Consider the following 55,632-nt stretch of genomic DNA (forward strand, 5'->3'; position numbering starts at 1 on the left):
TCCTTGTCTATAGCGAAAAACGAAAGCGGTGAAAAGGCATGGGGGCGGCTAACGAAAAATGCGTGCGTCCAAAGACAAACCTCCACGCAACTTCGCCGACCAATTCAGGCCAGCCGGCGGGAGATTTCGGTGATGACCCCGAATGCGGTGTCGACATCCGCCGCCGTCGTCTCGAACTGGCCGACCTGAAAGCGGATCGCGACCTGCCCGTCCACCCGTGTCTGCGTCAGGTAGATGCGGCCATCGTCGTTGATCGCGTTGACCAGCCGCAGGTTGTGTTCGTCCGAATCGGTGCCGGCCGCCCGATGCCGGAACGAGAACAGCGACAGCATCGGCTCCGAGGCGATCTCGAAATCCGGTTCCCTGGCCAGCCGCTCGGCCAGCCCTTCGCTCCAGGCGACATGGTTGCGGATCATGGTCCGCAGACTTTCCAGCCCGTGGGCGCGCAGCAGGAACCAGAGTTTCAGTGCGCGAAAGCGACGCCCGAGCGGCACCGACCATTCGGAATAGTTGATGATGCCGTCGCGCCCATGCGTCTCCAAGTAGTCCGGTTTGATGGCCAGCGTCCGCACCAGGTCTTCCGGCCGGCGGATGAACTGCACCGAGCAGTCGAACTGCGCGCCCAGCCATTTGTGCGGGTTGAAGACGATGGAATCCGCCTGCTCCACGCCCGCCCAGAAATGCCGGTATTCCGGACATATCATCGCCGATCCGGCCCAGGCGGCATCGACATGCAGATAGAGGCCGTGCCGTTTCGCCACCGCGGCGACGCCGGCGATATCATCGGTGCCGCCGGTGCTGGTGCCGCCGACGCAGGCGATAATGCCGGCCGGCAGCATGCCCGCCTGCCGGTCGGCAACGACAGCCGCTTCGAGAGCTGCGACATCCATGGCGCGAAAGCGGCCGGCAACCGGAATACGCACGAGATTGTCCTCGCCGACGCCCGACACCCAGATCGCCCGGTCGATGGAGGTGTGGACCTGATCGGAAGAATAGACGCGCAATATCGGCTGGCCTTGCAGGCCCTTCTTGTTGCCCTGCCAGTCGAGCGCGCGCTCGCGCATGGTCAGCACGGCGGCGAGCGTCGCCGACGATGCCGAATCCTGCATGACGCCGGAAAACCCTTCCGGCAGGCCAAGCGCCTGACGCATCCAGTCGACGACGCGCGTCTCGAGTTCGGTCGCTGCCGGCGAAGTTTGCCAGAGCATGCATTGCGCGGCCATAACCGAGACCAGATATTCGGCCACCACCGAGACCGGTGCGGCATTGGCCGGGAAATAGGCGAAGAAGCGCGGATGCTGCCAATGCGTCATGCCGGGCAGGATTTTGCGCTCGAAGTCGGCGAAGATTGCCTGCATCGTTTCGCCATGTTCCGGCGGCGAGACTTCGATGCTTCTGGAGATTTCGCCCGGCTCGACGAGCGGCCGCACCGGCCTTTCGCGAAGTGTGCTCCTGTAGTCGGCACCCCATTCGGCCGCGCGCAGCGACCATTCCCGGAATTCGTTGCTATTCATCTTGCTCTCCGTCGCATCGGGCCCAGCGATCAAAGAGCACGAAACACGGAGGCTTTCACTCGGGAAAGTCAGGCAGGCTCGCAAAAGCAGCCTTCAGTGCATTCGACCAGCCGTCCGAGATCGTCCGATAATATTGGTCGTCCTGGGCGATCCGCTTCTTCAGGCTGACCTTGAAGGCGTCCTTTTCGTAGAACAGCAGGTCGAGCGGCAGACCGACCGACAGGTTCGATTTCAGCGTCGAGTCGAACGACACCAGCAGCAGTTTCACCGTCTCGGCGAAACTCATCGCCTTCTCATAGGCGCGGATGATGATCGGCTTGCCGTATTTGGTCTCGCCGATCTGGAAGAACGGCGTGTCTTCGGTCGATTCGATGAAATTGCCTTCCGGATAGATCATGAACAGCCGCGGCGCGCTGCCCTTGATCTGGCCGCCGAGGATGAAGGAGGCATTGAAGTAGGAATCGGCCTTTTCGCCCGCCGGCGACGAACTGGCGATGACTTCCTTGACGGTGTCGCCGACCAGCCGCACCGTCTGGTACATCGACGGCGTTTCAAGCAGCGTGGCGTGGCGATCGGCCACCGCCTTCGTGCGTTCGTCGAGCAGGCTGACGACAGCTTGCGTCGTCGCCAGATTGCCGGCCGACATCAGCACGATGACGCGCTCGCCCGGCTGCTCCCAGACATGCATCTTCTTGAAGGTAGAGATCGAATCCATGCCGGCATTGGTGCGCGTGTCCGACATGAACACGAGCCCGCGATCGATCTTCAAGCCGACGCAATAGGTCATCGAATCCCTTTGGCAGCAAATCTTGCCGGGGATTACTGCTCCACGGTGACGGTCACCGCAAGCTGTTCTTCCGCTTGTCCCAGTCGAATTCCTGATACGGGCGTGGCATCGCGGTAATCACGGCCGGTTGCCACCTTCACATAGCGTTCGTCGGGCGAAATGCCGTTGGCGACGTCGAACGCGACCCAGCCAAGGCCCGCAACATGCGCTTCGGCCCAGGCATGGCTCGCCGCCTGCTCGACCGCCGCATCCATCATCAAATAGCCGCTGACGTAGCGGGCCGGAAACCCCATGGCCCGCGCGGCGGCGGCAAAGATGTGGCTGTGGTCCTGGCAGACGCCGGTCTTGAGCGCCAGCGCGTCCTCGGCCGGGGTCGCCGGGTTGGTGGTGCCCATCGTATAGGCCACGCGCTCGCCGATCACCGCCATCAGCCGGTGCAACCTTTCGATATCGGCCCCCTCGCCGACCGACGCCGCGAGTTCGCGAATACCGCCGCCGATCGTGGTCAACGGCGTTTCCTGGCCAAACAACCACAGCGGCGCGAAACCCTGACGCGGCCCGCTGACGCCTGATGTGTCGCGTGTCACCACCTCGCCCGATGCCTCGACGGTGATGAAATCGCGCTCGCCTTCGACGCTCAAAAGCCGCGTGTCGTTGCCGAAATGGTCGGTGAAGCGCACCTCTTCGCGCGCCCCTTCGATCTTCAGCGCCCAGGACAAGACGGTCTGTGTCGGACCGCTGACTGGAAGCAGCCGCAGCCGCTGCAACAGATAGTGCACCGGCGCATCGTAGCGGTACTCGGTCCGGTGAGTGATCTTCAGCCGCATTGCTCTCGTCCCCTGAGCATGATCTTTTCCGGAAACCGGCTTCCACTTTCCGGGATCATGCTCGTCCCCTGAGCATGATTTTTTCCGGAAACCGGCTTCCACTTTCCGGGATCATGCTCAATAAAACCTGTAGTCCTGCGCGATCTCGTCGCCGAGCCTGATGTTGTCGAGGATGAAATTGGCCAGGAATTCATGCAGGCCGGCATCGAATATGTCCTTGATCGAGCCGGCGGCCAGCATCGCCTGGGTCTTGCCGGCTGTCACATGACAGGCATGGCGCTCACCATAATCGTCGCCCAGGAATCTGAGATGCTCCGTCAGGAAACGGTAGCAGAAGGTCAGCGAACGCGGCATGCGAACGTTGAGGATCAGATAGTCGGCAATGTTGGTCGGCTTGTAGTCGGCCTCGTAGACCCAGCGATAAGAGCGATGCGCCGAGACCGAGCGCAGGATCGATTCCCACTGGTAATTATCGAGCGTGGAGCCGACCCACGAGATCGACGGCAACAGCACGTAGTATTTCACGTCCAGGATGCGCGCCGTGTTGTCGGCGCGTTCGACATAAGTGCCGAGCTGCGAGAAATCGAAGATCTCGTTGCGCAGCATGGTGCCGTAGAACGAGCCGCGGATCAGTGCCGTTTCGCGCTTGATCGCGTCGAGCACGCTGGGCAGGTCGCGTTCGTCGATCGGCTTGGCTAGCATGCGCTTCAGCGACATCCAGGCTTCGTTGATGCTTTCCCAGGTCTCGCGCGTCAATGCGGTGCGCACCATGCGGGCATTGTTACGGGCCGTTTCGATCGACGTCATCGTGCTCGACGGGTTGGATGTGTCGCGCAGCAGGAAATCGGCAACGTTGGCGGCGGTATAGTCGGAATATTTCTGCGTGAAGGCGGCGTCCGAACCGGCACTGAGCAGCACCGAATTCCACTCTTCGGAGGCGTTCTGGGTGCGGGTCAGCGCCATGCGCAGCCCGGCATCGACCAGCCGCGCCATGTTTTCCGCCCGCTCGATGTAGCGGTTCATCCAGTAGAGCCCGTTGGCGGTGCGGCCGAGAAGCATTCTACGCGGTCCTTCGGACGGTGAATGGTGAATGGTGAATGGTGAATGGCCAAATTTTTCCAGGGCACGACGCCGCGTGCTTTATTTCAGGGCATTTCACCAACATCAACGACATGTCATCCTTACCTATTCACTATTCACTATTCACTATTCACTATTCACTATTCACTATTCACTCTCTAATCATCCAGCACCCACGTATCCTTCGTCCCGCCGCCCTGGGACGAATTGACCACCAGCGAGCCTTCTTTCAGCGCCACACGCGTCAGCCCGCCCGGCACGATCTGGATGCGATCAGATACCAGCACGTAGGGCCTGAGATCGACATGGCGCGGCGCCAGTCCCTTGTCGGTCAGGATCGGACAGGTCGACAGCGCCAGCGTCGGCTGGGCGATGTAGTTCGACGGTCTTGCCGCGAGTTTCCTGGAAAAATCCTCGCATTCCTTCTTGGTCGCGGCCGGCCCGACCAGCATGCCGTAGCCGCCTGAGCCATGCACCTCCTTCACCACCAGCTCGTCTATATGTTCGAGCACGTATTTCAGGCTGTCCGGCTCCGAGCAGCGCCAGGTCGGGATGTTGCCGAGGATTGCTTTGCGGCCGGTGTAGAATTCAACGATCTCGGGCATGTAGGAATAGATCGCCTTGTCGTCGGCGATGCCGGTTCCCGGCGCATTGGCGATGGTGATGTTGCCGGCACGGTAGACATCCATGATGCCCGGCACACCCAGTGCCGAGTCGGGGCGGAAGGTCAGCGGATCGAGGAAAGAATCGTCCACCCTTCGATAAAGAACGTCGATCTGCTTGTAGCCTTCGGTCGTGCGCATCGCGACGTGGCCATCGATGACGCGCAGATCCTGCCCCTCGACAAGCTGCACACCCATCTGGTCGGCAAGGAAGGCATGTTCGAAATAGGCGGAGTTGAAGCTGCCCGGAGTCAGCACGGCAATGGTCGGCGCGCCCTTGGTACCTTGCGGCCGCACTGCCGCCAGCGACTGGCGCAAGAGCTGCGGATAGTTTTCCACCGGCCGCACCTTGATCTGCTGGAACAGTTCGGGAAAGAGCTGCATCATCGTCTCGCGGTTCTCCAGCATGTAGGAGACGCCGGACGGCGTGCGCGCATTGTCCTCCAGCACGTAGAACTCGTTCTCGCTGATGCGAACGATATCGACGCCGATGATATGGGTGTAGACGCCGGCTGGCGGCCGCACTCCGATCATCTCCGGCAGGAATGCCTCGTTCTTGGCGATCAATTCCTTGGGGACGCGCCCGGCGCGCAAAATCTCCTGGCGGTGGTAGATATCGTCGAGAAAGGCGTTCAGCGCCTGGACGCGCTGCTCGATGCCTTGCGTCAGCCGTCGCCATTCATTGCCGGAAATGATGCGCGGAACGATGTCGAAGGGAATAAGGCGCTCGGAGGCTTCCTGCTCGCCATAGACGGCAAAGGTGATGCCGGTCTTGCGAAAGACGCGTTCGGCGTCCTGCATCTTTTCGGTAAGCCTGGCCGGATCCTGCTCCTTCAGCCAGCGATCGTAAGCCGAATACGGTTTTCTCAATCCGGAGATTTCCGGAAGCATTTCGTCGAACGCTGCCAATCGCTTACTCCCTGTGAGGCCATTTCACTGGCGTCACCGGAGAAAATCAAGCGCAATCGGTGATTTGGAGGATGTTGGCGATCAGTATGTCGCGACCTGCCTAAAATTAGGGCAGCGCCGATATGGCTGGGTCAGGCTTTGCCTTGTGCCCGGGCAGGTGGCAGGCGTCGCTCAGAACGCGCGGAAGGTGACCACCGTAAACGTGTCCTTGATGCCGGGAAGACTCTGCACCTTCTCGTTGACGAAGTGGCCGATGTCTTCGTCGTCGTCGACATAGAATTTGGCGAGCAGATCGTAGTCGCCGGCTGTCGAGTAGATTTCCGAGGCGATCTCGGCATCGGCCAACGCGCCGGCAACGTCATAGGACTTGCCCAGATCGCACTTTATCTGCACGAAAAATGCCTTCATTGCCCGGTCCTGCTCAGCTTGCACGGCATAAGCGGCCCTTGTGGCAGACTGCCGCCCGGCTTTCAAGCATCAGGACGGCGCTCAGGCAAAACACTGGCTGCAACCTGCGCGCGGTACTTCGCTGAGCACCAGAGCACCATCACATCGCTGGGATATCGCCCCGCGCCCAGCCCTCGCAAATTTCCGCCGCCCGCGCCTCGAAGGCGCCGGCGTCGATGGCGGCACGAATGTCCTGCATCAGCCTCTGGTAGTAGGAAAGATTGTTCCAGGTCAGAAGCATCGCCCCCAGCGCCTCTTGCGAGCGGACCAGATGATGCAGATAGGCGCGTGAATAATCTCTGGCGGCCGGGCAGTCGCTTTGCTCGTCCAGCGGACGCGGATCGTCGGCATGGCGGGCGTTGCGCAGATTGACCTTGCCGCGCCGAGTGTAGGCGAGGCCATGGCGGCCGGCGCGCGTCGGCATCACGCAATCGAACATGTCGATGCCGCGCGCCACCGATTTCAATATGTCGTCGGGCGTGCCGACACCCATCAGATAACGCGGCCTGTCAGCGGGCAGTTCCGGGCAGGTGATGTCGAGCATTTCGAGCATCACCGCTTGCGGCTCGCCGACCGCCAGCCCGCCGATCGCATAGCCCTTGAGGTCCATCGCTTTCAGCGCCTGCGCCGAGCGCAGCCGCAGGGCCGGTATGTCGCCGCCCTGGACGATGCCAAACATTGCCTTCCCGGACTGGTCGCCGAACGCCGTCCTGCAACGCTCGGCCCAGCGCAGCGACAGCTCCATGGCCCGCTCGATCTCCTTCTCCATGGCCGGCAGCGCGGTGCATTCGTCGAGCTGCATCTGGATGTCGGAATCGAGCAGCCTTTGGATCTCGATCGAGCGCTCGGGCGACATCTCATGGGCGGCGCCGTCGATATGCGAGCGGAAGGTAACGCCCTTTTCGTTCAGTTTCCTCAGCTTCGACAGCGACATCACCTGGAAGCCGCCGCTGTCGGTCAGGATTGGGTGCGGCCAGCGGGCGAATTCATGCAGGCCGCCAAGCCGCGCCACACGTTCGGCGCCGGGCCGCAGCATCAGATGATAGGTGTTGCCCAGGATGATATCCGAGCCGACGCCGCGCACCTGATCCATATACATGGTCTTGACCGTGCCGCCGGTGCCGACCGGCATGAAGGCCGGCGTGCGGATTTCTCCGCGCGGCATGGTGATGGAGCCGCGCCGCGCTTTGCCGTCGGTCGCCAGCACCTCGAAGGTGAACGCCTTAGTCATTGAATTCTTGTCGTATACCGGGCGCGCGTCCATCGTTCTCCTCTTTGAACAGAAGGCTTGCATCTCCGTAGGAGTAGAACCTGTAGCGGGTCTCGATGGCATGCGCATAGGCCGCACGCATTGTTTTCAGACCGCAAAACGCCGAAACCAGCATGAACAGCGTTGAGCGCGGTAGATGGAAATTGGTCATCAGCATGTCGGCGGCCTTGAAACGATAGCCGGGCGTGATGAAGATGTCGGTCGGACCCGACCATCCAGCCAATGTGCCGTCCTCCCGCGTGGCGCTCTCCAGCAGGCGCAGCGACGTCGTACCGACGGCGATGATGCGCCCACCGCGCGCCTTCGCCGCGTTGAGCGCCGCGGCGGTTTCCGGGCTGACAGAACCGATCTCGGCATGCATCTTGTGGTCGGCGGTGTCGTCGACTTTCACCGGCAGGAACGTGCCGGCGCCGACATGCATGGTGACGAAGCGCCGCTCGACGCCCTTGGCATCGAGAGCGGCGAAAAGCTCGGGCGTGAAATGCAGGCCGGCAGTGGGTGCCGCCACAGCCCCCTCCTCCCTAGCATAGATGGTCTGGTAGTCCTTGCGGTCGCGTTCGTCGTCGTCGCGCTTCGAAGCGATGTAAGGCGGCAGCGGAATGTGGCCGACGGCGTGCAGCGCCTCATCGAGAAACGGACCAGAGAGGTCAAAACCGAGCAAAGCCTCGCCGGCCTCGCCCTTCGCGATCACCGTGGTATCAAGCTGGCCGAGAAAGCAGGAATTGGCGTCATGGCCAAAATGGATGCGGTCGCCGACGGCGATGCGCTTGCCCGGCCGCATGAAAGCCAGCCAGCGGTCGGGAGCCACCCGCATGTGCAGCGTGGCTTCGACCTGCGCCGCTGCTTCGCCGCGCCGCCTGATGCCTTTCAGCTGCGCCGGGATGACCTTGGTATCGTTGAAGACCAGCACGTCACCGGTCTCGAGCAGGGACGGCAGCTCGCGCACCGTCCGGTCCTCAAGTCCCTCACCCGGTCTGACAACCAGCATTTTGGCGCTGTCGCGCGGTTCCGCCGGTCGAAGCGCGATGCGCTCCTCCGGCAGATCAAAGTCGAATAGATCGACGCGCAAGAAAACCCCGCCTCAAAATTCCGGGCAGGTCACCGCCCAGGCGCCAACACCGTCGATGCTCAGCGTGCCGCCCATTGCGAAATTGGACTGTTCGCTGGCCTTGACCAGTCGCAATTTGGCTACGATCGAGCTGATGCCCTCATCGGTGAGATCGATCGCCATCTGCTGGTCGTCCTCGAATGCCTGTCCGACGATGACTTTCGTCGAACCCGGCTGACCGTCGGTGGTCCAGTTCCTGCCGCCGGCATCAAGCCATACGCGCGCAACCGCGATGACGGCAGTGTGCCCCATCAGGACGTCGATCGATGCCGCGTTGCCCTCAGCGCTGCAAACAATCGATTCTGTCGCCAGCGCCGGAGTAGCCGCCGCGACAAGCATCAGAGTGATCGCCGCGACAGCTCGGTAGGTCATTTTACGTCGGCCGCCACCTTCAGCGACACGATCTTGTCAGGATCCGGCACCGGCTCGCCGCGCTTGATCTTGTCGACATTGTCCATGCCTTCGATGACCTGGCCCCAGACCGTGTATTGGCGGTTGAGGAAGGCGGCATCTTCGAAGCAGATGAAGAACTGCGAGTTGGCCGAGTTCGGGTTCTGCGAGCGCGCCATCGAGCAGGTGCCGCGGCCGTGATTGGCATTGGAGAACTCCGCCTTCAGGTCGGGCTTGTCGGAGCCGCCCGTGCCGGCGCGCGACGGTGCGAAAGAGGGCTTGCTGGAATTGCCGAATTTCACGTCGCCGGTCTGCGCCATGAAGCCGTCGATGACGCGGTGGAACACCACGCCGTCATAAGCGCCTTCGCGCGCCAGTTCCTTGATACGGCCGACATGGCCGGGTGCCAGATCGGGAAACAGTTCGATGACGACCTTGCCCTTGGTCGTTTCCATGATGAGCGCGTTCTCGCGGTCCTTGATCTCGGCCATGTCAGAATATCCTTTGAAACAAATGGGTTTACTTGCGGTCGGCGGCGATGCGCACCTTGATCATGCGATCGGGATCGGTGACGACCCCGTTCTGCGCCGCGTCGCCTTTCTTGATCTTGTCCACCAACTCCATGCCGTTCTCGACATTGCCGACGATGGTGTACTGGCCATCGAGCGGCGGCGCCGGCGCGAACATGATGAAGAACTGCGAATTGGCGGAATCCGGGTCCTGCGAGCGGGCCATCCCGACCACGCCGCGCTGATAGCGCTCGGTCTGAGAGAATTCGGCCGGCAGGTCGGGAAGATCGGAACCGCCGGTGCCGACAGCATCGGCGCTGAAGCCGTTCTTCATGTTGCCGAACTTCACGTCGCCGGTCTGCGCCATGAAGCCGTCGATGACACGGTGGAAAGCGACGTTGTCATAAGCGCCTTGGCGCACCAGCTTCTTGATCTGCTCGACATGCTTCGGCGCGAGATCGGGCCTGAGCGCGACGGTCACGTCGCCGTCCTTCAGCGTGATGACCATGGTGTTTTCCGGATCGGCGGCGAACGCCGAAACGGATGCGGTCACAAGACCGAAAAGAACGACAAAGCAGATGGCGAGCCTTTTGAGCTGCATGGATCTTTCTCCGAAAACCTTTGTTTCACGCATGTCGTTGCCCCAAAACCGGGTTCCACGTTGGGCGACATGCATTATTTCGCAAACTTGGCGGTGAGTGCGCCAGCCACAGCCGCCGGCACGAAGGCGCGGACGTCGCCGCCCATCGAGGCTATCTGACGGACAAGTGTGGCGGTAATGGTTCGCACCGAAGGGCTGGCGGGCAGAAAAACCGTCTGCAGTTCAGGCGCCATGGTCTCGTTCATACCGGCCATCTGCATCTCGTAGTCGAGATCGGTGCCGTCGCGCAGACCGCGGATCATGATCGAGGCGCCCTGCTTCCTGGCAGCGTCGATGACCAGCCCGTCGAAAGCCACGATTTTGATGCGCGCGCCGTCGCGGCCGAATTCGGCCTTCGTCGCAGCTTCGATGAGGCCGACCCGCTCCTCGAAAGAAAACAGCGGCTTCTTGCCGGGATGAATGCCGATCGCCGCATAGACGGTGTCCGCCACGGCCAGCGACGCCTTCAGCACGTCGAGATGGCCGTTGGTCGGCGGGTCGAAGGAGCCGGCATAAAGGGCGATGCGTTCGGTCATGGCAGGTGCTTCTAGCGAGCCTCTCTCGCAAAGGCAAATCCGATCGGCGAGCCGCCAATCCATGTCGCCGCAAAAGCCTGCCCTGGGCCTGAGTCAGGGCCCGACCCGAGGTGCACAGCCGTTTGGAACAACGGCATGCACCCAAAACAGGACTTCAAAGCGCATCGCCTGAGCCACGGTAATCGCGATGCGCTTTGAGTGAACCTTTTGGCCGAGATGAACGACCAATGAATGGGCCGATCACGAAGGCTTCACGCAGCGTTCATTAGATTGCAGCTTCAGAAGATGAAACCAAAACCCCATTTGATCGTTGCTAGGTGCAGGAGAACACGCACATGCTGATCTACATGCTCGCCACCGCAATGACCGTCGCCATGCTCATCGCCACCGTATTCGGGCTGCATCAGGAAGCAGAGCGCGTCCGCGCCAAGTCCAATGCCAAGCGGTTCGGAGGCTTCGGTATCCGCAAGCCTTCACGCCACTTCTAGACCGGTCGCCGCCTGTTAACGGCGCCGGTCCATCGGGCCGGCATCGCCCATCAAGACCTACTCGGCGTTCAAGACCTACTCGGCGTTATTGTCCGGGCCAGCAGTACCGGTATCCAGAGTTGCGTCGCCCTCGACACTCTCTTCGGCTTCCTCGTCCGACTGCGGTTCCGTTATCCGCTCCACCGAAACGACCTTCTCGCCGTCAGCGGTGTTGAAGATGGTCACGCCCTTGGTGGCGCGGCTGGCGAAGCGAATTCCGTTGACCGGCACGCGGATGACGGTGCCTCCATCCGAGACGAGCATGATCTGGTCGTCATTGCCGACCGGGAAAGTCGCGACCAGACGGCCGATCTCAGCCACTTTCGACACATCGGTGGCGCGGATGCCCTTGCCGCCGCGCCCTATCTGGCGGAAATCATAGGAAGACGAGCGCTTGCCGTAGCCATATTCCGTCACCGTCAGCACGAACTGCTCGTGTGCCTTGAGGAATTCGTAGCGCTCGTCGGAAAGCTCCGTCTCCTCGCCGACCTCCTCATTGGTGAGCTGGAAGTCTTCGTCCTCGCCCGCCGCAATGCCGGCGGCGAGCCGCCGTTCGGCCGCCACCCGCTTGAGATAAGCCGCGCGTTCGGCCGGCGACGCATCGACATGTTCGATCACCGCCATCGAGATCACCCGGTCGCTGGCAGCCATGGCGATGCCGCGCACGCCGACCGAGTTGCGGCTCTGGAAAACGCGCACGTCGCTGACCGAGAAGCGTATGCACTGGCCGGAGCTTGCGGTCAGCAGCACGTCATCATTGTCGGTGCAGGTCTCGACGCCGAGTATCTCGTCGCCCTCCTCTTCCAGCTTCATGGCGATCTTGCCGTTGCGGTTAACCTGGACGAAATCCGACAGCTTGTTGCGGCGCACCGTGCCGCGCGTCGTGGCGAACATCACGTCGAGTTCGCCCCAGCTGGTCTCGTCCTCGGGCAGCGGCATGATCGTGGTGATGCGTTCGCCCTGCTCCAGCGGCAGCATGTTAATCAGCGCCTTGCCGCGCGACTGCGGGTTGCCGATCGGCAGGCGCCACACCTTTTCCTTGTAGACAATGCCGCGCGAGGAGAAAAACAGCACCGGCGTGTGCGTGTTGGCGACAAACAGCCGGGTGACGAAATCCTCTTCCTTGGTCGACATGCCGGAGCGGCCTTTGCCGCCGCGGCGCTGGGCCCGGTAGAGCGACAACGGCACACGCTTGATGTAGCCGGAATGGCTGACCGTCACGACCATGTCCTCGCGCTGGATCAGGTCCTCGTCTTCCATATCCGCCCCGCCATCGGACAGCTCGGTGCGGCGCGGCGTGCCGAACTCGTCGCGCACGGCGGCAAGCTCGTCCTTGACGATCTGCTGAATGCGGGCGCGCGACGACAGGATGTCCAGGTAATCCTTGATCTCGTCGCCGATCGTGTTCAACTCGTCGGCGATCTCGTCGCGGCCGAGCGCTGTCAGCCGCTGCAGGCGCAGTTCGAGGATGGCGCGCGCCTGTTCCTCGGACAGATTGTAGGTGCCGTCCTCGTTGATGCGGTGGCGCGGATCGTCGATCAGCAGGATCAGCGATTCGACGTCGCCCGAGGGCCAGCGCCGCTCCATCAACTGCTCGCGCGCCGTCTGCGGATCCGGCGCGCTGCGGATCAGCTTTATCACCTCGTCGATGTTGGCGACGGCAATGGCAAGGCCGACCAGCACATGGGCACGGTCGCGCGCCTTGCGCAGCAGGAATTTCGTGCGCCGGCTGATCACGTCCTCGCGGAAGGCGACGAACGCCTTCAGCATGTCGGTCAGCGTCAGCAATTCCGGCTTGCCGCCGTTCAGCGCCACCATGTTGGCGCCGAACGACGTCTGCAGCGGCGTGAAACGGTAGAGTTGGTTGAGGATGACGTCGGCGACCGCGTCGCGCTTCAGTTCGATGACGACACGGTAGCCCTGGCGATCACTCTCGTCGCGGATGTCGGAAATGCCTTCGATACGCTTGTCGCGCACCAGCTCGGCCATCTTCTCGATCATCGACGACTTGTTCACCTGGTAGGGAACCTCGGTGATGACGATCGATTCACGGTCGTTGCCGCGCGCCTCGACGTTGACGCGGCCGCGCATGACGATAGAGCCGCGGCCGGTCGAATAGGCGCTGTAGATGCCGGAACGGCCGAGCACGATGCCGCCGGTCGGGAAATCCGGCCCTGGAATGATCTCCATCAGCGCCGGCAGATCGATCGCCGGATTGTCGATGAGGGCAATGGCGCCGTTGCAGACCTCGCCCAGGTTGTGCGGCGGGATGTTGGTGGCCATGCCGACGGCGATACCGCCGGAGCCGTTGACCAACAGGTTCGGAAAGCGCGCCGGCAGGACTTTCGGCTCGCTGCCGGACGCATCATAAGTGTCCTGGAAATCGACGGTGTCCTTGTCGATGTCTTCCAGCAACTCATGCGCGACCTTGGTCAGCCTCGATTCGGTGTAACGCATCGCCGCCGGCGGATCGCCGTCGATCGAGCCGAAATTGCCCTGCCCGTCGATCAGCGGCACGCGCAGCGACCAGTCCTGCGCCATCCGCACCAAGGCGTCGTAGATCGAGGCGTCGCCATGCGGATGGTATTTACCCATCACGTCGGCCACCGGGCGCGCCGACTTCACATATTTGCGGTTCCAGTGGTAGCCGCTCTCATGGGCAGCGTAGAGGATGCGGCGATGCACCGGCTTCAACCCGTCGCGCACGTCGGGCAGCGCACGGCTGACAATCACGCTCATCGCGTAATCGAGATAGGAGCGCTGCATCTCCTCGATGATGGATATCGGCTCGATGCCGGTGGGCCCGCCGTCGGCGCCGCGCGGTGTCTTCTGGTCGGTCAAATCAGGTCACAATCAAATCGGGAATCACTCGGTGCTTATATAGGAAGCCGGGGCGAAACTCCAACGTCCGCGGCAGTTTTCCAGTGTCGGTTTTTGTGGTGATTTCAAAAGGATATCACTGATTGCGACGATATGGCCGAGGCGCTTTCGTGGCCGCCGGGGCAAAGCTCATTGGCAGGCCGATTTTTTGCTTCACAAAGCCGGAACCACGGATGCGTTCGGCAATTTATCGCCTCGCCGCCGGATCCGGTAGGCACCGGGCGCCTCCCCCATCACGCGGCGAAAACGGCGGTTGAAGGTCGACAAATCGTTGAACCCGGCTTCGAAGGCGATCGTCGAGATCGCCTCGTCCGACATGCGCAGCCGCACCGCCGCCCTGTGCAGCCGGGTTTTCAGCACGAACTGGTAGGGCGTCATGCCCGCGACATGCCGGAAGCTGCGCAGGAAATGGTAAGGACTGGTCGCCGTTTCGCTTGCAAGCTCGGCGAGCGAGACCGGGCTTTCGGCATCCTTTTCGATGCGCCGCACCGCCTCCGCGACGCGTTTCTGATCGCGGCGGCTCGGTGACCGGGCAGCGGGCGTGAGACCGGAGGCGACGGCTGCGCCGGCAATCCGCAGTCCGAGTTCCTCGAACGCCTCGATCTCGGCCATTTCGCGCGCGGCTTCCGCCTCGGCCAGCAGCCGTGCCAGCGTCGGCAAGGGCGGCAGAAGCGGCGTCTCGAAGGCCAGCTTCTTCGCGCCCGGCGTGTCGGCGACGATCTGTTCCATATAGGCCGGGCTGAAATGATAGGACATGCAGCGGTCGCCGGCGCCATGCTCGTGCCGACACTCGTAGCAAGTGCGGGGGTTGCCGAGCAGAATTGCGCCCGGCGTCAGCATCGCCGTGCCCTGGCGTGCGCGATAGCGGAAGGTGCCGTTGGTCACCACTGCGACGCAGAAGTTGCGATGCTCTTCCTCGAACGGGCGATCAGCGACGCCGGCAGTGCAGACCACGTCCGACACCCGCCAGCCTTTTCCGGACGCCAGTGTATGCACGCTCGTCGTCATGGTCGAAAGATAGCAATTTTTCCCAAGCGCAAGAAGCCTGGCGCGGCCTATTCTTCCCGGTCTCCTGACAAAGTGGGCAGAAACCATGTTCAATTCGTCTTACTTTGCCGAAGCCCTGCACGGTGACGGGCCAGCCGCAGGCCTTGCCGAAAAACTGAACCTTTACGGCCGCTTCGTCGGCGCCTGGACGTTCGATGCCACGCGCCATCTCGAAGACGGCCAGGTGCTGACCGGACGCGGCGAGGTGCATTTCGGCTGGGTGCTCGAGGGCCGCGCGATCCAGGACGTATGGATCTTGCCCGCGCGCAACACTGGCGCACAGAGGTCGCTCGGCAAATGGAGCTTTTATGGCACGACACTGCGCGTCTATGACCCGGGCATCGACGCCTGGCATATCTTCTGGAGCGATCCGCGCACCCAGTATTACAGCCGCCAGCTCGGCCGCGCCGAGGGCGACACCATCGTCCAGCAAGGCGCCGACGGCACCGGCGCCTCGGTGCGCTGGAGCTTTTCCCGCATCACCGAAAATTCGTTCCGCTGGCTAGGCGAACGCTCTCAGGACGATGGCGCGACCTGGCGGCTCGAAGTCGAGTTCCTGGCGCGGCGCGTCGCCAGCAGCTGACCTGCACGGTTTCCCCTGACGCCGCTTTGCTCTACCAATGCTGGGGTCTCGGGCACCGCCCGGCGGGGAGGGTCAGAGATGCCGAGCTTCGACAGCCTGTTCAACGCCTTCGTCACCATTCTGGTGACCATCGACCCGCCTGGCCTGGCGCCGCTCTTCCTTGCCGTGACGCGCGGGATGAACCGCGAGGAGCGCAACCAGGTTTCCGTGCGCGCCTCGATCATCGCTTTCCTGGTGATGGCGCTGTTTGCAATCGCCGGCGCATCGATCCTGTCGGTGTTCGGCATCACGCTGCCGGCGTTCCGCGTCGCCGGCGGGTTCCTGCTGTTCTTCATCGCCTTCGAAATGGTGTTCGAGCGCCGGCAGGACCGCAAGGAGAAGATTGGCGACGTCGCCATCACCAAGGACATGATCCACAACATCGCCGCCTTTCCGCTGGCGATCCCGCTGATCGCCGGTCCGGGCGCAATTTCAGCGACAGTCCTGCTGTCCGGCTCGTTTCCAGGTTTTGGCGCGCAGGCAGCCCTTGTCGGCATCATCGCGATCTGCCTTGTGATCACCTATCTGGTGTTCGTTCTGGCCGAGCGCATCGACCGGGTCCTCGGCCAAACCGGCCGCTCGATCCTGACCCGGCTGCTCGGTGTCATCCTGGCGGCGCTCGCCGTGCAGTTCGTCGCCGACGGCGTCAAGGCGCTGATGGCGGCATGAAAATGAAAGCGGCCTCGCGCTTGATTGCCGAGGCCGTCATTTTCGTTGTCCGTCTCGCGCAACGAACCGCCACTGGACGCTATCCTACTTCGCCGTCGTATCAATAACTTCGAAGTCGTGGGTGATCTCGGCGGTCTTGGCCATCATTGCCGAGGCCGAGCAGTATTTTTCGATCGACAGGTCGATCGCCCGCCGGACCTTGTCATGCGAAAGCGCGCGGCCCTTGACGATAAAATGCATATGGATGCGGGTGAACACCCGCGGCTCCTTCTCCGCCCGGTCGGCGTCGAGTTCAACCACGCAGTCTTCGACCGCCTCGCGGCCCTTTTCGAGAATGTGGACGACATCATAGGCCGAGCAGCCGCCAGTGCCGAGCAGCACCAGTTCCATCGGGCTCGGCCCCGGCGTCTTGCCGTCCGGTCCGAACGCGGTTCCCAGCACCATCTTGTGACCGCTGCCGGACTCGCCGACGAAAGTGCGCTCCTCGACCCATTTGACCCGTGCTTTCACCTGATACGTCCTTTCACCGCACACCGCTCAAAACGCACAACGTCCCGAAAATCCAAGATAGATTTTCGGGACGCCCATGCGTGGCCTCAAATAGCTGGCTGTCAACTCGCGCAGAGCCGCTCGCTCCAAGCGATCAGAACGGAATTTCGTCGTCGAGTTCGCGCGACGAACCGCCGCCACCCTTGTTGCCGCCGCCGCCGCGATTGAGACTCTCGCCCGGGCCGGACTGGCCGAAATCGGAACCGCGGCTGCTGTCGCCACCGGCATAGCTGCCGACCTGACCGCCCTCGCCCTGCCCGCGTGCGTCGAGCATCTGCAGTTCCCCACGGAATTTCTGCAGCACGATTTCGGTCGTGTAGCGGTCATTGCCGGTCTGGTCCTGCCATTTGCGCGTCTGCAACTGGCCCTCGACATAAACCTTCGCACCCTTCTTCAGATACTGCTCGGCGACCTTGGCGAGCTGCTCGTTGAAGATCACGACATTGTGCCACTCGGTCTTTTCCTTGCGCTCGCCGGAAGTCTTGTCGCGCCAGCTTTCCGACGTGGCGACGCGGATATTGACGACCGGCTCACCCGAATTCAAACGGCGGATTTCCGGGTCCGCCCCGAGATTGCCCACCAGAATGACCTTGTTGACGCTACCCGCCATGATACTTCTCCGCGCTCATCCGAAACAATTTTTTCTCGCTCTCACCTTATAGACTGCGGACATTCCCCGCCTGCCGTGGCTGGCTTTTCCCACAAGGTTTTTGTTCTCTTTTCGTTCTATAACCATCAATCCGTTTTGTCAAGGAATGTCAGCAATCGATGGGTTCCGCCGTACCGTTCCATATGGGCGCGAAAAGACTGCTTGCCAAATCAATAAGCGTAGACTTATGCTTCCGGCATGATCGAAGCCGAGATTTTTCGAGCGCTTGCCGACCCGACGCGCCGCGCCGTCTATGAACGGCTCGCCGCCGGCGAGATGACGGTATCGGAACTGCGCAGCGGCCTGAGCGTGTCGCAACCGGCCGTGTCGCAGCATCTCGCAGTGCTGCGCGGCGCCGGCCTGGTAGCCGAGCGGCGAGCCGGCCGCAACGCCTATTATCGCGCCGATCCGCAAGGGCTTGACCCACTGCTCGGCTGGATCGAGCGCTACCGTGCGTTCTGGCCCGAGCGTATCGAACGGCTCAAGGCGGTTTTGAAGGATATGGACCAATGACGGCAAAACAGCATTCAGACATGACGGCAGATTCTATCGAGTTCGAGTGCGAGCTTCCAGAGCCGCCGGAAAAAGTGTGGCGGGCGCTCACTGTGCCGGACCTGCTCGCGGCCTGGATGATGCCGAACGACATCAAGCCGGAGATCGGCGGCCGCTTTGCCTTTGCCAGGCCGGATGCACCGATCGAGTGCGAAATCCTCGACGCCGAGCCCGAACGCCTGCTGCGTTACTCCTGGCGGGAGCGGCCGGCGCCTGGCAATACAGCGCATCCGCTCACCAGCCCGCTGGACAGTATCGTCACCTTCACGCTCGACCGCACTGTGTCGGGCGGCACCCATCTGCGCATCGTCCACGACGGATTTGCACGAGTAGCCACACCTGCCGTTGCCGGCGCCGGTTGCAGGCTTTCGTTCGACGCACACAACCCGAGACAGACCATAGCCGCAAACACGCCTCGCCTCTCCCTGCGCGCGGCCTGAGCGGCACAACGGAGAAAAGCGATGAGCGGTTTTGCCAATCTGGTGCCGATGGTGATCGAGCAGTCGAGCCGCGGCGAACGCGCCTTCGACATTTTTTCGCGGCTGCTGCGCGAGCGCATCGTCTTCATCAACGGTCCGATCGACGACAATGTGTCGGCGCTGGTCTGTGCCCAGCTCCTGTCGCTGGAATCCGACAATCCCGATAAGGAGATTTCCCTCTACATCAATTCGCCGGGCGGCGTGGTGACCAGCGGTTTCGCCATCTACGACACGATGCAGTATATAAGCAGTCCGGTATCCACCGTCTGCATGGGCTTTGCCGCCTCGATGGCCTCGTTCCTGCTGATGGCCGGCACACCGGGGCGACGCATCGCGCTGCCCAACGCCAGCATCCTGCTGCACCAGCCGTCAGGCGGTTTCCAGGGCCAGGCCTCCGACATCCAGCGCCACGCCGAAGGCATCCTCAGGACCAAGCGGCGCATGACCGAGCTTTACGCGCACCACTGTGGTCGCACGTTCGAAGAAGTCGAACGCACGCTCGACCGCGATCATTTCATGACCGCCGCGGAGGCAAAGACATGGGGCCTTGTCGACCATGTTTTTGACACGCGTAAGAGAGCGGCGTGAAAGGGTAGCCGGCTCATAAGCAACGTCGGTCAGCCGTTCGGCCGGTTGATCGCCACCGGTCTGGCTTCGGCCAGAGTGCGGCGATACAGTCCGCCGATGTCTGAGATCTCACGCATTTGCTTGAATCGGCTGATTATCGGTATCGCCGTCGCGGCGATGACCTCCGGCGCGGCGTTCGCCGAAGACAGTTCACCGCCTTCGCAGAACGGCACGCTGCCCGGTGTGACCAACGACTATCGCATCGCCAAGCCGGCTGCCGAACCGCCAGTTCAAGATCGGCGATACCGATGTCAGGATTTCCGGCAGCATAACCTTCGATGTCGGCGCGGGCTCGATGAAGGCCCCCGGTGATAGGACACCTCCATCGGCCTTCATCGCTGCCACAATCTCAAGGCGCTCGTGCGCCTGCGGCTCTGAAACGAACAGCCCCGCCGCTGCTTCCGCAAACGGTCGGGGCTTTTTTTGGATCTGAAATCCAAACTCGCCGGGAGTACACTGCCGGCTTTTGATTTCGGATGCTTCGCGGCATTCAGCCGACGATCCGACTAGTAGTCTCTGATTTTAATGGGATCGGCAGGTCACGGTTTGTCGGGCGGCGCAAAACGCCTAGCCTTGGCACTTATGCCTGCCGCGGCTCCAGCGACACGTGGAGCCTCAAGGAACTGTCCGGTGGAGTCATTCCTCTGCTCTCCTTTTCTGTCCATTGCGACTGGTGTCGTCCGAAGCGCATATCGCAAAGCCTGCGGCGTCTCGCAGGCCGCCTTGGGGCGGCGAGGCCATCGAAAGACGGTCGGCTTCGGTGACGTTCGGAGTCTGCCCCCCTGAGCCCGAGACGTCAACAGTTGGATAGCCGATTTACCAAAAACGTGATCGCTTGTGTGGCGAATCCGAAATTTGCATCCGTTTTGAGCAGCGCGACGTCGGCTGTGGATTACATGAACGCATTTGTCAGGAGCGTGTTCGGCCTTTGTTCTTTCCGCTTGCTCGCCCGCGCGAAAGACGGTTAAAGGCTTGGTCGAGAGTTCTCTCGAAACGGTGGCGAAATTACCTACATAGGGGATGGCCGGGACAACCCGCCATCCCACGAGATTCCAGATCTGAGGCGGCGACCGGCGATGGCCGACCATAAATATCTTTCCATTCGCGGGGCGCGCGAACACAATCTGAAGAATGTCGATCTCGACCTGCCGCGTGACAGCCTGATCGTCATGACCGGGCTGTCGGGGTCAGGCAAGTCGTCGCTCGCCTTCGACACCATCTATGCCGAGGGCCAGCGCCGCTACGTCGAGAGCCTGTCGGCCTATGCGCGGCAGTTCCTCGAAATGATGCAGAAGCCTGATGTCGACCAGATCGACGGCTTGTCGCCGGCCATCTCCATCGAGCAGAAGACCACGTCGAAGAACCCGCGCTCGACGGTTGGCACCGTCACCGAGATCTACGACTATATGCGGCTGCTGTTCGCGCGCGTCGGCATCCCCTATTCGCCGGCCACCGGCCTGCCGATCGAGAGCCAGACGGTGTCGCAGATGGTCGACCGCGTGCTGGCGGTCGAGGAAGGCACGCGTCTGTTCATCCTGGCGCCGATGGTGCGAGGCCGCAAAGGCGAATACCGCAAGGAACTGCTGGAGCTGCAGAAAAAGGGTTTTCAGCGCGTCAAGGTCGACGGTGTCTTTTACGAAATCGCCGACGTGCCGGCGCTGGACAAGAAGTACAAGCATGACCTCGACGTCGTCGTCGACCGCATCGTCGTGCGCGGCGATCTGGCGACGCGGCTTGCCGATTCCATCGAGACCGCGCTGAAGCTCGCCGACGGGCTGGCAGTGGCCGAATTCGCCGACCGGCCGCTCGACGCCAGCCAGACCGGCGAGGATTCGGTCAACAAATCGAAGAATGAGACGCATGAGCGCATCCTGTTCTCCGAAAAATTCGCCTGCCCGGTGTCAGGCTTCACCATTCCCGAGATCGAGCCCAGGCTGTTTTCCTTCAACAACCCGTTCGGCGCCTGCCCGACCTGCGACGGCCTCGGCAGCCAGCGCGCCATCGACGCCAGCCTGATCGTGCCCGACGACAATCTGTCGCTGCGCGCCGGCGCCGTCAGCCCATGGGCGAAATCGACCTCACCCTATTACGTGCAGACGCTCGAGGCGCTGGGCAAGGCTTATGGCTTCAAACTAGGGGACAAGTTCCGGGACCTGACCGAAGAGGCAAAGCGAGCCATCCTGCACGGCACCGGCGAGCGCGAGGTCACTTTCCAGTATGATGACGGGCTGCGCTCCTACCAGACGACAAAGACCTTCGAAGGCGTGATCCCCAATCTCGAACGGCGGTGGAAGGAAACCGAATCTGCCTGGATGCGCGAGGAGATCGAGCGCTTCATGTCGGCCACACCTTGCCCGGCCTGCCGCGGCTACCGGCTGAAGCCGGAAGCGCTGGCGGTGAAGATTGCCGGCAAGCACATCGGCGAGGTCACCGAGCTGTCGATCCGCAAGGCCGACCAATGGTTCACCGAGCTGCCCGCCGCACTCAGCGACAAGCAGAACGAGATCGCGGTGCGCGTGCTCAAGGAAATCCGCGAGCGGCTGCGCTTCCTCAACGATGTCGGGCTCGACTACCTGACGCTGTCGCGCAATTCCGGCACGCTGTCGGGCGGCGAGAGCCAGCGCATTCGGCTGGCCTCGCAGATCGGCTCCGGCCTCACCGGCGTGCTCTATGTGCTGGACGAGCCGTCGATCGGCCTGCACCAGCGCGACAATGCGCGCCTGCTCGACACGCTGAAGCATTTGCGCGACATCGGCAACACGGTGATCGTCGTCGAGCATGACGAAGACGCCATCCTGCATGCCGATTATGTCGTCGATATCGGCCCGGCCGCCGGCATCCACGGCGGCCACATCATCGCGCAGGGAACGCCGCAGCAGATCATGGCCAGCCCCGCCTCGATCACCGGCAAATATTTGTCCGGCGAGCTCGAAGTGGCAACGCCGGCGGTGCGGCGCGAGGCCAAGAAGAACCGGCGCCTGAAGATCGTCGGCGCGCGCGGCAACAATCTGAAGAACGTTACCGCCGAAATCCCGCTCGGCACCTTCACCGCCGTCACCGGCGTCTCCGGCGGCGGCAAGTCGACCTTCCTGATCGAGACCTTGTTCAAGGCGGCGTCGCGCCGCATCATGGGCTCGCGCGAGCACCCGGCCGAGCACGACCGCATCGAGGGCCTCGAATTCCTCGACAAGGTCATTGATATCGACCAGTCGCCGATCGGACGGACGCCGCGCTCCAATCCCGCCACCTATACCGGCGCCTTCACGCCGATCCGCGACTGGTTCGCCGGCCTGCCGGAGTCCAAGGCGCGCGGCTATCAGCCAGGCCGCTTCTCGTTCAACGTCAAGGGCGGTCGCTGCGAAGCCTGCCAGGGCGACGGCGTCATCAAGATCGAGATGCACTTTTTGCCCGACGTCTATGTCACCTGCGACGTATGTCACGGCAAGCGCTACAACAGAGAGACGCTCGACGTTCTGTTCAAGGGCAAGTCGATTGCCGACGTGCTCGACATGACGGTCGAGGAAGGCGTCGATTTCTTCGCCGCCGTGCCCGGCGTGCGCGACAAGCTGGAGACGCTGAAGCAGGTCGGCCTCGGCTACATCCATGTCGGCCAGCAGGCGACGACTTTGTCGGGCGGCGAGGCGCAGCGCATCAAGCTGGCCAAGGAACTGTCGCGCAAGGCGACCGGCAAGACGCTCTACATCCTCGACGAGCCGACCACCGGCCTGCATTTCCACGATGTCGCCAAGCTCTTAGAAGTGCTGCACGAGCTGGTCGATCAGGGCAACACGGTGGTCGTCATCGAGCACAATCTCGAGGTGATAAAAACCGCGGACTGGGTGCTCGACCTCGGTCCCGAGGGCGGCGACGGCGGCGGCGAGTTGGTGGCCTCAGGCACGCCGGAGGATATCGTCCGCGAAAAACGCAGCTACACCGGCCAGTTCCTCAGGGAACTTTTGGAGCGGCGCCCCGGAGGCAAGCGCGAAGCGGCGGAGTGAGCGAAGACTGGCTGGCGTTTGGAAAATCCTCAAATAAGGATCAGAAGAGCGCTTGCCGGTGATCTTGATGCTGTCGTCCGGCTGACGCAAGCCGCCTATGCACCCTACGCCCAATCCGCATTTCGACATGGCTAAAGCTGTCGAAACGCTCGCTACGGCCTGATCCATTTCAACCCGGGAGGACGACTGTGACTCAATCTGGAACAATCCGCGCCGGCATGGGCGGCTGGACCTTCGAGCCCTGGGACAAGTCTTTCTACCCCGACAAGTTGTCCAAGGCGAAGCAACTGCACTACGCGACCCGGCAGGTGCCGAGTATCGAGGTCAACGGCACCTTTTATTCGAGCTTCAAGGAGCCGACCTTCGTCAAATGGGCAAACGAGGCGCCGGACGGTTTTGTCTATTCGCTGAAAGGCAACCGTTTCGTCACCAACCGCCGCGTGCTCGGTGAGGCCGGCGAGTCGATGACGCGTTTCCTGGGATCGGGCGTCGCCGCGCTCGGCGACAAGCTCGGGCCGATCCTGTGGCAGTTCGCGCCAACCAAAAAATTCGACCCGGACGATTTCGAGGCTTTCCTCAAGCTGTTGCCTGAAAAGCAGGACGGCGTTGCGCTGCGCCATGCGGTCGAGGTGCGCAACGACAGCTTCGTCGTGCCGGAATTCGCCGCCCTGGCGCGCCAATACAAGGTCGCGATCGTCTACGCCGACCACACCAAATATCCAGCGATCGCCGACGTCACCGGCGATTTCATTTATGCCCGGCTGCAGACCGGCAGCGACGACAATCCCGACTGCTACACGCCAACTGCGCTCGACGAATGGGCGGCCCGGGCGAAGAGCTGGGCGCAGGGCAAGGCGCCGGCCGACCTGCCGCGCGCCGATCCCTCAACCGAAGCACCGGTCAAACCGCGTGATGTGTTCGTCTACTTCATTACCGAAGGCAAGGCCCGCGCGCCGTTCGGCGCCATGGCGCTGATGAAGCGCGTCACAGGCTGACGTTGACGGCACAGCGCATCCACCCCTTCGGTCATGCCGCCACCACGACTTCGTTGTAGGCATCGAGATCGACGAAGAACACCTTGGTGAGCTCCGCGATCAGTTGGTCGTGGTCGTATCCTTGCGATTTCAAAATATCGATGGCGGTCATGATGTCGAAGCGCTCGGTAAGCCGTCGTTTCTGGTAGTCCTCGACGTAACGTTCCATCGGCTGCCCTGGCCCAAGTGCCCCAAATGCGTTTGAACAACGATCAGATCGCAGGAGGAGGCTGCTTGCACGAAACGTGCCGGCTGAGCCTGCGCCTGATCTGTCGACGTGACTGATACGGAAAGCGGCCGACTCAACAAGGCCAAGTATAGCCTAGCACGCAATCTTCAGCGCGCCAGAGTTGCACACGGTGTCGTTGAAGAAAAACTGAGCAGATCTCGCGACTTCGTCATCCTTGGGCGCAGCGACGCGAAGCGGAGCGAAGACCCAAGGATCCATGCCGTAACTTCAGAGCGTCGCCACGGGGCAGAATCCAGGATACTGTACGCTGGAAACGGCTTCTGTTCTTGACCGCTGCACTCTTTGGCTGACTGCACGGCATGGATCCTGGGGTGTGCGCCGCGTCGCTTTGCTCCTTGCTTCGCCCCAGGATGACGATGGGATGAACCCTACACCGTAAGAAATTTCCTCACATCCGCCCGGTCGAGATCCTCGGCCGGGCCGGTGTGGACGATCAGGCCGCGGTCCATGATGTTGACCTCGTCGGCCAATTCCCGGCAGAAATCGAGATACTGTTCGACCAGCAGCACGGCGATATCGGCCTGGTCGCGCAGATAGCGGATGGCGCGGCCGATATCCTTGATGATCGACGGCTGGATGCCCTCGGTCGGCTCGTCGAGCACCAGCAGTTTCGGCCGCATCACCAGTGCCCTGCCAATGGCAAGCTGCTGCTGCTGGCCGCCGGAAAGGTCGCCGCCCCTGCGGCCGAGCATCTGCTTCAGCACCGGGAACAATTCGAAGACGTGGCCGGGGATGTTGCGGTCGGCGCGCTTCAATGGCGCAAAGCCCGATTCGAGGTTTTCCCGCACGGTGAGCAGCGGGAAGATCTCCCTGCCCTGCGGCACGAATGCGATGCCCGACCGGGCGCGATCATACGCCGCGCTCCGGTCGAGCGCCTTCCCCTCGAAGGCAACGCTTCCGCTCGTCAGCCGGTGGTGGCCGACGATCGATCTCATCAAACTGGTTTTGCCGACGCCGTTGCGGCCGAGCACGCAGGTGATCTTGCCGGCTCCGGCCTTCAGCGAGACGCCACGCAGCGCCTGGGCGGCGCCGTAGTGCAGCGTGGCGTTGGAGACTTCGAGCATGGTCAGCGCCTTCTCCAGCGCCTGAAGAACGAAAGATCGAAATGATGGAACGGAACGCGCCAGACCATGATCATCTCCCCAGATAGACTTCGACGACACGTTCGTCGGCCGAAACGAAATCGAGCGAGCCTTCGGAAAGCACCGAGCCTTCGTGCAGGCAGGTGACCTTGGCGCCGAGCTCGCGCACGAAATGCATGTCGTGCTCGACGACGATGACCGAGTGGTCGCGGGCAATATCCCTGAGCAGCCGCGCAGTCTCCTCGGTCTCGGCGTCGGTCATGCCGGCGACCGGTTCGTCGACCAAAAGCAGTTTCGGATCCTGCGCCAAAAGCATGCCGATCTCGAGCCATTGCTTCTGGCCGTGGCTGAGATTGGCGGCGAGCTCGTCGCGCTTGTCACCGAGCCGGATGATGCCGAGGATGTCGTCGATCCGCCGCGCCTCCGCAGCCGAGCGGCGATGGAACAGTGCCGGGAAGATCGAGCGTGGGCCCTTCAGCGCCAGCATCAGGTTGTCCTCGATCGTGTGGCTTTCGAAGACCGTCGGCTTCTGGAATTTCCTGCCGATGCCCATCATGGCGATCTCGGCCTCGTCATGTTTCGTCAGGTCGACCTGCCCATCGAAGTAAACCTCGCCCGCGTCGGGGCGCGTCTTGCCAGTGACGATGTCCATCATCGTGGTCTTGCCGGCGCCGTTGGGACCGATGATCGCCCGCATCTCGCCCTTGTCGAGCACCAGCGACAAATTGTTGATGGCGCGAAAGCCGTCGAAGGAAACCGAGACGCCGTCGAGATAGAGGATGGTGTTGCTCTTCGACATTGCTCACTCCGCCGGCTGCGGTTCGGGGCCGGATGCGGACCAGTCGCCAGGCGTTCTCGCAGCCGAGCGAACGATCTTCGGCAGTGGCGGGACGTCAGGGTCGGTGCCGGCCTCCTCGGCAATCGAGGCTGCGCGCAGCGCCCTGGCATTGCCGCGCCAGGAATCCCACATGCCGACAATGCCCTTTGGCAGGAACAGCGTGACGGCGACGAACAGTCCGCCCAGCGCAAACAGCCAGAACGCCGGCAGCACGCCGGTGAACCAGGATTTGCCGGCATTGACCACGAGCGCGCCGATGATCGGCCCGACGATGGTGCCGCGCCCGCCGACGGCCGTCCATACCACGACCTCGATCGAATTGGACGGCTCGAACTCGCCCGGATTGATGATGCCGACCTGCGGCACGTAGAGCGCGCCGGCAATGCCGGCCATGACAGCCGACACGGTGAAGGCGAACAGTTTGACGTTTTCCGCGCGCCAGCCGAGAAAGCGCGTGCGGCTCTCGGCGTCGCGCACCGCCATCAGCAGCTTGCCGTATTTGGAACCGACGATCGCCCAGGTGACGAAGACGGCGAGGGCCAGCGTGACGGCGCTGGCCGCGAACAATGCCGAGCGTGTCGCATCGGCCTGCACGTTGTAGCCGAGAATATCCTTGAAATCGGTCAGGCCGTTGTTGCCGCCGAAACCCATGTCGTTGCGGAAAAACGCAAGCAGCAGCGCATAGGTCATCGCCTGGGTGATGATCGACAGATAGACGCCGGTGACGCGGCTGCGGAAGGCGAACCAGCCGAAGACGAAGGCGAGCAGGCCAGGCATCGCAAGAACCATGATCGCGGCAAACCAGAATTGGTCGAAACCGTACCAGAACCACGGCAATTCCCCATAATTCAGGAACACCATGAAGTCCGGCAGCAGCGGATTGCCGTAGACGCCGCGCGAGCCGATCTGGCGCATCAGATACATGCCCATCGCATAGCCGCCGAGCGCGAAGAAGGCGCCGTGGCCGAGCGAAAGGATGCCGCAATAGCCCCAGACGAGATCGAGCGCCAAGGCGAGCAGCGCGTAACAGAGATATTTCCCGGTGAGCGCGACGATATAGGACGGCACGTAGAACGCACTTGTCGGCGAGACCGCAAGATTGAGCAGCGGTACGACGATCGCAACCGCCAAAAGGACGAAGACCGTGATGGCGATGCGGCGGTCGGCGCCGGCAGCGAAGAAGCGTCCAGTGATCATGCTTCCACCGACCTGCCCTTCAGCGCGAACAGGCCGCGCGGGCGTTTCTGGATGAAGAGGATGATGAGGACCAGGGCGACGATCTTGCCGAGGACTGCCCCGGCGTAGGGTTCGAGGAACTTGTTGACGATGCCAAGCGAGAAGGCGCCGACCAGCGTGCCCCAGAGATTGCCGACGCCGCCGAAGACGACGACCATGAAGCTGTCGATGATGTAGCCGCGGCCGAGATTGGGCGAGACATTGTCGATCTGGCTGAGCGCGACGCCGGCGATGCCGGCTATACCGGATCCCAATGCAAAGGTCAGCGCATCGACCCATGGCGTCCTGATGCCCATCGATGCGGCCATGCGGCGGTTGGCGGTGACGGCGCGCATCTGCAGGCCCCAAGGCGTGCGCTTCATCACATAAAGCAGCACCGCGAACACGCCAAGCGCGAATACCAGTATCCAGAGCCGGTTCCAGGTCACGGCAAGCTGGCCGATATCGAACGAACCGGACATCCATGACGGGTTGCCGACTTCCTGGTTCGTCGGCCCGAAGATGGTGCGCACGGCCTGCTGCAGGATCAGCGAAACACCCCATGTCGCCAGCAGCGTCTCCAGCGGCCGGCCGTAGAGGAAACGGATAACGCCGCGTTCGATGGCAAGGCCGACAAGCGCCGCGACCAGGAAAGCGAGCGGCAGTGCGATGACTAGCGACCAGTCGAACAGGCCGGGAAAGGAATTGCGGATCACCTCCTGCACGACAAAGGTGGTGTAAGCGCCGAGCATGACCATTTCGCCATGCGCCATGTTGATGACGCCCATGACGCCGAAGGTGATGGCAAGGCCGATCGCCGCCAGCAGCAGCACCGATCCGAGCGAAATGCCGTACCAGATGTTCTGGCCCGCATCCCACAGCGCCAGCGTCGAATTGATGTTGGCGATCGCCGCCGTCGCCGCGTCCTTGACCGCGCCTTCGGAATTGGCCTCGACGGCGGTGAGCAGGGACAGGGCGTTGCGATCGCCGCGCCCGCCAATCAGGGCGACCGCCGCCAGTTTGTCGGTCTCCGGCCTGTCGGACACCAGAACCGATGCGGCGCGGGCCTGTTCGAGCAGCGCTTTGACGCTTGCCACGCTCTCGCTGGCGATTGCGGCATCGAGCGGCTCGATGTTTGTCGCGTCGGGCGTCCTGAACATGGTGTCGGCGGCGGCAATGCGCGCGGCCGGATCATTTGCGCCGAGCGTCAGCGTGCCCAGCGCATCGCGGATGGCGCGGCGCAGCGTGTTGTTGACCTTGATCTTGGTGATCTCGCTTTTGGCCGCGTCACCGGATTTTTCACCGCTCAGCGGGTCGAGCAGCTCAACGCTGCCGCCAGCTGCCTTGCCGATGAAAACCAGCGAATCGGCCTTGCGGACGTAAAGATCGCCCTCGGCAAGCGCGCCAAGCGGACGTTCGACGGCAGTATCACCGGTAGCCGCCAGCTCGCGCACGACAGCTTCGGTGGCCGAGAAATTCGAGGCAGTGGCAAATTTGGCAATGATGGCGCGCAGATCCGCTTCGGCAGCGTTCGACGGCGACAGCATCCCCAGGAGGAGCAGCAGCGTCAGGCCGATCGCGCGGGTAAGGATCATCGATTTCTGCGATTCTTGAGGGTTGAAACTTCGCGTCCGGGCGAACTGGAGGAGAGGACGAGTTCGCCCGGACGCGTCGCGGTCCAGGTCGTGGAGAAATCCACGACCGTCAGACCCGGGAGGATCAGTTGGTTCCCTTGCCGCCGCATTTGCCGGTGGCGACATTAAAATTGCCGCAGGACAGAGGCGCGCGCCAATCGGAAATCAGGTCCTTCGAATCGGCCAGATAGTCGGACCACTCGTCGCCCATCACCAAGTCAGGCGTCTGCGAGACGGTCTCGAACTGGCCATCGGCCTGGATTTCGCCGATCAGCACCGGCTTGGTGATGTGATGGTTCGGCATCATCGTCGAATAGCCACCGGTCAGGTTCGGCACCGAGACGCCGATCACGGCGTCGATGACCTTGTCAGGATCGGTGGTGCCGGCCTTCTCGACCGCCTTCACCCACATGTTGAAGCCAACATAATGGGCTTCCATCGGGTCGTTGGTGGTGCGCTTGTCGCTCTTGATGAACTTGTGCCAGTCGGCGATGAACTTGGCGTTCTCGGGCGTATCGATGCTCTGAAAATAGTTCCAGGCGGCGAGATGACCGACGAGCGGCGCGGTATCGAGACCGGCAAGCTCTTCCTCGCCGACCGAGAAGGCCATGACCGGGATATCCTCGGCCTTGATGCCCTGGTTGCCAAGCTCCTTGTAGAACGGCACGTTGGCGTCGCCGTTGACCGTCGAGACGACGGCGGTCTTCTTGCCGGCGGAGCCGAACTTCTTGATCGCCGCGACTTCGGTCTGCCAATCCGAGAAGCCGAACGGCGTGTAGTTGACCATGATGTCTTCGGCAGCGACGCCCTTGGCTTTCAGATAGGCTTCGAGGATCTTGTTGGTGGTGCGCGGATAGACGTAGTCGGTGCCTTCAAGCACCCAGCGCTTCACCGAACCGCCGTCCTCGCTCATCAGATAGTCGACAGCCGGAATTGCCTGCTGGTTCGGCGCCGCGCCGGTGTAGAACACGTTGCGCTCGCTCTCCTCGCCCTCATACTGGACGGGGTAGAACAGGATGTTGTCGAGTTCGCTGAACACCGGCAGCACCGACTTGCGCGACACCGAGGTCCAGCACCCGAACACCGCCGCGACCTTGTCCTTGGAGATCAGCTCGCGCGCCTTTTCGGCGAACAGCGGCCAGTTCGAAGCCGGATCGACGACGACCGCTTCGAGTTTCTTGCCGAGCAGGCCGCCCTTTGCATTCTGCTCTTCGATGAGCATCAGCATGGCGTCCTTCAGCGTCGTCTCCGAAATCGCCATGGTCCCCGACAGCGAGTGGAGGATACCCACCTTGATCGTGTCGTCAGCCGCCCTGGCCGGGACGCTCATCAGCAGGCCGGCCGTGACCGCGCCTGCCGAAAACATTTTTGTTATTGTCGAGAAACTGCCCCGCATATTTCAAAACTCCCTGACTGGTTGATCGCATCGCGAACAGACCATGCAACGGCTGTGCCAACCGCAGGAGCAAAATCAAGTGGGTCTGGATTTCCTAGCCCTATCAGCCGGTTAATATATTAGCCGCCAAAGATAAGCGCCGCTGCCAGTGCTCTGCTTGAGAAAAGGTCCCCCGCTATCGCCCAATTTTTGATCACTCGCGAATTAATGCATGAATTTTGAGCAAAAGACGGCGAACCGTTGCGGCGCTGCAGGAAAATGGGGCAAGATCGATCTTCAAAAGAGCGATCGCATGACCTCCAGGATTTCTCGCATTTTCAGCACCATGCTTCTGGTTGCGGCAACCGGCAGCACCCGCGCCGACTTCACCGATGGCAAATTGCCGGACGGCACCTATCACTGCGAAGTCTATCTGCTTGGCATGTTCCTCAGCCTTGGCGACATCACCGTCAAGGGCAATGTCTATAGCGGCCCGGTGAGCTTCGGAACCGCCCGGCAGGGCTACAACTATCAGATGAATGCAAATGGCGAGATCACCTGGTTGGGCCCGTTGGGCGGCTACACGACCGGCGGCAACTCGATCTCGCTCACGCAAGCCACCCTGGACGGCCAAACCAGCCCGTCCTTCGACATCATCATGAAGCAGCCTGACGGCGCCTTCACCGCCTCGACCTGCACGAAGCGGTGAACGGCCGACAAGAAAGAGGCGCGAAACCTTGTGAGGTTCCGCGCCAGCAGGCAGTCGGGAGGCTATGGCTAAATGCTTTTGGCCGACATTTGTCCGGCAATGTACTCGGCCTGACGGATCGCCAGCGACACGATCGTCAATGTCGGATTTTCAGCCCCGCCCGTGGTGAACTGGCTGCCATCCGACACGAACAGGTTCTTGATATCGTGCGCCTGGCCATGCTTGTTGACGACGCCGTCGGCCGCCTTCTCGCTCATCCGATTGGTGCCGAGATTGTGGGTCGACGGATAGGGTGGCGTCGGGAAGGTCCGCGTCGCCCCGACCGCCTCGTAGAGCGCCGAGCCCTGTTTGTAGGCGTGGTTGCGCATCGCCGTGTCGTTGGCATGGTCGTCGAAATGGACGTCCGCCACCGGCATGCCGTGCGCGTCCTTCATATCGGCATGCAGCGTGATGCGGTTTTCCTCGCGCGGCATGTCCTCGCCGACGATCCACATGCCGGCCATGTGGTGGTAGTGGTCGAGCGCCGTGGTGAAGGAACGCCCCCAGCCGCCGGGATTGAGGAAGGCGGCCATGAACGGCAGGCCGAGCGACAGCGTCTCGAGTTCGTAGCCGCCGACGAAGCCGCGCGAGGGATCGTTGCGGGCCTCATCGCGGATGATACCGGCCATGGTGGTGCCGCGATACATATGCACCGGCTTGTCGAAGATGCCGTAGACCGAGCCGGTGGTGTGGCGCATGTAGTTCTTGCCGACCTGCCCCGACGAATTGGCAAGGCCGTCGGGAAACTGGCTCGATGCCGAATTGAGCAGCAGTCGCGGGCTCTCGATCGAATTTCCGGCGACCGCGACGATGCGGGCCTTCTGTTCCCTCAGTCTGCCGTCCTTGTCGGCATAGAGGACCCCGGTTACCTTGCCCGACGCATCGTGGTTGATCTTGATGGCCATGGCATTCGGCCTGACCTCGAGATGGCCGGTCGCCTCGCCCTTGGGAATTTCGCTGTAGAGCGTCGACCATTTGGCGCCCCATTTGCAACCCTGGAAGCAGAAGCCGGTCTGCTGGCAGGCATTGCGGTCGTCGCGCGGCTCGGAATTGATTGCCATCCGGCCGGTGTGGCACTCCTTGTAGCCGAGCTTGTCGGCGCCGGCCTTCATCACCTTGAAGTTGTTGTTGCCGGGAAGGCCCGGGATGTTGCTGGTGAGCGTCACGCCTAGCTTGTCTTCGGCCTTTGCGTAGTAGGGCTCGAGCTCGGCAAGCGTGATCGGCCAGTCGAGCAGGTTCGCGCCTTCCAGTTTTCCGTAGGTCGAAAGCGTTTTGAATTCGTGCTCCTGAAAGCGCAGCGAGGCGCCTGCCCAGTGCGTGGTCGAGCCGCCGACCGCCTTGACGATCCACGCCGGCAGGTTGGGGAAATCCTTCGCCACCCGCCAGTCGCCCGAGGTCGTGCGCTTGTCCGTCCAGGCGAGTTGGGCGAATGAATCCCACTCGTCATTGATGAAATCCTCGTATTCGTGACGGGCGCCCGCCTCCAGCATGACGACATCGACGCCCTTCTGCGCAAGTTCATTGCCGAGCGTGCCGCCGCCGGCGCCCGAGCCGATGATGACGACCACGCCGTCGTTGTTGAGATCAAATGGTGCTGCCATGGTTTCCTCCCATGATGTCTGTTGTGTGCGGTTGCGACGACGGGGCTCAGAGCCACTCGATGTCGTCGAACCCGCGCGCCATGTAGCCGCCCTTGGAGTAGGATTCGCCCTCGTAGCCGAAGATCGGCCAGACCTCCTTCTGGTTGTAGAGGCCGACGACAAGCCCGCCGCGGACGGCCTGGAAGAACGGCGTGTCCTCGATATCCCTGAGCACCGCAACGCGCTGCTCCTCCCAGCCGAGACCGGTGTAGCCGTCCTTGCCCGATTTCAAGTCGAGATCGGCGATACCCTTTTCGATAAGGTCCTTGTGGGCAGGGTCCTTGCCGGCCTGCTCATCGTGCGCCTTGACGGCGATTGCGTAATATTTGTCAGGCACTTGGTCGTGCGGGTAGATGTCGCGCGCCATCTGGATCAGGGTCGCCATGGTTTCGGGCTTGAGCGCGGATGTTTCGAGACCCCAGGCATGTTCCGGGCTGATGACGGCACTGCCTGAAATGACCAGCAGCGCGCCGACACCGCCGCGCTTCAGTAGCTCGCGGCGCGATAGAACTGGCTTCGTTTCATGGACCGGCTTGCTCTCATAAATTGTGACCAATTGTTCCTCCCTTGCTTGCTGTCTGCACCCGAAGGTGCCCTGGCTGGCGCCGCGCTGGCCGGCGCGGCCGAGTATCTCCTATTTGAACCGGCCCTGACGCTGCAGCACCTCGATCTTGTAGCCATCGGGATCCTCGATGAAGAAGAAGCGTGCGAGCAGCGCTCCGTCGCGGTTGAACTCGACGATGTTCTTCGGGTTCAGGCCAAGCGCGCCGAGCCGGTCATGCTCGCTGTCCAGATCGGCGACCGAAACCGCGAGGTGGCCGTAGCCGTCGCCGAGCGCATAAGGCTCCTGGCGGCCCTTGTTGACGGTGAGCTCGACCTCGAGCTCCGCCTCGGCATTGCTCAGATATACGAGCGTAAAGGTTTCGAAATCGAGCCGTTCGGCGACGTCCAGTCCAAACGCTTTTCGGTAGAAGTCGACGGACCGGGCCTCGTCGAGAACCCGGATCATGGTGTGGATCGCCTTCGCCAAATGACACTCCGTGCGGTAAGCGCGATGTGCGCGTCGGCGTGATTATGCGCGGGTTGCGGCAAACGTGGTGGCAGCCGATTACCACGCGCTAATCTAACGACCGGGAAAACCGCTTAAGGACGAAAGTCCGATTGCTGTTTTCCGCTTTCCAGCTGAAGATAATTGGCCACGACAAGGCACTGCCAAAGGCGCGAATCACTGCTGATTGCGCCCAAAATCAATAAGAACGGCCAGATCAATAAGAACGGGAGGTAACGATGTGCAGGGTTTTTGCCGGGCAGGATCCGGAGGGCTACCGGCAGATCAACCGGTCGATTCGTATCGACGGGCATTCGACCAGCATCCAGCTCGAGGCGACGTTCTGGGCATTGCTCGACGAGATCGCCGACAGCCAGGGCCTGACGACGCCGAAATTCATCTCGAAGCTTTATGACGAGGCCATCGAGATCAATGGCCAGATCCCGAACTTCGCCTCGATGCTGCGCACGACCTGTGCTCTCTATCTGCGCGGCCATCGGCCCGGCATCGAAGAACACACGGCGCCGAAGCGGCAGGCAGCTTAACTTTCGATCGCGACATCGAGCGCCAGGCGGGTCATATCGGTGAAGAGCGCCTGGCGTTCGGAATAATCGGTTTGCTCGCCGGTCACCACATTGTCGACGACAGTCAGCATCGACAAGGCCCTGGCGCCGAAATGCGCGGCGATGCGATAGAGCGCGCTGGTCTCCATATCCACGGCCAACGCGCCCTGTGCCTGCGCTTCGGCGAAGCGGTCGCGCCCCTTGGGGTGATAGAATATGTCGCTGCAGATGGTCAGTCCGGCCTGATGCTCGATGCCGATTTCGGCAGCCCGGGCCAGGGCTTGGGAAACCAGATCCGGATCGGGTCCGGCATCAGCACCATAAAGCCCAAAAACCTGGCCGCTCTCGGCACTTTCACCCCGCACCGCTTGCGAGATCACTAAACTGCGCAGTTTGACTGCGGCAGTCAGGGCACCACAGGTACCGGTGCGGATCAGTGTCCTCACGCCATGGAAGTCCAGCAATTCATGGGCGTAGATCAGGAATGACGAGACGCCGATGCCGGTGGACTGGATGCTGACGGGCTTGCCGCGAAACAAGCCGGTAAAGCCGAGGGCCTGCCTTCGACGGTTGACGCAGCGCGGCGCCTCGAGAAACGTTTCCGCCATCCATTCGGCACGCTGCGGATCGCCCGGCAACAGCACTGTTGCCGCATAATCACCCTTGCCTGCCTCGTTGTGCGGCGTCACGGCACGCTCCCCCAAAACCCGCCGTCTGTTTGGCCCCATAATCATGGCAGTCTCACGCCATTTCGCAAGTGCGAATTAGTGAACCCTAAGATTCCAGCACGTCCTTGACGATTGTGGCCAGTTGCTTGAGCGAAAACGGCTTCGGCAGGAAACCGAAATGCGCGTCTGCCGGCAGATTCTTGGCGAACGCGTCCTCCGCGTAGCCGGAAACGAAGACGAATTTGATGTCCGGCTGCCGCTTGCGCAATTCGCCAAGCAGCGTCGGCCCATCCATTTCCGGCATCACCACATCGGAAACGACAATGTCGACCTTGCCGCCGAGCGCCTCGAAGATTTCCAGCGCCTCGACGCCCGAGGACGCTTCGTGGACGGTGTAACCGCGCGACGTCAGCGCCCGCATGCCGCCCATGCGCACGGCATCCTCGTCCTCGACGAGCAGCACCGTGGCCGAACCTGACAGGTCCTTGGCTGCGTCGGCGACCTTTGCCGGTGCAGCCGGCGCCTCGCCGGGCTCGCCTGCCGTTCGCGCCTCTGCAATGTAGCGCGGCAGGAAGATGCGGAACACCGATCCCTTGCCGACCTCGGAATCGCAGAAGATGAAGCCGCCTGTCTGCTTGATGATGCCATAGACCATCGACAGGCCGAGGCCGGTGCCCTTGCCGACCTCCTTGGTGGTGAAGAAGGGTTCGAAAATCTTCTTGAGCACTTCGGGGGCGATGCCGCTGCCTGTGTCTTCAACTTCGACCACCACATAATCGGCAGGCGCAAGTTCGCGGTAGGGAAGGCTCTTGCTCTCCTGTGTGGTCACGTTGCGGGTGCGCACGGTGAGCTCGCCGCCGTTCGGCATCGCGTCGCGCGCATTGACCGCCAGATTGACCACCACCTGCTCGAACTGCCCGATGTCGACCTTCACCGGCCACAGATCGCGGCCATGATCGACCTTCAGCTTGATGTCGTTGCCGACCAGACGGGCCAGCAGCATCCGCAGATCGGCAAGCACGTCGGTCAGGTTGAGCACCTCCGGCCGCAGCGTCTGCTTGCGCGAGAAGGCCAGAAGCTGCCGCACCAGCGAGGCCGCCCGGTTGGCGTTCTGCTTGATGTTCATGATGTCGGGGAAGGACGGGTCCGACGGGCGGTGATTGGTCAACAACAGGTCCGACGCCATGATGATGGCGGTCAGCACATTGTTGAAGTCGTGTGCGATGCCACCGGCAAGCTGGCCGACCGCCTGCATCTTCTGGCTTTGCGCCATCTGGCCCTCGAGCGCCTTCTGCTCGGTGGTCTCGACGGCGTAGACGATGGCCGATTCTTCGGCGCCCTCGCCGGTGCCGTCGGCAACCGCGTTGACGTAGAAGCGCATGTGCCGTTCTTCATTGCCGGGCAGCAGCGTATCGATCGGTTCGATATCGGCCTGCCGTTGTCGCGCTTTTTCGAACGCCGCGGCAAAGGCGGGGCGGTCACGCTCATGGATCACAGTGTCCAGCCGCACGCGCCGATCGACCGCGTCCCCGTCGACGACGGAGGAAAACAGCGACAGGAAAGGCGCGTTGGTGCGCAGGATGCGCCCGCGGTTGTCGACGGCCGCTATTGCCATCGGCGTCGAATTGAAGAAGCGGGTGAAGCGGATCTCCGAGGCGCGCAGATCGGCGGAAGCGTCCTCGCCTTGCGTCCGGTTGAGCACGATGGTGCGCGTCGGACCGTTGGCGCCCTCGCGGCTGGCCGAAACCCGATGCATGAAACGCACGGGCAGCGCCTCGCCCTTCACTGTCGTCAGATCGAGATCGATGACCGCATTGCGGGTGGTGCCGGGATCGGCCTTGACCGAGCGGACCAGCGCCATGCCGTCGCCGGCGACGATCTCCGCAAGCGTGACGGCACCAGGCGTGAAGCTCGTCAGGTCGATGCCCAGCCACTCCGCAAGCGTGGCGTTGATGTAGGTGACGCGGCCTTCCTGGTCGGCCGAAAAGAAGCCGGCAGGCGCATGGTCGAGATGGTCGATGGCCTCCTGCAGATCGAGGAAGAAGCGCTCCTGCTCGGCCCGTTCTTTCGAGATGTCGGCGAGTTGCCAGGCGAGCAAGGGCAGCCGCTGGCCCGGAACGCTGAAGGCGCGGGCGCGGACACGGTACCAGCGCGCGCCCGGCTCAGCGCCGGGTCGAATGGATTGGGCAAGCCTAAACTCACCGTCGCCGGGCTGGCCGTCGCGCAGGCCGGAGGCGAGCCGGTATATGGTCACCGAGGCCTCGGGAACATCGGACAGCAACCCTTCGACGGTCTTTAGATCCGCCGCAGAAGCCGCGCCCGTCATCTCGGCATAGGCCCGATTGGCGTAGACGACACGACCCTTGGTGTCGGTGACCAGGAGGCCTTGCGACATTGAATCGACGAAGGCTTTCGACAGCTCGTCACTCGTCGAGCGCGGTGTGATCTGCACGAAGCCGATGGCGGTGGCGAACAGGAAGCCGACACCGATCATCGCCAGCACGCCAAGCATTCCAAGCAGGAATGGATCGCCAAGACGTTCTCGGAAAAGGCCGAAAACGATCGCCGCTCCTGTCAGCACAACGATGAAGACGATGAGCCGGGTGACCGCGCCCGGTCGCGTGTTCTGGTCGACGATCGGTACCGGATAGAAATCGCCGCGCGCTTCCTTGGCCATGTGCCCCCTGCTCGTGAATTCCGGTACTTGCCCCTGCCCGGTTGAATCACATTCTCAGGGTCCGGAAAAGGCCTTGGCGGCCACTGTCCGCTAAAAATGACACCCGTTCGGCGCCTGGTGCGGCGAATCCGAAATTCGCATCATTCCTGGTCCGACGCGAGCGAATTTTGGATTCATCACGCCAGCAACTTGCTGAAAATCCAGCGTCGTGGATTGAAGTGGGAACGCAGACGCCCTCAATTCGCAGGAGCTTGAAATCCACAAAATGGGTGTTTCAAGCTGTTCACGAAGCGCGAAACGTAACTTGCAGTCGCGTGCCGCAACAGTCTAGTGTCGCGTCTTCTTCGAAAGCTGATTTTGGGTGCACCAATGCTGCAGTGGCTGGATAGCGTGGCGGGTCCCGGTTATGCCGCGGCGATCCTGTGGACCGTCGTCGCGCTTGTCCTTGTGGTCATCGTTCTCCTCATCATCAAGCTGGTCCGCAATCTGACTTTTGGAACATTCGTTGCCGGCGGCAGGAACCGCAAGACGCGGCTGGCGGTGATGGACGCCACCGCAGTCGACAGTCACCGCCGGTTGGTGCTGGTGCGCCGCGACGATATCGAGCACCTGCTGCTGATCGGCGGCCCAACCGACGTCGTCGTCGAACGCGACATCAGGCTGTCGGCGCTGCGCCGTCCTGCACTGACCGGAGATGGCGGCGGCCATCAGCCGGCACCGCCGCCGCGCGCGCCGCAACCGGCTCCCGCGCCAGTGAGGCAAACACCGTCTCCGCAGCCGGCAAGCAACGCCCCAACGCCGGGCCGGCCGCATCAGCCCGCCCCGGCGCCGAGGCCAGCAGCGCAAAGCCCTCAATCGACGACCATCACGCCGCTGCCCGCCTACACCAATGCCGTTCGGTACGCGCCATCGCCGGCAAGACAGGATTCCCCGGCAAAGCCGAATTCCCCGGCAAAAGAGGATTCCATCGACGATACGCTGATGAGGGAGCTCGAGGTCCCGTTTGATGACCCGCACCCCGCCAAGCCGGAGAGCAAGCCGGCGGCGAAAGAGCCGTCGTCTCTCGATGACGAGATGACGAAGCTTCTCGGCGAGTTGTCCAGCCAGAAGAGATAACCGGCCAACAGCCAATAAAAAAATGGCCGGAGACCGGCCATGACAAATTCGCTGGCTGCTTTTAGACGCTTCGCCCGCTTGGACGCTTCGCCCGTGCTTCAGTCGTCGCGGTAGACCTTCTCGCGGCGTTCGTGGCGCTCCTGCGCCTCGATCGACAGGGTCGCGATCGGACGCGCATCGAGCCGCTTCAGCGCGATCGGCTCGCCAGTTTCCTCACAATAGCCGTAAGTGCCTTCATCGATGCGCTGAAGCGCAGAATCGATCTTTGAAATGAGTTTCCGCTGGCGATCTCGGGCGCGAAGTTCGATGGCGCGGTCGGTTTCCGAAGAGGCGCGATCGGCGAGATCGGGGTGGTTGGCGTTTTCCTGCTGCAGGATTTCGAGAGTTTCGCGCGCTTCGCGCAGTATGTCGTTCTTCCAGGTGACGAGCTTCAGGCGAAAGTAGGATTTCTGCCGCTCGTTCATGAACGGCTCGTCTTCGGAGGGTACGTAATCGGCGGTAACGATGTCGTTCATTCGACTCACCCAGACAGCCCCAAATTTGGCGCCTATATATTCACGGACCGAATGCTGCACAAGCGCAATCGACGACAGATTCACGCAATTGTTAATCTCTGCCAAAATGCCATGGGCCGCATCATTCGCATGAAGGGCGCGACCGAATTCGCGTATGATTCGTTAGGTTTGTAGGGCGCCGGCCATTGTGCGCAAGGCGTTTCTCATGACTAATCCCGCAGCGCCTTTTGACGAGTTTCGGTGTTTGGCACAAGCGAGGGACCGGTGAGCAAGCTTTATCTGCTGAGGCATGCGAAGGCCGGATGGGCCCTGCCGGGCATGCGCGATTTCGATCGTCCGCTCGACGCATCCGGCGTCGCCGACGCTGAAACGATGGGTGCGGTCATGCGGGCCTGCAACTACATTCCGGACCTGACCCTTTGCTCGAATGCAAAGCGAGCGCGCCAAACGCTTGAGGGCCTGGCCGGTCACACCGATACGGGCCGGGTCCTGTTCCTGGAGACGCTCTACAGCGAGGATGCCGCCGGCTATCTCAAGCTCATCCGCGGCAATGGCGAGCCAGGCTCGCTGCTCGTCGTCGGCCACAATCCAATGACGGAAGATCTCACCATCGCGCTTTCGGGCGATGGCGAGGAGGCTGCCAGGGGAATGCTGAACCACGGCTTCCCGACCTCCGGCCTCGCGGTCGTCCGTTTTCCAGGCAGTCTTGCCAACGCCGCGCAAGGCACCGGCTATCTCGAAGCCTTCCTGTCACCGGCCGATATCTGACGCCTTTTCAAACGTAGCGTGGTGGATTTGACGTTCCTGCCACTTCAATGGCGTCAGCGTTCAGGAACTTCAAATCCAAAACCACGCTAGAAACGATGGTTTGCCAGTGTGACTTAGAATCCGAAATTCGCTCACTGCGATGCTCCAAGGTACTGCGAATTTCGGATTCGCCACACTAGCCGCCAGCGCCTATATCGGGGCGGACCGAAGCCCCGAGAGACCGCATTTTGGCATCATCGCTGACCACTTTCACCGACGAGGCGAAGATTGCCCTGGATACGCTGTCGGGGCGCGCTACCGGGCTTTTTTCGCCATCGCTGCGGCTGGGTGTTACCGGCCTCTCCCGCGCCGGCAAGACGGTGTTCATCTCAGCCTTTGTCCACAATCTGATCCACGGCGGGCGGTTGCCGCTGTTCGAGGCGCAGAAATCGGGGCGTATTGCCCGTGCCTTCCTCGAAGAGCAACCCGATGACGCCGTGCCGCGATTCCAGTACGAGGACCACATCGCGGCCTTGGTCAACGACCGCCTGTGGCCGGATTCGACACGTGCCATTTCCGAGCTGAGGCTTACCATCGAATATGAATCGGCCTCCGGCTGGAGCCGCATGTTCTCATCAGGCAGATTGTCGATCGATATCGTCGACTATCCTGGGGAATGGCTGCTTGACCTGCCGCTGCTCGGCAAATCCTACGCCGATTTCTCACGCGAAGCCTTTGACATGGCCGTGCTGCCGGTGCGCGCCGACCTTTCGCAGGAATGGCGCGCGCTCTCCGCCGCAATCGACCCGAATGCCGACGCCGATGAGATGACGGCGCGACGCCTCGCCGAGAGCTTCGCCGCATACATCAAGGCATGCAAGCTCGACGAGCGGGCACTTTCGACCCTGCCACCCGGCCGTTTCCTGATGCCCGGCGACCTTGAGGGCTCACCGGCGCTGACCTTCGCGCCGTTGCCGGGGCTGAGCGAGCGGCGGGCGCGGCCCCGGTCGCTTCAGGCGATGATGGAGCGGCGCTACGAGGCCTACAGGACGCATGTCGTAAAGCCGTTCTTCCGGGAGCACATCACGCGCCTCGACCGTCAGATCGTTGTGATAGACGCGTTGCAGGCCTTGAATGCCGGGCCCGGCGCGATGGCCGATCTCGAACGTGCGGTGACCGAAATCCTCGCCTGCTTCCGCCCCGGTCGCGGCAATTTCCTGACGGACTTTTTTTCAAGGCGCATCGACCGCATATTGGTGGCGGCGACAAAGGCGGACCATCTGCATCACGAAAGCCATGACCGGCTGCAGGCGATCGTGCGGCGGCTCGCCGACCGCGCCGTGGCGCGGGCGAATTTCACCGGCGCCGATGTCGACGTGGTCGCCCTGGCGGCGGTGCGAGCGACTCGGGAAGGCACGGTCAAGCAAGGCCGCGAAACGCTGCCGGTCATCATCGGCACACCGTTGAAAGGTGAAAAGATCAACGGCGACACATTTGATGGCAGAACAGAAACAGCCATATTTCCCGGTGACTTGCCGGAGAAAATTGATGCAGTGTTCGATGTCTCCGGACCAGACCGTCAGCAGAACCCGGGTCATCGGCAGGCCAATGAGGACCCGGCGATCCGCTTCGTGCGCTTTCGCCCGCCAAAACTCGAACGCACTGCCGAAGGCGTCACGCTGTCGCTGCCGCATATCAGGCTCGACCGTGCCCTGCAGTTCCTGATCGGAGATCATCTGGCATGACCGCGCCCCGCAAGCCGGCGGCATTTCGCATCGAGCCGGAAGCCCCGCCAAAGCAACAGGCGGCCTCGCGCCAGCCCGACGCCGCTGCGGCCAGAAAACCACGCACCGTGAACGCTGACCTTGCCGTCGTCACGTCGGCGGAAATCGACGTATTCGACGAGCCGGACATCATCGCCGCCGAACCGCCGCCGGCGACCGCGCCGCGGCAGCGCTCGATATCAGTCAGCCTGTTCTTCGGCGCATTGGGCGTTCTGGTTTCGCTGGCCCTCGGCCTTTGGACCGACCGGCTGATTCGCGATCTGTTCGCCCGTGCCGAATGGCTGGGCTGGCTGGCCGCCGGGATGGCCGTGGTCGCGCTGCTCGCGCTTCTGGTCATCCTCGTCCGCGAGTTCCTGGCGATCACCCGCCTCGCCGAGGTCGAAAAGCTGCAGATGCGGGCGCTCGACGCCATCGCCCGCGACGATCCGAAAGCCGCTCGCGCCGTGGTCGAGGAACTGTCGGCCTTTGTCGCGGCCAAACCCGAAACCGCGGCCGGCAGACGCGCCCTGGCAGACTTGCGCGACGAGATCATCGACGGCGGCAATCTGGTGCGCCTGGCCGAGACCGAAATCCTCGGCCCCCTTGATGCACGCGCCAAGGTGATGATCCTCGAAGCGGCAAAGCGTGTGTCGCTGGTGACGGCGGTCAGCCCTCGCGCTCTGGTCGACGTCGCCTATGTCGTGTTCGAAGCCGGCCGGCTGATTCGCCGCCTGTCGGAGCTTTATGGCGGCCGGCCGGGCACGCTGGGGTTCTTCCGGCTGGCACGCAGCGTTCTCGCCCATCTGGCGGTGACCGGCTCGATTGCCGTCGGCGACAGTTTCGTGCAGCAGATCGTCGGCCATGGCCTTGCCGCCCGGCTCTCGGCAAAACTTGGCGAAGGCGTCGTCAACGGCATGATGACGGCGCGCATCGGCATTGCTGCGATGGAGACCGCAAGGCCCCTGCCCTTCAGCGCCGCGAGGCGGCCCGGCATGGGCGATTTCCTGTCCGCGCTGACATCATTTGCAACCAAAAAGCAGAAGGAAACATCCGCTTCCGACACCTGACGACCGTCTCCGACGCGGCACGTCCTGGTGGCGCGCCAAGGGATGCTGCAACACGTTTGTTTTGCCCATGATCCCAGCGCAAATCGCGTCCGATTTTCGGGGTCATCCGCAACCGGTGACGAAGCATTAACCAATCTTGTTCATGGTCGGACGGGTTCCAAACCAGTCTCTTTGTTGCCGGGTGTCGTCGATGAAAAGCGTGATCTTGTCTAGCGTCCTGCCCATGGCAGTCGTGGTTTCAACAACCGCCGGCATGGCCGAAAAGACCTTTGCGGCAGAACAGGACAAGAAGTTCTTTCAATCGGTGAAAGGCGAATGGGTCGGCCCGGGGGAAATCGTCGCCGGCAAATACAAGGGCACGAGATTCACCTGCAATTTCACCGGTTCGACGCCGGACGGCAAGATCGGCATGTCGCTCGACGGCGGTTGCCGGGTCGGCATGTTCACCCAGCAGATGTCGGCGACGATCCAGCACAAGGGCCGCGAGGGCTACAAGGGCAGCTTCATGGGCGGTGCCGCCGGTTCCGGTCTCGACATCATCGGCGGCAATGTGGTCAGCGCCAACAAGGTCGTCTTCACCATCAACCGTAACCAGTTGCGCGGCGTCATGCAGGCTCTTGTCCCCAACGACAATTCGATGACAGTGACGGTTGCGGTGCGCGTCGACCAGCAATTGGTGCCGGTCATCGGCATGAAGCTGAAGCGCGTCGATACGCTCGAAGTCGGCTCCATCGCGCCGAACTGAACGATCCTCTGCGCATCCAGTGAAAATGCAACGCGCTGTGCAATTTAGTGAATGGTGAATGGTGAATGGTGAATGGTGAATGGTGAATGGAATTAGATACTCACTACTGACTACTGACTACTGACTACTGACTACTGACTACTCACTATTCACTATTCACTATTCACTATTCACTATTCACTATTCACTATTCACTAAAAAAGCGGCAGCCACGGCCACCGCTTCTTTTAGCAAAACTCAAATCGATTCTCAGGCCTTGATGGCGGCAGTCAGCTCGTCATAGGGCTTGCAGGCCTCCTCCGCCGTCGTCGCGCCCTGATACTTGGTTGTGACCGCCTGGACCTTGGCGGTGAGATCGGCTGCCTTGGCCGGATCCTTGGTAATTGCCTCCTGAGGGGCTGCGGTCATGTCCTGGGCCTTCTTGGTCAGCATTTCGGTGGTGCAGTCCGGCGCCTTCGAGCAGGCCGATCCGGCAAGCGCCGCGATGCCAACGGCAACAAGCAAAAATGTCTTCATGTCAGTCGTCTCCCTCAAAAAAAGGCGGCCGACTTGATCGTCATCCGCCCCTCACGGCCAAGGCCGCGGCGTCCTTAGCGCCCGATTTCTGCAACACACAACGCAGCCGGTGGATAAAGTTGTGGAGCGCGCCTGCAACACTGCTGCACCAGTTTCCGGATTCGGACTGTTCGATCTCAACCGAAGCCCCTATCTTTGCCGCTCGATGCCGCAGCACGTGCAGCGGTCCCTAGAGAGAACGGAACGGCAGGCATGGCGGCAGAAGCAGCGGGCAGCGATTTGATCCACGTCGTGGCGCTGCTCGCCGCAGGTGTTGTCGCCGTGCCGATCTTCAAGCGCATCGGGCTTGGCTCCATCCTCGGCTATCTGGCGGCCGGCGTGGTCATCGGCCCGTTCGGCATCGGCATCTTTTCCGAATCGGAAGCCATTCTTCACGTCGCCGAGCTCGGCGTCGTCATGTTCCTGTTCATCATCGGGCTGGAGATGCAGCCGTCACGGCTGTGGGGCCTCAGGCGAGAGATCTTTGGCCTTGGCGCATTGCAGGTCGGCGTGTGCGCGCTGTTGCTGACCGGGGTCGGACTGGCGGGAGGTTTTCCGGTCTCGCAATCCTTCGTCGCCGGCGCCGGTTTCGTGCTGACCTCGACGGCGATCGTCATGCAGCTTCTGGAGGAACGCGGTGAGATGGCCGCGCCCAAAGGCCAGCGCATCGTCTCCATCCTGCTGCTCGAAGACCTGGCGATCGTGCCGCTGCTGGCGCTGATCGCTTTCCTGGCACCGGGCGGCGCCGATATGAGCTTGACGCAGCGGCTGACGGAGGTGGGCATCGGTCTTGCCGCCATCGTCGGGCTGGTGCTGGCCGGGCGTTACCTGCTCAATCCGTTCTTCCGCATCCTGGCGGATGCCCGCGCCCGCGAAGTGATGACCGCCGCCGCTCTTCTGGTCGTTCTGGGGTCGGCGCTTGCCATGCAGCTCAGCGGCCTGTCGATGGCGATGGGCGCTTTCCTGGCCGGCGTGCTGTTGTCGGAATCCACCTTCCGCCATCAGCTCGAGGCCGACATCGAACCCTTCCGCGGTGTGCTGCTCGGGCTGTTCTTCCTCGCTGTCGGCATGTCGCTCGACCTGCACGTGGTTGCCCAGAGCTGGCGGCTTGTCGCCATCTACGTCGTCGCCTACATGGTGATAAAGGCGATCGGCATCTATCTCGTCGCCCGCATCCTCAAGACCGGCCACCGGGAGGCGCTCGAGCGCGCCGTCTTCATGGCGCAAGGCGGCGAATTCGCCTTCGTTCTCTATTCCGCCGCGGCGGCGGTCGGCATCATCGACAGCCAGGCTAACGCGACGCTGACGGCGATCGTCATCATCTCCATGGTGCTGACGCCGCTGGCCATTCTGGCATTGCGGTATCTGACGCCACGCGACGAGCAGTCGCTCGAAGGCGTCGACATCGCCGATGGCCTGACCGGCAGCGTGCTGATCATCGGCTTCGGCCGCTTCGGCCAAATCGCCAGCCAGCCGCTTCTGCTGCGCGGGATCGACGTCTCGATCATCGACAATGAGGTCGAGATGATCCAGGCGGCGGCCGATTTCGGTTTCAAGGTCTATTATGGCGACGGCACGCGGGTGGACATTCTGCGTGCCGCCGGCGCCGGCCGCGCGCGCGCCGTGTTGATCTGCGTCGACAAGCCCGATGTCGCCGTCCGCATCGCAAAGCTGATCAAGGCGGAGTTTCCCCTGCTCACCGTGCTGGCACGCGCTTTCGACCGCGGAACCGCGCTGCAGTTGATACGTGCCGACGTCGATTTCCAGATTCGCGAAACCTTCGAATCAGCGCTTGTCTTCGGCGGCTCCACGCTGGAAGCACTGGGCGTCGACCCCGAGGAAGTCGCCGAGGTGATCGAGGACGTCCGCCACCGCGATTCCGCCCGTTTCGAGTTGCAGCTCGCCGAAGGGGTTCGCGCCGGAGCGCGCTTCCTCAAGGGCAATATCGGCACACCCATTCCGACACCGCTCAGCCAGCCGCGCCGCTCCGGTCAGGCGCTCAATGAAGAAACCGCCGGCGTTCTGCACAAATCCGAGCCTGCCGACTAAACATTGGAGAGCAAACAGATGATCGAACTGGACGAGCGCGCGCTCTCCGTCACCAAATTCTGGCGTGACGCCGGGAAAGATGCATGGTTCGAGAAGAATGACGCCTTCGACGCGGAGTTCCGCAACTGGTTTCTCGAGCTGCATTACGCTGCCGCGCGGCGTGAATGCGACGGATGGTCGGAGCATGCCGAAGGCTCACTGGCGCTGATGATCCTGCTCGACCAGTTCCCGCGAAACTGCTTTCGCGGCACCGGCCATATGTATGCCACCGACCCGCTGGCAAGGCATTTTGCCGAAAAGGCGATCGCCGCCGGCCAGGATCTGGCGCTCGACGAAGAGCTTCGCGTCTTCCTCTATTTGCCTTATGAGCATTCGGAGCATCTCGCCGACCAGCTCAAATCGGTGGACCTCACCACCGCCAAAGCCCAATCCTATCTGAAGTATGCCGTCGAGCACCTGGAGATCATTCAGCGCTTCGGCCGTTTTCCGCATCGAAACAGGATGCTTGGCCGCGAGACGACGCCGGAGGAACAGGTGTTCCTCGACGGCGGCGGGTTTTCCGGCTGAGCTGAGCTCAGTGCATCGGAGCCAAAAATGGTTAGAGGTTTTGGTTCGATGCTTTAGGTCAGCCACCAATCCCGGCCGGACGACAATTGCTCGATGCCGGCGCTGTCGAGAGCGGCAAGCCGCTCTGCCATGCTTCTGCCGTCGACGGTGAGGTCAGGCGCGATCTCGGCCAGCGGCGCAAGAACGAAGGCGCGCTCCAGCATGCGCGGATGCGGCACTTCCAGCCCGGTTTCGTGGATGATCCGATCGCCGAACACCAGAATGTCGATGTCGATCAGCCGTGGACCCCAGCGCTCCTCGCGCACCCGCTTCAGCCTGCGCTCGACGTCGAGACAGAGATCGAGCAATGCATGTGGCGCGAGCACGGTCGAAATTTCGGCGGCCGCATTGAGAAAGTCCGGCTGGTCGAGCTTGCCCCAGGGCGGCGTGCGGTAAAGCGAGGAGACGACAACGACGCGCGTGTTCCCGTCGGCGTCCAGCATGCGCAGCGCCGCGCCCATCGACCTTGCCGGGTCGCCGAGATTGCCGCCAAGGCTGAGGTAGACCGTGTTATTGGGGCCAGGCAACGGTCACCTCGACATGATCGAGCACGCCGGGCACCGGCGCGTTCGGCTTGCGCACAGTGATCTCGGCCTTTTTTATCTGGGGAAAGCGGGCTGTCAGCGCCCGGGCCACCTCCAGCGCCAGCGCTTCTATCAGAAAACGCCTCTCCCCGGTGATGATCTTTTCGATCACCCCGAAGGCAATGCCATAGTGGACGGTATCCTCAATGGAATCATCGACCAGCGCGCGGCCGGGTTCGACGGTGAGCGCAGCGTCGACATAGAAACGCTGGCCGAGCGTCTCCTCCTCATCCAGCACGCCGTGCCGAGCGAAGAAAGCGCAATTTTTCATGCGGATGATATACATCGCTCAGCGTCCTGCTCGATTGGAGCGATACGCGTCCGCTTGGGCGCACAGACTACGCTCTAAGGCCTTTGATCTACGCATTTCGATTTGCGGGCTATTCGGCGGTTTCACGCGCCAGCATAGCATCCGCAACCGCCAGCGCATCCACATTGATTGCGACATCGTGGACGCGAAAAAGCCGCGCGCCCTTGAGCCTCAGTATGACGCTCGTCGCCGCTGTTCCGGCGTCTCTGGCCGAGGCGTCGCGGCCGGTGACGGCGCCGATGAAGCGCTTTCGCGATGTACCGGCCATCAGCGGAAAGCCCAAGACATCGAGCTCGGAAAACCGTGCCATCAGGTCGAGATTTTCCTCCGCGGTTTCCTTGGCGAAGCCAAAGCCCGGATCGAGCACGATCTGGTCGTCGGCAACGCCGCTTCGCCGGGCGATTTCCAGGGACTTCCCGAGGAAGAAAAACTGATCCTCGATCACGTCGGGCAGTTTTTGCCTGTCACGCCCGGTGTGCATGATGACAAGCCCGGCGCCGGTTTCGGCCGCGACCCGCGCGATGCCCGGTTCGCGTTGCAGACCCCAGACGTCGTTGAGGATATGCGCGCCGGCGGCGACGGCAAGCCGGGCGGTGTCCTCGCGATAGGTGTCGACCGAAATCAGCGCCTCGCCGAGCCCGGCGAGCGCCTCGATGACAGGCAGCACGCGGGCCTGCTCTTCCTCGATGGCTACCGGAGATGCGCCGGGGCGTGTCGATTCGCCACCGACGTCAATGACGGAGGCCCCCTCTTCCGCCATCCGGCGCGCCTGGGCAATCGCCTGTTCGGGCGCGACGAACAGTCCGCCGTCAGAAAAACTGTCCGGCGTGACATTGAGTATACCGACGATCACCGCCTTGCCGCCAAGGTCGAGATGGCGCCCATGCGCCAGCTGCCATCGCCCTGTCGTCATTGTCGATAAACCATGTGTGATCCACCAAAGATCAATTCCGTTGCGTCGGCAACGGCGGTAGCGCAAGGTAGGCAAAGAGGCAACATGATGAAACGATCCCTGCTTTGCGCCCTGATGCTTGCTTGTTCCGCCTTGCCGGCGGGCACGGCGAATTTGGTGAAGACATATAGCTATTTCAGCATCGGCGGCAGAACGCTCGATGATATCGGATCCCAGCTTACGAAACTTGGACCTCGGGTGAAAAGCACCGGGATGCGGCATCCAGGCGCCACGCAGATGGCGTTCACCACCCGCGTCAGCTATGCGGAAAGATCTAACTCCTGCGCGATTGCCGACGCCGATGTCACCGTCAAGGTCAAGGTGATCCTTCCCGAGTGGCGCCGCCCGCGCAAGGCTGATGCCGGCGTAAGGCTGTTTTGGGATACATTGTCGGCCGACATCAAGCGTCATGAGGACCGCCATGTCGAGATCGCCAAGAACCATGCCGGCGAACTCGAGGATGCGCTGAAGGCGACCCACCCGCGCAAGACGTGCCAGGAGGCCAAGGCCAAGGCAGCGGAGATCTCCGCCGCTATTCTTGCCAAGCACGACCGCGCTCAGATGCAGTTCGATCGCGTCGAAACCATCAATTTCGAAAGCCGCATCCTGCGGCTGCTGCGCTATCGCATGAAGCGCATCGAAAACGGCCGGCTGCCGGGTTAGCTTCGGCCAGACGGTAAGGGCGATTCTCGTCGAGTAAGAGACTCAGCCGGCGACGCCGAGCTTCTTCTGCAGGCTGGTCGATGACGTCGTATACTGGAATACGATGCGCTCGCCGGGGCTGACGATGCGCTTGGCCGCCTGCGCCATCAGCGCGACCTCATGGAAGCCCGACAGGATCAGCTTCAGCTTGCCGGGATACCAGTTGATGTCGCCGACGGCGAAGATGCCCGGTACCGACGTCTGGAATTTCTCGGTGTCGACCGGGATCAGGTTCTCATGAAGATTGAGCCCCCACTCGGCGATCGGTCCGAGCTTCATGGTCAGCCCGAAGAACGGCAGCAACCGAGTGCACGGCACCTCGGTGTCACCGTCGGGTCCCTTGATGGTCGCCGCCGAGAGATGGCCGTCCGTGCCGGTCAACCCGGTCACCTGCCCGACATGGAAATCCAGTTCCTTCATCTCCTGCATGGCGTACATCTTGTTGACGCTGTCTGGCGCCGCGCGGAACTCCGGCCGCCGGTGCACCAGCGTCACGCTCTTGGCCACCGGCTGCAGGTTCAGCGTCCAGTCGAGCGCCGAATCGCCGCCGCCGACGATAACCAGGTCGTGGCCGCGGAATTCCTCCATCCGGCGCACCGAGTAGAAGACGCTCTTGCCCTCATAAAGCTCGATGCCCGGAATTGGCGGCCGCTTCGGCTGGAAAGAGCCGCCGCCGGCGGCGATAACCACAATCTTGGCTTCAAACACCTCGTTCTCGTCGGTGATGACGCGAAAGCTGCCGTCCTCGAGCTTTTCGAGGCTCGAGACCATGCGGTTGAAGGTGAAGTCGGGCTTGAACGGCGCGATCTGCTCAAGCAGTCTGTCGACCAGGCCCTGGGCCGAGATCGATGGCCAGCCGGGAATGTCGTAGATCGGCTTTTCCGGATAGAGTTCGGCGCATTGCCCGCCGGGCCGATCGAGTATGTCGATCAGATGGCATGTCATGTCGAAGAGGCCGAGCTCGAACACGGCGAACAGGCCGACGGGCCCCGCCCCGACAATCAATACGTCCGTCCTGATGATATCGGTCATGAATGCGCCTTCGATGCGCATGACCCCGAAAATCGGAATCGATTCTCGCCGGGGATCCTGCGCCAAATCACCGTGCTACAGCGTGCTTTGCGTGGTCCAGGGAACGTGCGGCGCTGTAGAGAACGGCGCGACACTGCATGACCATTGGCCCGCTGCCAAGCCGGCGCCGGAAAAATCGGCTATATCCCCCGCTTAAGCCTCCACGCTTCAGCCCTGGCGGGCGGGCACGCGCACAACCAGGCCGTCGAGAGCGTCGCGCACCTTGATCTGACAGGAGAGCCGTGAGTTCGGCTGGACGTCGTAGGCGAAGTCCAGCATGTCCTCTTCCATCGCTTCCGGCTCGCCGACCTCCGCCGTCCATGCCTCATCGACATAGACATGGCAGGTCGCGCAGGCGCAAGCGCCGCCGCATTCGGCCTCGATCCCCGGCACGGCGTTGCGGATCGCATTCTCCATGACGGTCGAGCCGTTTTCGGCATCCACGTCAAAATGTGTGCCGTCATGGGCGATGAAGGTCAGCTTGGTCATTTGTCACCTGAAGGGAGTCCCAGCCGAGATAATCACTCCCGCAGACAAGTCAACTGCGGCGCGAAAGCGGCGCTCCATGCCGTTTTTTTCGGAAATGGGTTTAACGGCTGATGGCGGCGACGAAATCGCGGACTTCTTCGATCAGGGAGCCAAGCCGCTTGAGGGTATTGGTATCTTCAGGTTGAAGTTCGATCGCGCCGGCGCAATCGGCAACAGCGAAGGCGCCGACGCCGCGCGCCGAGCCTTTCAGCCCGTGCGCCAGGAGCAGTCTTTGTTTCACATCGGCGTCGACGATCCTGTCGCGCACCGACAATGCCTGCTGCACGAACAGCGCCAGCACCTCCTGTTCGAGGCTGCGGTCGCCCATCGTCTGACGCGCCAGATGCGCCAAGTCCACGGGCCGCGACCCGGCCGTTCCCGACACATCGCCGCCGGGCATCGAGAAGGCAATGCCGTTTTCGCCACGCATGACTCTGCAACTCCGTTCTTCCAGCCGCCAAAAATAGGCAGCCGCCAAAAAATAGGCCCATCCTGTGGACGACGGGTTAACGATTGGCCCGGAAAAATGTTGCGATAGGGGCGCCGGAATCACAGTTCTGTTAACCTTATATTTAAAGTTTTACGTATCGCACCGAATGCGTGTTTTCTTTACCCCGGTGTGTCATTACGATACGAAAGGTCCATTTTCAGCCTCTTGCGTGGGACACGAAAAGCAAAATCACAAGTCCCGCGGCAGCTTGTACAGGGTAGCGAAGGCATGGCGAAGAAAACAACGACGACAAGAACGCTCGACAACGACGTAGCCAGGGAACTCGAAAAAGCACTTGAAATCGATCTGAACAGCGATGCCGACGGCGACCTCGACATCGCCGCGTCGATGGAGGATCTGGAAGCGCAGATATCGCAGGCGGCCGACGAGTTGGCACGCGAGGGCCGTGACCAGGATGCCGAGGCTGTCGCCAACCAGAACCAGGATGCCGAGCCTGTCGCCAACCAGAATCAGGATGCCGAGCCTGTCGTCAACCAGAGCCAGAATGCCGAGCTTGCCGCCAATCAGGACCAGAAAGCCCAGGACCAGAGAGAGGCGGCAAACGCCAAGCAGGCTGAACCGCGCCCTGCTGAGCTGCGCCCTGTTGAAACGCGCCCCGTTGAAATGCGCCCTGTCGAAACGCGCAATGGCACGCAGTCGGCCGGCTTCACGCCGGCCAACGATCCTCGTCAAAAAGATTACAAGACGCTGCTGCACACCCTCAATCGGCGTGCCTCGAACACGATCTACTGGGTCGTGGCGCTCGTTTCGCTCGCCTGGGTCGCGGGCGCCGGTGCATTGGCAAACCTGCTGTTTGGCCCAGGCATTTGGCAAATCCGCACGCCCGGCCAGTTTTTCGCCCGTCCCGAACTGATTGGCCTGGCAATCGCTGCGATCCTGCCGGTCCTCCTGTTCTGGGCGTTTGCAGCCATGATTCGCCGCGCGCAGGAGATGCGCATCGCCGCTCAGTCGATGACGGAAGTGGCTTTCCGCCTGACCGAGCCGGAGCAAATCGCCCAGGATCGCGTCATGATGATCGGGCAAGCCGTGCGCCGCGAGGTTGCGGCCATGGGTGAAGGCATCGAGCGCACGCTTGCACGTGCCGTCGAGCTCGAAACCCTGGTCCACAGCGAGGTCAACCAGATCGAGCGCTCCTATTCGGAGAATGAATCCCGCATCCGCTCGCTTGTCGACGGGCTGGGCAGCGAGCGCGAAGCGGTGGTCACCCACGCCGAACGCGTGCGCGCCTCGATCACCGGCGCGCATGAGACGCTGAAGGACGAAATCGGGGCTGCCAGCGACATCATTCGCGACAGCATCCTCAACGCCTCGACCAACCTGTCGATGACCATCACCAATTCCGGCGACACGCTGATCGACAGGATCAACCAAAGCTCGCTGTCGATCTTCGATTCGGTGGAAGGCCGGCTCGAATCCATCACTGACCGGCTGTCGACCTCCGGCGAGGCCTTCGCCAGCCTTCTCGACACACGCATTGCCAAGCTGACGGAGACGACCGACGGCCTCACCCGGTCGCTGACCGATCTGCTCGACGATCGGACCTCCGGCATGGTGTCGCTGCTCGGCGGCGCCGCACGCACGCTCAACTCCGAATTTGAAGCCAGCCTTGACGGCATCGAGCGGACGCTGGCCGAACGCGGCCAGGTGCTGATCAGTGAGTTCCAGACCCGCGCCGAAGCGCTGGACACCGGCACCCAAAAGCTCAACGCCGCGCTCGAGGCCCGCGCACGCCAGATCAACGAGACCCTCGTCGAGCGCGCGCGCGAAATCGCCCATACCTTCCAGGAGAGCAAGGAGACGCTTTCGGCGATGATCGATCAGGGCAAGACCCAGATCGGCGCCGACATGGCCGACATCGTTTCGTCGACCTCGTCGATGCTCGAAGCACGCGCCGGCGATTTCGCCGGCCGCATGGAAGCGGCCCGTCATGTGGTGTCGCGCGCCTTCGACGCCGACATCCAGCGGCTTGCCGATGCCCGCGTCGGCATCGAGGAGGCTGTCGAGAACCACAGCCGCAAGCTTTCCGAAAGCCGCGAACACATGACGGCGGCCATGCAGGCCGATCTGGAGAAATTCGCCGAAAGCCGCGCCGGCATCGACGCGGCTGTCACCGACCAGGTGCAAAAGCTTTCCGAAGGCCGCAACCTGATCTCGCGCGCCCTGGAGGAGGATCTGCGCAAGGTCAACGAGTCGCGCGCCGCCATCGATGCGTCGCTCGGCAGCCATCTCGAACGGCTCGAAGAGGGCCGCAGCAGGCTTTCGCAGGCCTTGAATGAAGACTCCGGAAAACTTGTGCAAGCCCGCACGATCATTGACGAAATGGTTGCCGGCCATGTTGGAAAGCTCGCCGAAGGCCGCAGCATTCTTTCACGCGCTCTCGATGCCGATCTCGGCAAGCTGGCCGACAGTCGCGCCAGCATCGACGGCCTGGTCGCTGGCCAGGTCGAGAAGATCGCCGAAGGTCGCGCCTTACTCGCCAAGGCGTTGGAAACCGACATTGTCGGCATCAAGGGTCTCATCGAGACCCATTCCGCCAAACTGGCGGAAGACCGCAGCGAGCTTTCGCGTTCGCTCCAAGACGACCTGTCGGGCATCCGAGGCCTGATCGAGGACCATTCGGGCAGGCTCGCCGACGATCGCAGCCTGCTTTCGCAAACGCTCGAGGCAGACCTTGCCAAATTGGCGGAAAGCCGGTCGAGCATCGACGGGCTGGTCGCCGGTCAGGTCGAGAAGCTGGCCGAAGGCCGCAACATCCTCAAGCGCGCGCTCGAATCCGATCTCAACACGATCAAGGAGGTCATATCAGGCCAGTCCGAAAAGCTGGCGGAAGACCGTGGTCAGCTCTCGAAGGCGTTGGAAACCGACCTGCAGAGCGTCAATGGCCTTATCTCTGATCACATGAACAGGCTCTCCGAGGACCGTTCAATCCTGTCGAAGGCGCTCGAAGACGATCTCGCCAAGCTGGCGGAAAGCCGGTCGAGCATCGATGGGCTGGTCACCGGGCAGGTCGAGAAACTGGCCGAAGGTCGCGACATCCTCAAGCGCGCGCTCGAATCCGATCTCAACACGATCAAAAGCGTTCTATCAGACCAGTCCGAAAAGCTGGCGGAAGATCGTGGTCAACTGGCGCGAGCGTTGGAAACCGACCTGCAGGGCGTGAATGGCCTTATCTCCGATCACATGAACAGGCTCGCCGAGGACCGTTCAATCCTGTCGAAGGCGCTCGAAGACGATCTCGCCAAGCTGGCCGAAAGCCGGTCGAGCATCGACGGGCTGGTTGCCGGCCAGGTCGAGAAACTGGCCGAGGGCCGCGACATCCTCAAGCGCGCGCTGGAATCCGATCTCAACACGATCAAGGAGGTCCTATCAGGCCAGTCGGAAAAGCTGGCGGAAGACCGTGATCAGCTCTCGAAGGCGTTGGAAACCGACCTGCAGAGCGTGAACGGCCTTATCTCCGATCACATGAACAGGCTCGCCGCAGATCGCTCGACCCTGTCCCAGGCGCTCGAAGAGGATCTCGCCAAATTGGCGGAAAGCCGGTCGAGCATCGATGGGCTGGTTACCGGGCAGGTCGAGAAACTGGCCGAGGGTCGCGACATTCTCAAGCGCGCGCTCGAGTCCGATCTCAACACGATCAAAAGCGTTATATCGGAGCAGTCCGAAAAGCTTGCGGAAGACCGCTCGATCCTGTCGAAGGCGCTCGAAGACGATCTCGCCAAGCTGGCCGAAAGCCGGTCGAGCATCGACGGGCTGGTTGCCGG

Annotated in this window: 55 protein-coding genes; 19 read left to right on the top strand and 36 right to left on the bottom strand. The window is 62.2% G+C overall.

The window, feature by feature from the left end; translation table 11 throughout:
• Positions 1-104: 104 nt before the first annotated feature.
• The 12 genes from AC0L2Z_RS10215 to coaD all read right to left on the bottom strand — a co-directional run bounded on the left by AC0L2Z_RS10215 (position 105) and on the right by coaD (position 10,679).
• Positions 105-1,514 carry a pyridoxal phosphate-dependent decarboxylase family protein gene (locus tag AC0L2Z_RS10215; RefSeq protein WP_473627775.1) on the bottom strand — a complete coding sequence of 470 codons (1,410 nt, stop codon included), beginning with the start codon at positions 1,512-1,514 and terminating at the stop codon, positions 105-107.
• A 55-nt stretch (positions 1,515-1,569) separates the two neighbouring features.
• Complete coding sequence (locus AC0L2Z_RS10220; protein ID WP_023801179.1) at positions 1,570-2,301, bottom strand: proteasome-type protease; 732 nt, start codon at positions 2,299-2,301, stop codon at positions 1,570-1,572.
• Positions 2,302-2,333: 32 nt separating this feature from the next.
• Positions 2,334-3,128, bottom strand: coding sequence for a transglutaminase family protein (locus AC0L2Z_RS10225; RefSeq protein ID WP_473627776.1), 795 nt, complete (start codon positions 3,126-3,128; stop codon positions 2,334-2,336).
• 117 nt (positions 3,129-3,245) lie between these two features.
• On the bottom strand, positions 3,246-4,187 hold the full coding sequence (locus tag AC0L2Z_RS10230) for an alpha-E domain-containing protein (protein ID WP_473627778.1): 942 nt from the start codon (positions 4,185-4,187) through the stop codon (positions 3,246-3,248).
• A gap of 179 nt (positions 4,188-4,366) precedes the next feature.
• The gene (locus AC0L2Z_RS10235) at positions 4,367-5,779 is read right to left on the bottom strand and encodes a circularly permuted type 2 ATP-grasp protein (RefSeq protein WP_287228633.1); all 1,413 of its coding nucleotides are present in this window, start codon (positions 5,777-5,779) and stop codon (positions 4,367-4,369) included.
• 171 nt (positions 5,780-5,950) lie between these two features.
• Positions 5,951-6,187 carry an Lrp/AsnC ligand binding domain-containing protein gene (locus AC0L2Z_RS10240; RefSeq protein ID WP_023801175.1) on the bottom strand — a complete coding sequence of 79 codons (237 nt, stop codon included), beginning with the start codon at positions 6,185-6,187 and terminating at the stop codon, positions 5,951-5,953.
• 139 nt (positions 6,188-6,326) lie between these two features.
• A complete protein-coding gene (gene tgt, locus AC0L2Z_RS10245; RefSeq protein ID WP_287238172.1) occupies positions 6,327-7,457 on the bottom strand; it encodes a tRNA guanosine(34) transglycosylase Tgt in 1,131 nt (376 codons plus the stop codon).
• The gene (gene queA / locus AC0L2Z_RS10250) at positions 7,450-8,565 is read right to left on the bottom strand and encodes a tRNA preQ1(34) S-adenosylmethionine ribosyltransferase-isomerase QueA (RefSeq protein WP_473627781.1); all 1,116 of its coding nucleotides are present in this window, start codon (positions 8,563-8,565) and stop codon (positions 7,450-7,452) included. The genes tgt and queA overlap by 8 nt, the downstream gene beginning before the upstream one ends.
• Before the next feature lie 12 nt (positions 8,566-8,577).
• Positions 8,578-8,976, bottom strand: a complete 399-nt coding sequence (locus tag AC0L2Z_RS10255) for a hypothetical protein (protein ID WP_128168119.1) — start codon at positions 8,974-8,976, stop codon at positions 8,578-8,580.
• Positions 8,973-9,485 carry a peptidylprolyl isomerase gene (locus tag AC0L2Z_RS10260; protein WP_473627783.1) on the bottom strand — a complete coding sequence of 171 codons (513 nt, stop codon included), beginning with the start codon at positions 9,483-9,485 and terminating at the stop codon, positions 8,973-8,975. Before AC0L2Z_RS10260 ends, AC0L2Z_RS10255 begins: the two co-directional genes overlap by 4 nt.
• Positions 9,486-9,513: 28 nt before the next feature.
• A complete protein-coding gene (locus tag AC0L2Z_RS10265) occupies positions 9,514-10,104 on the bottom strand; it encodes a peptidylprolyl isomerase (protein WP_473627784.1) in 591 nt (196 codons plus the stop codon).
• A 74-nt stretch (positions 10,105-10,178) separates the two neighbouring features.
• Positions 10,179-10,679, bottom strand: coding sequence for a pantetheine-phosphate adenylyltransferase (gene coaD, locus AC0L2Z_RS10270; protein WP_023801169.1), 501 nt, complete (start codon positions 10,677-10,679; stop codon positions 10,179-10,181).
• Positions 10,680-11,014: 335 nt separating this feature from the next.
• Here coaD and AC0L2Z_RS10275 point away from each other — a divergent pair, with 335 nt between their 5' ends.
• Positions 11,015-11,167: a hypothetical protein gene (locus tag AC0L2Z_RS10275; protein ID WP_128168117.1), complete on the top strand. Its 153-nt coding sequence runs from the start codon at positions 11,015-11,017 to the stop codon at positions 11,165-11,167.
• 75 nt (positions 11,168-11,242) lie between these two features.
• On the opposite strand, the gene gyrA is transcribed toward AC0L2Z_RS10275, so the two are convergent.
• Complete coding sequence (gene gyrA / locus AC0L2Z_RS10280) at positions 11,243-14,047, bottom strand: DNA gyrase subunit A (RefSeq protein ID WP_473627786.1); 2,805 nt, start codon at positions 14,045-14,047, stop codon at positions 11,243-11,245.
• 192 nt (positions 14,048-14,239) lie between these two features.
• Entirely contained in the window at positions 14,240-15,094 is an 855-nt protein-coding gene (locus tag AC0L2Z_RS10285; protein ID WP_473627788.1) for a helix-turn-helix transcriptional regulator, read from the bottom strand.
• An 85-nt stretch (positions 15,095-15,179) separates the two neighbouring features.
• Between AC0L2Z_RS10285 and AC0L2Z_RS10290 the strand changes: the two genes are divergently transcribed.
• On the top strand, positions 15,180-15,716 hold the full coding sequence (locus AC0L2Z_RS10290) for a hypothetical protein (protein ID WP_473627790.1): 537 nt from the start codon (positions 15,180-15,182) through the stop codon (positions 15,714-15,716).
• A 78-nt stretch (positions 15,717-15,794) separates the two neighbouring features.
• A complete protein-coding gene (locus AC0L2Z_RS10295; protein ID WP_128168113.1) occupies positions 15,795-16,424 on the top strand; it encodes a MarC family protein in 630 nt (209 codons plus the stop codon).
• An 84-nt stretch (positions 16,425-16,508) separates the two neighbouring features.
• Here the strand turns inward: AC0L2Z_RS10295 and AC0L2Z_RS10300 are convergent, their stop codons facing one another.
• Complete coding sequence (locus AC0L2Z_RS10300; protein ID WP_287214922.1) at positions 16,509-16,934, bottom strand: OsmC family protein; 426 nt, start codon at positions 16,932-16,934, stop codon at positions 16,509-16,511.
• 133 nt (positions 16,935-17,067) lie between these two features.
• On the bottom strand, positions 17,068-17,583 hold the full coding sequence (locus AC0L2Z_RS10305; protein WP_473627792.1) for a single-stranded DNA-binding protein: 516 nt from the start codon (positions 17,581-17,583) through the stop codon (positions 17,068-17,070).
• A gap of 237 nt (positions 17,584-17,820) precedes the next feature.
• On the opposite strand from AC0L2Z_RS10305, the gene AC0L2Z_RS10310 reads away from it, so the two are divergent.
• The 3 genes from AC0L2Z_RS10310 to AC0L2Z_RS10320 are packed head-to-tail and all read left to right on the top strand — an operon-like array spanning position 17,821 to position 19,241.
• Positions 17,821-18,135 carry an ArsR/SmtB family transcription factor gene (locus tag AC0L2Z_RS10310; protein ID WP_023801161.1) on the top strand — a complete coding sequence of 105 codons (315 nt, stop codon included), beginning with the start codon at positions 17,821-17,823 and terminating at the stop codon, positions 18,133-18,135.
• Positions 18,132-18,614: an SRPBCC family protein gene (locus AC0L2Z_RS10315; RefSeq protein WP_473627793.1), complete on the top strand. Its 483-nt coding sequence runs from the start codon at positions 18,132-18,134 to the stop codon at positions 18,612-18,614. Before AC0L2Z_RS10310 ends, AC0L2Z_RS10315 begins: the two co-directional genes overlap by 4 nt.
• A 21-nt stretch (positions 18,615-18,635) precedes the next feature.
• Complete coding sequence (locus AC0L2Z_RS10320; protein WP_027151958.1) at positions 18,636-19,241, top strand: ATP-dependent Clp protease proteolytic subunit; 606 nt, start codon at positions 18,636-18,638, stop codon at positions 19,239-19,241.
• Positions 19,242-19,270: 29 nt separating this feature from the next.
• On the opposite strand, the gene AC0L2Z_RS10325 is transcribed toward AC0L2Z_RS10320, so the two are convergent.
• On the bottom strand, positions 19,271-19,471 hold the full coding sequence (locus tag AC0L2Z_RS10325) for a hypothetical protein (RefSeq protein WP_473627795.1): 201 nt from the start codon (positions 19,469-19,471) through the stop codon (positions 19,271-19,273).
• 885 nt (positions 19,472-20,356) lie between these two features.
• Here AC0L2Z_RS10325 and uvrA point away from each other — a divergent pair.
• Together uvrA and AC0L2Z_RS10335 are read left to right on the top strand one after the other, a co-directional pair.
• The gene (gene uvrA / locus AC0L2Z_RS10330; RefSeq protein WP_287290660.1) at positions 20,357-23,278 is read left to right on the top strand and encodes an excinuclease ABC subunit UvrA; all 2,922 of its coding nucleotides are present in this window, start codon (positions 20,357-20,359) and stop codon (positions 23,276-23,278) included.
• A gap of 188 nt (positions 23,279-23,466) precedes the next feature.
• Positions 23,467-24,273: a DUF72 domain-containing protein gene (locus AC0L2Z_RS10335; protein ID WP_287247788.1), complete on the top strand. Its 807-nt coding sequence runs from the start codon at positions 23,467-23,469 to the stop codon at positions 24,271-24,273.
• Between the two features lie 31 nt (positions 24,274-24,304).
• Here AC0L2Z_RS10335 and AC0L2Z_RS10340 read toward each other — a convergent pair whose 3' ends face one another.
• The 6 genes from AC0L2Z_RS10340 to urtA all read right to left on the bottom strand — a co-directional run bounded on the left by AC0L2Z_RS10340 (position 24,305) and on the right by urtA (position 30,727).
• On the bottom strand, positions 24,305-24,481 hold the full coding sequence (locus AC0L2Z_RS10340; protein ID WP_473627796.1) for a hypothetical protein: 177 nt from the start codon (positions 24,479-24,481) through the stop codon (positions 24,305-24,307).
• A 449-nt stretch (positions 24,482-24,930) separates the two neighbouring features.
• Positions 24,931-25,626: an urea ABC transporter ATP-binding subunit UrtE gene (gene urtE, locus AC0L2Z_RS10345; protein WP_091593695.1), complete on the bottom strand. Its 696-nt coding sequence runs from the start codon at positions 25,624-25,626 to the stop codon at positions 24,931-24,933.
• A gap of 70 nt (positions 25,627-25,696) precedes the next feature.
• Complete coding sequence (gene urtD / locus AC0L2Z_RS10350) at positions 25,697-26,443, bottom strand: urea ABC transporter ATP-binding protein UrtD (protein WP_287174296.1); 747 nt, start codon at positions 26,441-26,443, stop codon at positions 25,697-25,699.
• A gap of 3 nt (positions 26,444-26,446) precedes the next feature.
• Entirely contained in the window at positions 26,447-27,679 is a 1,233-nt protein-coding gene (urtC, locus tag AC0L2Z_RS10355; protein ID WP_473627798.1) for an urea ABC transporter permease subunit UrtC, read from the bottom strand.
• A complete protein-coding gene (gene urtB / locus AC0L2Z_RS10360) occupies positions 27,676-29,292 on the bottom strand; it encodes an urea ABC transporter permease subunit UrtB (RefSeq protein WP_473627799.1) in 1,617 nt (538 codons plus the stop codon). Before urtB ends, urtC begins: the two co-directional genes overlap by 4 nt.
• Positions 29,293-29,416: 124 nt before the next feature.
• Positions 29,417-30,727, bottom strand: a complete 1,311-nt coding sequence (gene urtA, locus AC0L2Z_RS10365; RefSeq protein WP_128169042.1) for an urea ABC transporter substrate-binding protein — start codon at positions 30,725-30,727, stop codon at positions 29,417-29,419.
• 292 nt (positions 30,728-31,019) lie between these two features.
• On the opposite strand from urtA, the gene AC0L2Z_RS10370 reads away from it, so the two are divergent.
• Positions 31,020-31,415, top strand: coding sequence for a hypothetical protein (locus tag AC0L2Z_RS10370; RefSeq protein WP_473627859.1), 396 nt, complete (start codon positions 31,020-31,022; stop codon positions 31,413-31,415).
• A gap of 68 nt (positions 31,416-31,483) precedes the next feature.
• Here the strand turns inward: AC0L2Z_RS10370 and AC0L2Z_RS10375 are convergent, their stop codons facing one another.
• From AC0L2Z_RS10375 to AC0L2Z_RS10385, 3 genes are all read right to left on the bottom strand, one after another.
• Positions 31,484-33,055: a GMC family oxidoreductase gene (locus AC0L2Z_RS10375; RefSeq protein WP_473627800.1), complete on the bottom strand. Its 1,572-nt coding sequence runs from the start codon at positions 33,053-33,055 to the stop codon at positions 31,484-31,486.
• Positions 33,056-33,101: 46 nt separating this feature from the next.
• On the bottom strand, positions 33,102-33,650 hold the full coding sequence (locus AC0L2Z_RS10380) for a Twin-arginine translocation pathway signal (RefSeq protein WP_091593680.1): 549 nt from the start codon (positions 33,648-33,650) through the stop codon (positions 33,102-33,104).
• 78 nt (positions 33,651-33,728) lie between these two features.
• Positions 33,729-34,124 carry a VOC family protein gene (locus AC0L2Z_RS10385; RefSeq protein WP_473627802.1) on the bottom strand — a complete coding sequence of 132 codons (396 nt, stop codon included), beginning with the start codon at positions 34,122-34,124 and terminating at the stop codon, positions 33,729-33,731.
• Between the two features lie 257 nt (positions 34,125-34,381).
• Here AC0L2Z_RS10385 and AC0L2Z_RS10390 point away from each other — a divergent pair, with 257 nt between their 5' ends.
• On the top strand, positions 34,382-34,687 hold the full coding sequence (locus AC0L2Z_RS10390) for a ribbon-helix-helix domain-containing protein (protein WP_077384009.1): 306 nt from the start codon (positions 34,382-34,384) through the stop codon (positions 34,685-34,687).
• On the opposite strand, the gene AC0L2Z_RS10395 is transcribed toward AC0L2Z_RS10390, so the two are convergent.
• Positions 34,684-35,394: a purine-nucleoside phosphorylase gene (locus AC0L2Z_RS10395; protein WP_128183088.1), complete on the bottom strand. Its 711-nt coding sequence runs from the start codon at positions 35,392-35,394 to the stop codon at positions 34,684-34,686. The two genes, AC0L2Z_RS10390 and AC0L2Z_RS10395, sit on opposite strands and share 4 nt — an antisense overlap.
• 85 nt (positions 35,395-35,479) lie before the next feature.
• On the bottom strand, positions 35,480-38,050 hold the full coding sequence (gene cckA / locus AC0L2Z_RS10400) for a cell cycle histidine kinase CckA (RefSeq protein ID WP_287317310.1): 2,571 nt from the start codon (positions 38,048-38,050) through the stop codon (positions 35,480-35,482).
• Positions 38,051-38,419: 369 nt separating this feature from the next.
• On the opposite strand from cckA, the gene AC0L2Z_RS10405 reads away from it, so the two are divergent.
• Complete coding sequence (locus AC0L2Z_RS10405; RefSeq protein WP_287175215.1) at positions 38,420-39,166, top strand: flagellar biosynthetic protein FliO; 747 nt, start codon at positions 38,420-38,422, stop codon at positions 39,164-39,166.
• Between the two features lie 98 nt (positions 39,167-39,264).
• Here the strand turns inward: AC0L2Z_RS10405 and dksA are convergent, their stop codons facing one another.
• Complete coding sequence (gene dksA, locus AC0L2Z_RS10410) at positions 39,265-39,681, bottom strand: RNA polymerase-binding protein DksA (protein ID WP_006202025.1); 417 nt, start codon at positions 39,679-39,681, stop codon at positions 39,265-39,267.
• 264 nt (positions 39,682-39,945) lie between these two features.
• On the opposite strand from dksA, the gene AC0L2Z_RS10415 reads away from it, so the two are divergent.
• The 4 genes from AC0L2Z_RS10415 (at position 39,946) to AC0L2Z_RS10430 (ending at position 44,003) form a co-directional block, all read left to right on the top strand.
• Positions 39,946-40,449 carry a SixA phosphatase family protein gene (locus tag AC0L2Z_RS10415; RefSeq protein ID WP_128172365.1) on the top strand — a complete coding sequence of 168 codons (504 nt, stop codon included), beginning with the start codon at positions 39,946-39,948 and terminating at the stop codon, positions 40,447-40,449.
• Positions 40,450-40,676: 227 nt separating this feature from the next.
• A complete protein-coding gene (locus tag AC0L2Z_RS10420) occupies positions 40,677-42,173 on the top strand; it encodes a YcjX family GTP-binding protein (RefSeq protein ID WP_473627803.1) in 1,497 nt (498 codons plus the stop codon).
• On the top strand, positions 42,170-43,258 hold the full coding sequence (locus AC0L2Z_RS10425) for a YcjF family protein (protein ID WP_473627805.1): 1,089 nt from the start codon (positions 42,170-42,172) through the stop codon (positions 43,256-43,258). Before AC0L2Z_RS10420 ends, AC0L2Z_RS10425 begins: the two co-directional genes overlap by 4 nt.
• Positions 43,259-43,448: 190 nt before the next feature.
• Positions 43,449-44,003: a hypothetical protein gene (locus AC0L2Z_RS10430; protein WP_473627806.1), complete on the top strand. Its 555-nt coding sequence runs from the start codon at positions 43,449-43,451 to the stop codon at positions 44,001-44,003.
• 249 nt (positions 44,004-44,252) lie between these two features.
• On the opposite strand, the gene AC0L2Z_RS10435 is transcribed toward AC0L2Z_RS10430, so the two are convergent.
• Entirely contained in the window at positions 44,253-44,519 is a 267-nt protein-coding gene (locus AC0L2Z_RS10435) for a hypothetical protein (protein ID WP_473627808.1), read from the bottom strand.
• 252 nt (positions 44,520-44,771) lie between these two features.
• Between AC0L2Z_RS10435 and AC0L2Z_RS10440 the strand changes: the two genes are divergently transcribed.
• Positions 44,772-46,607, top strand: a complete 1,836-nt coding sequence (locus AC0L2Z_RS10440) for a monovalent cation:proton antiporter-2 (CPA2) family protein (protein ID WP_473627809.1) — start codon at positions 44,772-44,774, stop codon at positions 46,605-46,607.
• A gap of 18 nt (positions 46,608-46,625) precedes the next feature.
• On the top strand, positions 46,626-47,174 hold the full coding sequence (locus AC0L2Z_RS10445; protein WP_031255672.1) for a DUF924 family protein: 549 nt from the start codon (positions 46,626-46,628) through the stop codon (positions 47,172-47,174).
• Positions 47,175-47,227: 53 nt separating this feature from the next.
• Here the strand turns inward: AC0L2Z_RS10445 and folK are convergent, their stop codons facing one another.
• The 3 genes from folK to folP form a co-directional block, all read right to left on the bottom strand.
• Positions 47,228-47,740, bottom strand: coding sequence for a 2-amino-4-hydroxy-6-hydroxymethyldihydropteridine diphosphokinase (folK, locus tag AC0L2Z_RS10450; protein ID WP_473627811.1), 513 nt, complete (start codon positions 47,738-47,740; stop codon positions 47,228-47,230).
• A complete protein-coding gene (gene folB, locus AC0L2Z_RS10455; RefSeq protein ID WP_023801135.1) occupies positions 47,724-48,083 on the bottom strand; it encodes a dihydroneopterin aldolase in 360 nt (119 codons plus the stop codon). The genes folK and folB overlap by 17 nt, the downstream gene beginning before the upstream one ends.
• A gap of 94 nt (positions 48,084-48,177) precedes the next feature.
• On the bottom strand, positions 48,178-49,020 hold the full coding sequence (gene folP, locus AC0L2Z_RS10460; protein WP_023801134.1) for a dihydropteroate synthase: 843 nt from the start codon (positions 49,018-49,020) through the stop codon (positions 48,178-48,180).
• 84 nt (positions 49,021-49,104) lie between these two features.
• On the opposite strand from folP, the gene AC0L2Z_RS10465 reads away from it, so the two are divergent.
• Positions 49,105-49,722 (top strand): DUF922 domain-containing Zn-dependent protease, encoded by a 618-nt coding sequence (locus tag AC0L2Z_RS10465; protein WP_031255671.1) that lies wholly within the window; start codon positions 49,105-49,107, stop codon positions 49,720-49,722.
• 42 nt (positions 49,723-49,764) lie between these two features.
• On the opposite strand, the gene AC0L2Z_RS10470 is transcribed toward AC0L2Z_RS10465, so the two are convergent.
• The 3 genes from AC0L2Z_RS10470 to AC0L2Z_RS10480 all read right to left on the bottom strand — a co-directional run bounded on the left by AC0L2Z_RS10470 (position 49,765) and on the right by AC0L2Z_RS10480 (position 51,790).
• Positions 49,765-50,793, bottom strand: a complete 1,029-nt coding sequence (locus AC0L2Z_RS10470) for an NAD(P)/FAD-dependent oxidoreductase (protein WP_128244846.1) — start codon at positions 50,791-50,793, stop codon at positions 49,765-49,767.
• Between the two features lie 207 nt (positions 50,794-51,000).
• On the bottom strand, positions 51,001-51,321 hold the full coding sequence (locus tag AC0L2Z_RS10475; protein WP_006334837.1) for a 2Fe-2S iron-sulfur cluster-binding protein: 321 nt from the start codon (positions 51,319-51,321) through the stop codon (positions 51,001-51,003).
• Positions 51,322-51,421: 100 nt separating this feature from the next.
• The gene (locus AC0L2Z_RS10480; RefSeq protein WP_027151987.1) at positions 51,422-51,790 is read right to left on the bottom strand and encodes an Hpt domain-containing protein; all 369 of its coding nucleotides are present in this window, start codon (positions 51,788-51,790) and stop codon (positions 51,422-51,424) included.
• A 288-nt stretch (positions 51,791-52,078) separates the two neighbouring features.
• On the opposite strand from AC0L2Z_RS10480, the gene AC0L2Z_RS10485 reads away from it, so the two are divergent.
• A partial coding sequence (locus AC0L2Z_RS10485) for a coiled-coil domain-containing protein (protein WP_473627812.1) occupies positions 52,079-55,632 on the top strand: 3,554 nt, incomplete at its 3' end.

It is taken from the genome of Mesorhizobium sp. WSM4850 (assembly GCF_055811735.1).

What these genes read in the sequence shown, in the direction of transcription:
- AC0L2Z_RS10215 (WP_473627775.1), bottom strand. Translation starts at nt 1,514, where the DNA reads ATGAATAGCAACGAATTCCGGGAATGGTCGCTGCGCGCGGCCGAATGG.
- AC0L2Z_RS10220 (WP_023801179.1), bottom strand. Translation starts at nt 2,301, where the DNA reads ATGACCTATTGCGTCGGCTTGAAGATCGATCGCGGGCTCGTGTTCATG.
- AC0L2Z_RS10225 (WP_473627776.1), bottom strand. Translation starts at nt 3,128, where the DNA reads ATGCGGCTGAAGATCACTCACCGGACCGAGTACCGCTACGATGCGCCG.
- AC0L2Z_RS10230 (WP_473627778.1), bottom strand. Translation starts at nt 4,187, where the DNA reads ATGCTTCTCGGCCGCACCGCCAACGGGCTCTACTGGATGAACCGCTAC.
- AC0L2Z_RS10240 (WP_023801175.1), bottom strand. Translation starts at nt 6,187, where the DNA reads ATGAAGGCATTTTTCGTGCAGATAAAGTGCGATCTGGGCAAGTCCTAT.
- tgt (WP_287238172.1), bottom strand. Translation starts at nt 7,457, where the DNA reads ATGACTAAGGCGTTCACCTTCGAGGTGCTGGCGACCGACGGCAAAGCG.
- AC0L2Z_RS10255 (WP_128168119.1), bottom strand. Translation starts at nt 8,976, where the DNA reads ATGACCTACCGAGCTGTCGCGGCGATCACTCTGATGCTTGTCGCGGCG.
- AC0L2Z_RS10260 (WP_473627783.1), bottom strand. Translation starts at nt 9,485, where the DNA reads ATGGCCGAGATCAAGGACCGCGAGAACGCGCTCATCATGGAAACGACC.
- AC0L2Z_RS10265 (WP_473627784.1), bottom strand. Translation starts at nt 10,104, where the DNA reads ATGCAGCTCAAAAGGCTCGCCATCTGCTTTGTCGTTCTTTTCGGTCTT.
- coaD (WP_023801169.1), bottom strand. Translation starts at nt 10,679, where the DNA reads ATGACCGAACGCATCGCCCTTTATGCCGGCTCCTTCGACCCGCCGACC.
- AC0L2Z_RS10275 (WP_128168117.1), top strand. Translation starts at nt 11,015, where the DNA reads ATGCTGATCTACATGCTCGCCACCGCAATGACCGTCGCCATGCTCATC.
- AC0L2Z_RS10285 (WP_473627788.1), bottom strand. Translation starts at nt 15,094, where the DNA reads ATGACGACGAGCGTGCATACACTGGCGTCCGGAAAAGGCTGGCGGGTG.
- AC0L2Z_RS10290 (WP_473627790.1), top strand. Translation starts at nt 15,180, where the DNA reads ATGTTCAATTCGTCTTACTTTGCCGAAGCCCTGCACGGTGACGGGCCA.
- AC0L2Z_RS10295 (WP_128168113.1), top strand. Translation starts at nt 15,795, where the DNA reads ATGCCGAGCTTCGACAGCCTGTTCAACGCCTTCGTCACCATTCTGGTG.
- AC0L2Z_RS10305 (WP_473627792.1), bottom strand. Translation starts at nt 17,583, where the DNA reads ATGGCGGGTAGCGTCAACAAGGTCATTCTGGTGGGCAATCTCGGGGCG.
- AC0L2Z_RS10310 (WP_023801161.1), top strand. Translation starts at nt 17,821, where the DNA reads ATGATCGAAGCCGAGATTTTTCGAGCGCTTGCCGACCCGACGCGCCGC.
- AC0L2Z_RS10315 (WP_473627793.1), top strand. Translation starts at nt 18,132, where the DNA reads ATGACGGCAAAACAGCATTCAGACATGACGGCAGATTCTATCGAGTTC.
- AC0L2Z_RS10320 (WP_027151958.1), top strand. Translation starts at nt 18,636, where the DNA reads ATGAGCGGTTTTGCCAATCTGGTGCCGATGGTGATCGAGCAGTCGAGC.
- uvrA (WP_287290660.1), top strand. Translation starts at nt 20,357, where the DNA reads ATGGCCGACCATAAATATCTTTCCATTCGCGGGGCGCGCGAACACAAT.
- AC0L2Z_RS10340 (WP_473627796.1), bottom strand. Translation starts at nt 24,481, where the DNA reads ATGGAACGTTACGTCGAGGACTACCAGAAACGACGGCTTACCGAGCGC.
- urtE (WP_091593695.1), bottom strand. Translation starts at nt 25,626, where the DNA reads ATGCTCGAAGTCTCCAACGCCACGCTGCACTACGGCGCCGCCCAGGCG.
- urtD (WP_287174296.1), bottom strand. Translation starts at nt 26,443, where the DNA reads ATGTCGAAGAGCAACACCATCCTCTATCTCGACGGCGTCTCGGTTTCC.
- urtC (WP_473627798.1), bottom strand. Translation starts at nt 27,679, where the DNA reads ATGATCACTGGACGCTTCTTCGCTGCCGGCGCCGACCGCCGCATCGCC.
- urtB (WP_473627799.1), bottom strand. Translation starts at nt 29,292, where the DNA reads ATGATCCTTACCCGCGCGATCGGCCTGACGCTGCTGCTCCTCCTGGGG.
- urtA (WP_128169042.1), bottom strand. Translation starts at nt 30,727, where the DNA reads ATGCGGGGCAGTTTCTCGACAATAACAAAAATGTTTTCGGCAGGCGCG.
- AC0L2Z_RS10370 (WP_473627859.1), top strand. Translation starts at nt 31,020, where the DNA reads ATGACCTCCAGGATTTCTCGCATTTTCAGCACCATGCTTCTGGTTGCG.
- AC0L2Z_RS10375 (WP_473627800.1), bottom strand. Translation starts at nt 33,055, where the DNA reads ATGGCAGCACCATTTGATCTCAACAACGACGGCGTGGTCGTCATCATC.
- AC0L2Z_RS10390 (WP_077384009.1), top strand. Translation starts at nt 34,382, where the DNA reads ATGTGCAGGGTTTTTGCCGGGCAGGATCCGGAGGGCTACCGGCAGATC.
- cckA (WP_287317310.1), bottom strand. Translation starts at nt 38,050, where the DNA reads ATGGCCAAGGAAGCGCGCGGCGATTTCTATCCGGTACCGATCGTCGAC.
- AC0L2Z_RS10405 (WP_287175215.1), top strand. Translation starts at nt 38,420, where the DNA reads ATGCTGCAGTGGCTGGATAGCGTGGCGGGTCCCGGTTATGCCGCGGCG.
- dksA (WP_006202025.1), bottom strand. Translation starts at nt 39,681, where the DNA reads ATGAACGACATCGTTACCGCCGATTACGTACCCTCCGAAGACGAGCCG.
- AC0L2Z_RS10425 (WP_473627805.1), top strand. Translation starts at nt 42,170, where the DNA reads ATGACCGCGCCCCGCAAGCCGGCGGCATTTCGCATCGAGCCGGAAGCC.
- AC0L2Z_RS10430 (WP_473627806.1), top strand. Translation starts at nt 43,449, where the DNA reads ATGAAAAGCGTGATCTTGTCTAGCGTCCTGCCCATGGCAGTCGTGGTT.
- AC0L2Z_RS10435 (WP_473627808.1), bottom strand. Translation starts at nt 44,519, where the DNA reads ATGAAGACATTTTTGCTTGTTGCCGTTGGCATCGCGGCGCTTGCCGGA.
- AC0L2Z_RS10440 (WP_473627809.1), top strand. Translation starts at nt 44,772, where the DNA reads ATGGCGGCAGAAGCAGCGGGCAGCGATTTGATCCACGTCGTGGCGCTG.
- AC0L2Z_RS10445 (WP_031255672.1), top strand. Translation starts at nt 46,626, where the DNA reads ATGATCGAACTGGACGAGCGCGCGCTCTCCGTCACCAAATTCTGGCGT.
- folB (WP_023801135.1), bottom strand. Translation starts at nt 48,083, where the DNA reads ATGTATATCATCCGCATGAAAAATTGCGCTTTCTTCGCTCGGCACGGC.
- folP (WP_023801134.1), bottom strand. Translation starts at nt 49,020, where the DNA reads ATGACGACAGGGCGATGGCAGCTGGCGCATGGGCGCCATCTCGACCTT.
- AC0L2Z_RS10465 (WP_031255671.1), top strand. Translation starts at nt 49,105, where the DNA reads ATGATGAAACGATCCCTGCTTTGCGCCCTGATGCTTGCTTGTTCCGCC.
- AC0L2Z_RS10470 (WP_128244846.1), bottom strand. Translation starts at nt 50,793, where the DNA reads ATGACCGATATCATCAGGACGGACGTATTGATTGTCGGGGCGGGGCCC.
- AC0L2Z_RS10475 (WP_006334837.1), bottom strand. Translation starts at nt 51,321, where the DNA reads ATGACCAAGCTGACCTTCATCGCCCATGACGGCACACATTTTGACGTG.
- AC0L2Z_RS10480 (WP_027151987.1), bottom strand. Translation starts at nt 51,790, where the DNA reads ATGCGTGGCGAAAACGGCATTGCCTTCTCGATGCCCGGCGGCGATGTG.